This window comes from Paenibacillus tarimensis, assembly GCF_021532315.1.
Lineage (GTDB): Bacteria > Bacillota > Bacilli > Paenibacillales > Paenibacillaceae > Paenibacillus_I > Paenibacillus_I tarimensis.
The window spans coordinates 57,672-115,342 of sequence record NZ_JAKGAO010000024.1; the positions used below are offsets into that span (position 1 = coordinate 57,672).

Sequence of the window (57,671 nt, forward strand, 5' to 3'; positions counted from 1 at the left end):
ATTTTGGCTACAAGAGGCACACCGGGATGTGGCTGCGCAGCAGATCCGTCTGCACTACTATGGGCCGACACACATTAACCAAAGCGGGGATTGTTAACTATTGCGAAGCCTGCTGCAACATAAAACAAGCACCAGGTTATAAGTAACCGGATGCTTGTTGCAGGTAACGCCAGCTCATCCTGCTAAGGTAAAATACCCCGGATGCCGCAGCGGCCGCTACCACACCGACGGAGTGAAAAAGACAGGCCTTTTTTTACAAAATATATATATATATTCCTGCATAACCTGCTCATAATAAGCGCAGCCTTGAGCCGGCTGAACCGGGTCAAGGCTGCTTACTCCCTATAGAATGGGATATCATATTCGTAAGCCTTAGGGCTCGATTCCCCAGACAAGCGTACCGTTATGGTAGAGCGTCACTTTATCCCAGTTCGTATAAGAAGTCTTCGCGGGATCGAACGAATAGTCGTTGCTCTCGTCAAAATTGCTCCAGTCATTCTTCGCCATGCGAAGCTGAATGTCGCCCGTCTGTCCGCCCGCTGCAAGCGTCCCGGCACCCGGTGTAAAGCTGAGCTCGACATAATCATCCGCGAATGTCCGGTTGATATTGCTGCCGCCCACCTGAGCCCAGTCAATCCAGGCATTCATCGATGCGCTGCTGTCCTTGGAGAAATAATACCGGATCTTCAGGTCGCTTAAGTTAACCGGCTTCGTTCCCGTATTCCTGATGTTAAAATGAGGCTTGATCTGGTTGTTCCCCGCATCGGTATCCCCGGCACGGTATTGAAGCACCAGGCCTGTCTCAGGAGGCGCCGTTGTACCGGTTGGTTTGGCGCTGACCGAAGCAGAGTTCGGGCTTACTCCTTTGCTGTTAACCGCACTGACCACATAATGATATGTCGTGCCGGCTGACACATCGGTATCCGTATACGTTGTGCCCGCGACTTGCGAAGCCAGCGTCACGTAGCTGCTGCTGCCTGCCGCAGCGCGCTTCACGATATAGCTGGTGGCACCAACTGAAGCATTCCAGCTAAGCGTTACAGACTGCTCGCCCGCTATTGCCTTCAACCCTGTGGGCGCATCGGGGGCCGTTTCCGGCGGATTATTGTTATCGCCTGAAGCCTTCAGCACGATGTGATACGCCGTAAGGGGCGGAACCATGTACGTGAAGCGGTTGCCGGCAATGTTTGTTACCGGAGCGGCCTCTGTCACGTTCGGGCTTGCGGCATCAAAGCCGAAGACCCGGCCCGAGCTGTACGTTTTATCACCTGTAATGGCAATATCCGCTTGAAGCGGTGCTTCCATGTTCTTGTTTAAGACAATAAGGTGGAGCTCATTATTGGTCTCATCCGCAACGGAGGCATGGACAGAGCTGTTGTCCAGATCGGACGTCACCGCGCGTACATTCGTACTGCCATAGGCAGATCCGCTGCCGTCATAGTTGCGGTAGAGCTTGTAAGCGGCGCTGACATAGCTGGTGTCCTCCCCAATTTGCCAGAAGTTGGCCATATAGACGCCATACTTGCCCATAATGCCAAGCACATCCGCCTGGGCCAGACCGCCGGATATGTCACCTTCCCCGCCGTAATTGTATTCCGTCATCGCAAGCTTCGTCCCCGGATAATGCTGATCGATGGACTGCTTCAGCTGCGGCAGCAGGGGCAGGTAGTCGCCGAAGTATTGTCCAATCCAGCTGTCCTCCTGGTAGGTCGGATCCCACAGCGTTCTTGGCGCCTGGAGTCTCGCCTTCTTCGTCTCGGTGTTGCCCACACCCTCGAAGGTGATCCGCTGGCCGCCGCCTCGCGCTTCGGGATACCAGTGAACATCCAGAACGTCCAGCAGGCGCTGGCCGTCAGCCTCGGAAGCCTGCTTCATCTGATTCAGATAATAATCAATGTACCACTTATGATTGCCTCTCACTGCTTCCCAGTCGGAAGCCTCCTGAAGGTTAAGATAGGCGCCAAAGCCGTAGAATACACCGCCGAAAACTTCCGCAGCCGGATCAACCGCCTTAACCGCCCTCGATAGAGAAGCAGAACGGTCTACAAGCTCACGCGCTCCCACCGGATTCGGATGAATTCTGGCGTGCGTATGAGACCACAAGCCGGGCTCATTATCCAGTGAATATCCTTGGACTCCTGTGGACTCTGCCGCGCTGCCGTATTTGTCGACCATGAAATGTACAAACTCGTCCATATAGACTTGACCGTCTGTAAGATCAGGCTGCGTTGAGAAAGGCGCACCCTTACTGAACTGGACCTCCGACCAGCGGACGGAAGGTGCCGTCTCGGATTCAGCCACTTCTCCGTTCTTGTCAAGGGCAACGTAACCCGCCATCTGCAGTGTCAGCAGCGAGTAAGCATCCTGCTGCAGGGATTGGTCGTGGAACTTTGTATGCACAAGCCCCGGCGTATCGCATTCTGTTGTACCGGGTGCATCCGGGATGCCCATCACCGAGCACATGTAGGAATCACTGCTGTGGTACCAATCGCTGCCCGCGTTCGAGGCATTGTTTTCCCAGTTGTATCCAGTCATCCGGTTGCCGCCCAGTCTTCTTGCTGTGAAGCCTTCTGTCCCGGTCATGTCCATTCCCGCATTCGTGCCATAGATATAGGGGCTAATCTCACTCCGGTCCTTGCCCGTATCCACCTGGATGGATACCGGTATGGCGGCAGCGGCGCCGGCCGATGAGAGCGGAATCAGCGAGCTTCCCAATACGGCTGCGGCAGTCAATACCGATACAGCCCATCTTTTCTTCCGGGTCTTCGTCGTCATATCATTCATTCCTCCTTTGTTGGCTGTGCATAGATTTGTACCTCTGTAATACCGAAAACAGCTTCGGTTTTCACCCCTCTCATAGAAAGCGTTTACATATCGTACCTATATTATAAAAGCAACAACTTCCAATGTACATCCTATACCACACAAAATTTACCAACAATATGCGACTCTACTCACCTTTTCTCCCACTGATAGCTTGAGTATTTTGTAGCCGTATGACGGTATCTGTATAATCGGGCAGCGCCAAAAATCCGCTTGGCGGGAACACAGCCGAAGCGGATTGCGATGAGTCTTCATGGTTGGGTCTACTGCAGGTCATTCGGTAGAAAACGAAGCTTACTGAGCTTGAACGCTCCTGAACTGTATTGCACCGCTGCTTCCACTTCCCCAAAATACTGAGGCTCGGCAACGCCGTCGATGATCAAGCCAACAGCAGCGCTAAGCGAAAGCTCTTCACCCTCCGCGCGAAAATATACAATCGCTCCAAATCCGATCTGTTCCTGGATATTCTTTTCTCCAAAAGTGTCCGCGAATGTCTTCAGACTGACTTCGTAAGGCTCGCCATCAACCGTTATTCGGCCGAATAGCTCATCATCCCTGTCGAATGTCTCAAATTGGAGCACATTCCGAAGCTGTGCCAGGTAATCTTCCTCTTGAAAGAGGTGGTCGATAAAGGGCTTGTCCGCCTCCCCTGGCACATCCGCAAATTCCACGATATGCAGTTCATCGATCGCCAGTCCCGTCCCTGAGGCGACATGCAAGACCGCCGCCAGCTCTTCAGCACCATCCCTGTCATAGTCATGCATTTGAAGAACAGGCATGACCATTCTTGGGTTGCTGTACATCCAGTCCAGCTCCTGCTCCTTATCCCTGATCTGCAGGAGGGCCGTATTCTCGGCTGCCGGGTACAAATATACGTCCTTCTCCGGCAGCGACACAATTGGGCTGTTTCCCTCTGCCTCCCCCGCCTGCCTGCTAGAAGCATGGGATGAATTTATCGTATCGCCCGTATTCCCGGCGTTATGGTTCTCGTCCGGCCCGGCTGGTGCTGGTTGATTCGTCTCTGTCTCCTGAACTGTTGTAGTCATTCTGACGGTCCCGCCATAATCACCACAGGCTGTCAGCGTGACCGACGAAGCCAGTATCAGAACCGCCAAGCGGCCTTTTTTGCAATTAAACATAGGGATCCTCTCCTTGCCTCTATAGTCATACGCAAGTCTGATTGCGGGCGGCATCGCTCTTCATCTGTTGCGTTATGTATTGCGGATCACTAGATTCTTCAGGGCCACTTGCCTGTTTTGATAGTCCATGTTGCCGCAGCCCAGCAGAACTTCCACATAATAGGTCGGCGAAGAAACAAAACGGATCATCTGATTGTCCAGCCGGACGATGAAACTTCCCTCCTGTTCTTCGCAGTCCCTAAATAACGCATGGAGTAAATTACGATCTGACTGTGTCAGCTGGCCGTAGATAACAACCTCCGAAATGCCATGAATGTTATTCTCCTTGCTGTTCGGAACCATATATTGTTCCATGAATGACTTTGCTTTCTCATCATTCATCTGCTGCAGAAAAAATTGAAACGGCACACCTTTCAATCCGGGCAAAAAAGCATTACGCCAAGGCATCGTTCTCGTCAGGAGATTAAAAAACCAGCGAAACCTGAGCGGCTCCGGGTTTGTAATATCAACTCCTCTGTCTTTAAGCTCCCTGTAAACGGCTTCGATATCGTCGACCTCAAGAGCAAAACCGATCAGTCCTCTATGGCCTTGCACATATTGTTCGGTCCAGTTCTCTACCCAACCGCCCCCATCCCGCCTTTTGATCCGTACAAACTCAAAATACTCCTTGCCGATCCACACGTTGGATACTTTAAAGCCTCTCGTCCCCTTGCCCCACTTGGGGTTGTACGGAAGTCCCATTGCATGAAACCTCTCCGTCTCACTCTTGCTCTCTTGTATTTCACGGTCGACATTTACAACCAAATGATCGATTTTCACCCCATCACCTCATTCTGTATCCAAATTATCCAGCACAACACTCAGCCACTGCCGTGCAATCAGCTCGTGGCCGGCCGCAGTCGGGTGAACGCCGTCCCACAGCCAATAGCCCGCAGGCGCCTGGCGGCATGCCTCGTCGAACAGTTCCTGGAGCGGCACAAACAAACAGCTATACCTGCCGGCAAGACCCCTGACCTCCTCCTGGTACTGTTTCATCCGGCTTTCCCACTTCGGCCAGTTCTCTTCAAGCGTTCCTGCCTTCAATATGAAAGGTTCACACAATACAATCCGTGTTTCCGGAAGGACCTCTCTCGTCTCTTCGAGAAGATGGCTGTAGGCTCTTCTGAAACGATCCGTCGCTCCCCGCGAGTCTCCATGTGCCCACGCCCAGGCATCATTGACGCCAACTAGAATACTTAAGATATCCGGACTCACGCTGATTGCATCTTCGTTCCATCTGGCATACAAATCTGATACGCGGTCTCCGCTGATCCCGCGGTTCACGACCTGCGGGCTTTCCCCGCCAAGCTCAAAGCCGAGCCTTCCTGCGATCATGAAGACATATCCGTGTCCCAGAATATGATTGGGGTCGTCTGTTCTGCCCCGCGCCCCGTCCGTGATCGAATCACCTATGAATAAAATCGTCTTTGAATCCGGCATGCTTCTCCCCCATTGCATTGGTATTAATTCTATCCACTTCTCTCGATATGCTGTGTGCGATCAGCATATCCAACTCCACTCAACTTCGACACCCCCCTGACATATCCTGCTATCCCAAGCGGCTAAGGCAGGCACCTGTTATACGGACAGACAACACTGGCGCAGAACGGCTAGCGGCCAGCAGCCGCCAGCTGGTCTGTACTAAAAGAAACGGCCGCCCCAGACTTATCCTCTGGACCGGCCAATATGGCAGATTTGATATACTTGCTGTATTCTTCTCTTACCCTCTAACCAGCTTTGCCCGCAGCTTGTTCGAAACAAATTCGATGATCAGAATCAGCACGACCAAGCCAATTAGGATCGAGCCAACTTCGTCCCATTTGTAGCTCCGCATGGCGAAGATTAGCGGCGCACCGATACCGCCGGCACCGACGAGACCCAGAATGGATGCCTCGCGCATGTTCATATCGAAGCGGTAGATGACAACCGACATAAAGCTGGACAAGAGCTGCGGAACGATGCCGAACCGGATTTTCTCAAAGGTCGTGCAGCCAACCGATGTCATTGATTCCAGCACACGCGTATCCAATTCCTCAATGGCATCCACATACAGCTTGGCCAGCATTCCGATGGAAGTCAGTCCCACTGTCAATACGCCAGCGAACGCCCCAAGACCCGTGACCCGGATAAATAACAGGCCGTATACAAGCGCCGGGATGGTCCGGATGATAATAAGCAGCAGCCTCGTCACCCAGGCAACCGGCCCTGGTACGATGTTAGAAGCTGCCAGGAAGGCGAGCGGAACAGCCAGAATAGCGCCAACGATTGTTCCGAGAAACGCGATTGCTATTGTCTCCACCAGCAGATACAGCACACTCTGCTTCGACAGGTTGAACAGCAGATCCGTATTCGGATGTGTCAGCCCGTACAGAATGTTCTTGGCGATGGCGAGTCCGCCCTGCTGAATATCACTGAAGTTGACCGCTGTTAACGACCACGCGAATAAGGCCGCGATGATTGCTGCTATAACCGTTACGTATAATCGGCTCTGAGGCGCTGCTTGCAGTTGTTTTTCAATATGATTCATAGACCTGAAGTCTCCCTTAGATAAGCTTTTTGCGGAAATGCTCGCTGACCCTCTCGATCAGATAGACCGTCACGATTAGCACTAGAATGATCATGCCGACAGCCGGGTAATCACGCCAGCCGAGTCCTTCGTTGATTACCAGGCCAATGCCGCCGGCTCCGACAAATCCCAGAATCGCGGCATATCGTACATTTCCTTCAAAGCAATAAAGGGACGTAGATATATAGCCTGGAAGAATCTGCGGGAAAATGGCGAAACGAAACGCCTGGATTCTCGTCATGCCAACCGATTCCATTGCTTCAAAGGCGCCAATATCCACATTCTCGATCTGCTCATACAGCAGCTTGCCCACGTAGGAAATGGTGAACAGCATAATCGCAACCGTACCCGCCATTGGCCCAAGGCCGAATACGTAGGTCGCAACCAGCGCAGTAACCAGCGTCGGCAGTGTCCGCAGCAGACTCAGCAGCGTCTTGCTCACAACAACCACCAGCTTCGATTGTATGATATTGGACGAAGCCGCTACTGCAGCAGGCAGTGCCAGCAGCGCCCCAATCATAGAACCGAGCAGCGACATCTTGATGGTGTCCAGCAGAGGCCCCCATATTCTAGGCAAGTACGCCCAGTTGGGCGGGATCATCTGCCCGATAATGGTGAAGAATTCATCCATTCTCGTAACCAGCGTATGAAAGCTGAACCCTGTGAATCTCACCGACAGAGCCGTGCAAACCGCCAATACCAGGATGATAAGCGGCATGCGGGAGCGCTTCTGGAGCACCACTTTCCCGTTTGGGAGGGTGATTGCCTTGGGCGTAAAGATCTTGTCATACATAGGCTGCCTGCTCCTCCATCGCCGCTTGCTCCGCTTCCCACTTGCCGCCGTAGATATCTTGAAGAATACCCTGTGTCACCTTGGAGGATGGTCCGTCGAACACAACCTCACCCTTGCGGATGCCGATGATCCGGTCCGCATATTCTAGTGCAATCTCCACATGGTGGATATTCATAATGACAGAGATATTCATTTCCTTGTTGATCTTTTTGAAGTCGTCCATAACAATGCGCGAGGTTACGGGGTCCAGGGAAGCGATCGGCTCGTCCGCAAGAATGATATCCGGACTTTGCGCGAGCGTACGAGCCAGCGCTACCCGCTGCTGCTGCCCGCCGGAGAGCTGATCAACCCGTACGAATGCCTTATCCAGAATTCCTACCTTATCAAGGGCCTCAAGCGCCTTGATCTTCTGCTGCTTCGTGAAGACACCGGCCAGCTTGCGCCACATCGGCAGCTCCGGGACGAAGGAAACGAGCACATTATTGATCACGCTCGTGCGTGTCACCAGGTTGAAGGACTGGAAGATCATCCCGATTCTGCGGCGGAATTTGCGGATATCGCGGCCCTTAAGCTTGGAAACGTCGACCTTATCGACGATAATGGTCCCCTTCGTTATCCCGTGTATCCGGTTAATGCATCTGATGAGCGTCGATTTGCCGGCACCCGATAAGCCGATTACGGCGACGAATTCGCCTTGTTCAATGGTTAAGTTGATATCCTGCAGAGCGGTCGTACCGTTAGCATATTTCTTATCTACACCGATGAATTCAATCATGAGAAGCTTCAATCCTTTAGCGATAGATTTGGAGTCGTAAAAAATGAGGCCATCATGAAATCATGATGTCCTCATTTGGGATTCATGCAAGTTGTGCTTTAAAATTACTGCATGCTGCGGAGCAGCTTCTGTGCTTCACGCTCTCCGTCATAATCGGAAGGCTGAGCGACCTTGTATCCTTCATGCGTGTAGATGGCGATAACTCCCTTGCCTTCTTCCGTCTCCGCAATCGCTATGAAAGCTTCCTGGAGCGCCTTCTTCAGATCATCCGTCATAATCGGCGAGTTCTTGCTTACACTGATCGTATCGTTATAGATTGGATCCGTAACACCGATTACGTTCGTCTGGTCCCAAATTGAACCTGTGCCGCCGTACTCGCTTGTCCACTTCTCTTCATTGTCACGGCGCGCATCCGCATATACGGCAATGACATCAAATTGACCGTTTGCAAGCCGCCCGAACGAGCTGCCATAGGAATCGGATGGCGTAACCTTGGCGAGATCGCTCAGCTTCTTGTTATACTTCTCCTGCAGCCACAGTGTCGGGTAGATGTATCCGGCAGACGAGGAAGTGGACATGACGCCCCAGCTCGCGCTGTTCAGATCTTCCCAAGTCAGCTCTTCACCATTGTTTACTTTAGCTGCAAGCTCTTGCCCCTTCTCAGAAGGACCAGCCAGGATCAGGGAACGGTAGTATGATGCCTGCTGATCGTCAAGGCCCTTAGTCGGCTTGTTGTCGTTCCACTCTTTCGGGTTATCCGAATCGATGGAGAGCGCCTTGCGCGTCGCCGTCAAAATCACTTCCGCACCGTCGTCATATAACGTGTACGTTCCGCCCGGAATGAGGCCGATGTCAGTCGTGCCTGCACTAAGCGCCTCTCCAACTGCTTCATAATTTGTACCTACGTCAATCTGTACTTCGCCTACTGTATAGCCCTGCGTTGCCAGCTGATTCTTCAGCAGCTCCTTCAGCGGTTCGGTTGTCGTAATAATCTCGTCCGGGTCTTTGGAAGGAACGAAGCTGACCTTCAGTGTATCGATTGTCTTGCTGGCATCTTCCTCAGGCGTATTGGCCGGTGTGTTCGTTTCAGCCGGAGTTTGCGAATTGTTAGCAGGCGCTGGCGTATTGTTACCGTTGTTGCCACCGCAGCCTGCCAGCATTCCGAATGTAAGCACAGAAGCTAAGAGCAGCATAAATTTGTTTTTCACTTGGAGACCTCCACCTAATTTTGTTAAAAGCTGATGACCATTGAATACTCTAGAAGTATAAGCCTGTTTTATTATCCATTCATTATTGGGATGTAAAGGTCGTGTTAAATCTTGCTGTGTTCTGTCGATAGATAGCCGGCATGTGATAGGATAAGTAAAAGTTTAGTAACCTTGCAGGGAGAGAGAATGATGACAATCCAAACCTATGAAGTGGTTGTGCTCGAGACGAGCGACCTTCACGGCTTTGTACGGCCGCGAAGCTACGCTACCCGGGATGAGGTCGGGCATGGACTGGCGCGCATCGCCAGCATGGTGAGAGAGATTCGCAGGGCGCAGCCAAATACGCTGCTCATTGATAATGGGGACTGTCTACAGGGGACTCCGCTGACCTATTATCATGCCAAGGTGAACAGCGAACCGGCGAATCCCGTTATTGCCTGCATGAATGAGCTTCGTTATGATGCAGCCGTACTCGGCAACCATGAGTTTAACTATGGTCTGCCTTATCTGCAGAGCGCCGTGGAGGCGTCCGCCTTCCCGTGGCTGTCAGCCAACACAATTGATACCGTAACCGGCGAACCGCTGTTCGGGAAGCCATACATCGTGAGGGAGCTCGGCAATGGTCTGCGGATTGGCATACTGGGCCTTACCACCTCGTATATTCCTAACTGGGAACAGCCGCAGCATATTGCAGGAATCCGGTTCGATGATCCGGTGGAAGCCGCACGCAGATGGGTGGGTATATTACGGAATGAAGAGCGCTGCGATGTCGTTATCGTGTCCTACCATGGCGGCTTCGAGCGTGATCCTGTGACAGGCGCAGCGACTGAGCCCTTGACCGGTGAGAATGTCGGCTATGCAATCTGTGAGCAGGTGGACGGCATCGACGTGCTGCTGACAGGCCATCAGCACCGCGCTATTGCAGATTGCAGCATCAACGGCGTCTGTGTTGTGCAGCCTGCCAATGAAGGCCGGTTTCTGGGCAAGGTAACACTGCGGCTTGAGGAGAGCGGGAGTGGCTGGACGGTGACGGATAAGCGGTCTGAGCTGATTGCTGCAGCAGACTATCGCCCGGATGAAGCGGTTGAGCAGCTCGTCAGCGGGGTTGAAGCGATGACGCAGACCTGGCTGGACCTGCCGATCGGGCATGTGGAGGGCGACATGACGATAGCATCGCATGCCGATGTCCGCCTGCGGGAGCATCCGCTGATTGAATTCATTAACCGGGTGCAGATGGAGGTTTCCGGAGCGGATATTTCCAATACGGCTCTATTTGATAATCTGTCCCCAGGCTTCGGGGAGCGCATTACGATGCGGGACATCGTAACGAATTATATCTATCCGAACACCCTGAAGGTGATTCGTATCTCAGGACAGGACATCCGGCAGGCCCTGGAGAAGTCGGCGGAGTACTTCGCGCTTAACAGTCAGGGTGAGATCGTCGTCAGCCCTGCTTATCTGGCGCCCAAGCCGCAGCATTACAACTATGATATGTGGGAAGGCATTGAGTACATATTAGACATCGCAAGGCCGGTCGGTCAGCGTGTGACCAAGCTGGAGCGCAATGGCCAGCCGATTGCCGATGGTGAGATATTCGACGTCGTCATGAACAACTACCGTGCAGGCGGCGGCGGGAATTTCACTATGTTCCAGAACAAGCCGGTCGTAAAGGACATTCCGATCGATATGGTAGAGCTGCTCGCTGACTACATTCTGGCCCGCGGGCGCATTACGGCATCCGTGAATGAAAACTGGCGTGTGGCAGGCGGGGTGAAGTAATCGGCTTGCTGAGAGGCACCTGTTTCATAGCAAAAACCCGACCTTGTCCGGTCGGGTTTTTCATGTGGTATGGGCTGGCTTCTACTGATTCGCGCTATGGCTTCCTCGATTGCATTACCTGTTCGCCACAATATAATCGATTTCACTTTTCAGCAGCAGGTAGCGATGAACGCTTCTTGTGATGCGCACCTTGGTTAGCCCATGCTTGTCAACATAGAGCTTCATATTGTCTTTGGAGAGACCGAGCGCTTCGCCTGCCTCCGTAACGGTCAGCACGATTTCATTGCTTGTCGCGTTGAAGGTCTGCTTTACTTTCTGGTTCCAATCTTTAAAGCTCGGCATTATAGGCAACCTCCTGGTTCCTGTTCAAGCGGAACACTACTAGTATACCATGAATACATGATTTAACGTATTATAGATATTCAACCAAGGCCCTTCCATGCCAAGCAAGGAACTCCCTCACCCTGGCGTCTGCCGCCTATTTTCACGAATTATAGGATGAGCTCTCAGATAGGCGTAGAACAAACCTGTAATCGTTTGAATGACCAGAAATACAGGGATATTGTATTCATACCTGTAGCCCCCTTGGTATTGCGTCATCTTCATCCATTCGGAGACCCATTGCACCCCTGTACCTACGACAGTCCAGCCCAATATGTAATAAATGAGCGTCTTCTTGCGGATGTTCAGCAATTCATAAAAGTAAATAAAGAAGTATCCAAACGGAGCAAACATGAAATAAGTCAAAAAATCAGTCAGTTCATACCGATCCGAATCGTTAACCTTATAGAAATCCATCATCCCGCCGCCAATCGTAAAATCGACCAGCATCGCACTTGAAATTCCCCATACCAAGCTAAGAATAAGCAAATGCGCAGGGATTCTTCTAGGCAGCAATATAACAGCCGCATATGAACTAATCAGCATAATAAGGACATACCACTCATTCCGGTCAAAATACTCCCAAAGGATCATCGTACATTCACCCCGCGATAGACAGCTTTTCTATATAGCTTTAATAAGCCGTAGCTCACCACCTGCAAAAATATGATAACCACAGCATCATAGAACAGATTCCACTTCTTATAGATGAATGATTCGTAGAAAATCATTAGTCCATTCAGTGATAAAATGACTGCAATCACCATACATGCCGATAAAAAAGCACCCGCTGCATTCCTTGACTTGAATACGGCGTTCATCATTATGACATATAAGATTGGGTAGGCAATCGTTCGATATAGTAAAAATCCCGTATAGGACAATCCGTTGCGCGTTATTTCCACGAGCTTAAACTCTTCTGCAACGAACCAGGAAATGTTCATTCCAATTGCAAGGATGATCAAGTAAACGAACACATTCTCGGCCACCGACAAGCTTTTGTTCATTGAATAGAGAATAAATACGGATAACCATGCCGCAACGAACATCACTACAAAGCTCATCTGGCCTTGACCCCCTCCACATAAACCCAACTTATGTAGACAGTATAGCCAGTTCCCTCCATTCACATACAGTCTCTAGATGCGCCACTCCGGCAAAAACCCGACCATGAGCGGTCGGGTTTCTTGTACACTAGCAAGAATATGTTAAATTTCACGGCAGGACCACCGCTTCAGTTCGCGCCCCTCGGACTGGCAAGAGAGGGTTTCCTGTATTCCGGAATCCGAAGCCAGTTGGCCAGGACGATGGCGATGACGCAGCATAGCGCTGCTACCACAAATGCCTGCGTGAACGAAACGTTCTTAACGATGATTGGTCCTACGAAGGCGGACAGCCCGTACGCTTGATAGACGAGGCCATAATTAGCTCCCAGACTGCCTGTGCCGTAATAGTCAGCGGTCAAGGAAGGGTAGACAGCCAGGAATCCCCCGAAGCAGAAGCCGATCAGGGATACAGATACCATGAACAGACTGACTGTCATAGGAACCATGCTCATAAACAGGAGGACGGCAGCTGTCAGCCCGTACATCCACAGAAGTGTTCTCTTGCGTCCCACACTATCGGACAGCTTCCCAAGCAAAATCCGGCCCAAAGCGTTAAACAAGGCGATGAACATCACGGCATTGGCGGCTTCCGCTGCAGTTAAACCTACCATCTCTACGCCAATGTCCACCGCAAAGCTGATGACCATTAACCCCGCTATGGTACCGAAGAAGAACATCGCCCACATGATATAGAACGTTCGTGTGGCAAGCATTTCTGTTGGCTTGTAAGAAGGTCTTTCCCCTTGTCCCGACGTGGACGCATCAAGCTTCCGTGCCTGTCCGGCAGGATTCAGCAGCAGCTGGGCTCCTCCAATGACAAGGATCATATACAGCAGCCCCAGATAAACGAAGCTGGCAGACACTCCGACAGATTCGATCATGGCTCCAATTACAGGCTTGTAAATTAGTCCCCCCGCTCCGAAACCCGCTACCGCGAGCCCGCCAATCAGGCCTGGTTTGTCCGGAAACCATTTGATACATGCCGAGAGAGGACAGACATATGCCGTACCGATGCCGATCCCGCCAATTACACCGTAATAGAGGTACAACTCCAATAAAGTATCCGCTTGACTAGATAACATCAGTCCGGCTCCAAGCAAGAGGCCCCCGATAGTGGCCACCTTTCTCGGCCCGATACGGTCCTGAAGCCTTCCGGCCGCTATTGTTGCCAAGGCAAAGGTCGCGATTGTAATGGAGAAGGTGACGACCACATCCTCCCGCTCCCAGCCAAATTTATCCATTAATGGCTTGTTAAACAAACTCCATGCATAGACCGCTCCCAAATTCATCTGGATCATTAACGCTCCCAGCACAACCCACCATCTCTTCATCTTCTGTACCTGCCTCCTTAGATGTCAAAAAGAGAGACCCGTTCAGATGCTTACGCATCCTCACAGGCCTCCCTTGTACTCACGCTGCCGTGCTTACTTAAGCTACCGTCGTATGATTGTGTATAATTATCTAATCCTTATTAAGGACTGTGAATAAGAACCGTCTAACGTTGTTAGCGGATATCCTCCAATCCCGATCTGTAAGGATCCTGATGGAAACCATCCCGTGTAACAGTCCTGCGCGAACATCCGCAGCTTACCCACAAAGCCTAGGTAATTATACCTGCCCTCATATCCATAGTCAATCCCCAATAAATGCATCCTGCACGGCAAGCGGCACCTGTACAGCCTTAATCCCTACTTCACTCTGAACGTATTATGCGCGTACTTGCGAACGGATATGGTTGCAACTGCAAAATATACGACCGCAATCAATAAGACAGCACTGGTCAAGGCAGCAGGCGGAACCGGAAAGAAGACAACGAACCCGCAGGCAGCCGACACAGGCATGGACACAATGAAATATAGCGGATTTTTCATATCCAAGTCCGTGGAATAGGGCTGAAAGATATAGTAGAGAAACAGATGATGGATGGTAAATATGACTGCCAGCGAGGCGATGCTAGTCCATAACAGCACGACATGAAGCAGCTGAATGCTCCCGCCTGCCGTGAAGGTTACCAGCGTCAGTGCTCCCCCTAATCCAGCTGCAATCAGCATATTCTGGCCGGTCATCTTGCGCAGCCGGATTAAGAAATGCTCGTAAGCCGCGCTCCGGTAGAAGCTGTAACGGGTTAAGCTGATATCGCAGTGGTAGAACATCGCCCTGCACATGGTCTCACCCATGCTCAATAAGCTCATCACGATGGGCAAAATGGGGAAAACCATTGCCAGCTCCAGCTGCAGGTAACCCGGCTGCATACGGCCCATGACCAGCATCGCGATCGAGCCGATGATTCCTGCAGCAGCAGTAATCGCGAGCCGCTTGTAGACGGGACGGCGGATTAAGCTGCGATGCCTTGCGAAGAAGATCGCATTGAGATAAGCATAGCCCTCTTTCCCAACAAACAGCTCCCGCCCCATGGTCTCTTCTGCATAATCGCTCTCCGTGGCTTGAACGCTTGTCTTGTTAGCATCTGCAATCATACCTCTGACGTTCAAGTACGGATCGTCCCGCTTCGATGCGGCATTCACAGCCTCTCGGTAATGAGGATACCTCGCAAGCTGAACGGCCGCCGTGGCCCCCAAAACAGCGGATACCAACACCACTAACCCGTGCATGATAGCCGGTCCGACCGTCGGCACTCCTTCCAGCAAGAGCGGCAGATACGCAGCGGTATAGCCTGCAATAATGACGAGCCATACAATAGCCGCCCGCTTGACTAATACAACCCCGGTCTTCTCATACAGCTTGAGATGAAGATATTCACACAGTATTCTCCACCCCGTGACAGACACCGCAAGCATGACCGCTTGCAGTACCGTCCCCTGCAGGAGCAGCACGAATACCAGCAGGGCTGGTATGTAGCTGGCAAGAAACACGACATACCGATAGGATAAAGCGGCTTGCATATAGAGCTTAGGCGACATTCGCATCAGCTTCACCGCTACATATTTTTCCCGCTTCGGTTCCAGCACATTGGCGCTGCTCACCCCTGCAACCAGCAAGCTGATGAGCACGAACACGTGAATGAACAGCTCAAGCGGCTCATGTGCGTTCGACCGTTCGCTTGCAGCCGTTATCGGCAAATAGACAAGCAGGTACAGGTACAGAAGCTTGGATATGACGCTCCACAGCAGCAACACAGCAATTACAAGGACATTGACCGAGCGCTTCAGATCCAACCTTGCATACACGGAATTCTTGATCACCTTGCCGATCAAGGGCAGCCGCTGTACATAGTAGAAGAACAGATTGATCGCCGAGGACGTCCGTATCGCCAGCAGCGTGCTAAGAACCTTCAGCATGGCTCTCATCCTTCAGCAGCTCGATAATGCTCTGCTCGAATTCTGGACTGCGCAGCAGCTCAGGCGACACGGACGCTAACTGACCGCGGTTCAAGATCACGAGTTCATCGCAAAGATCGGATGCAAGCTGCAGAATATGGGTGGAGAAAATGAGGATATGGTTATGCTTCATCTCGCGGAGCAGCTTCTTCATCTCCAGCGCCACAATAACGTCGAAGGAAGTAAGCGGCTCATCCAGCAGAATGACCGGCGGCTTCGTGATCAAGAACAGCAGCATCTGCAGCTTGTTCTTCATTCCGTGAGAATACCCTTTAATGAGCCGGTGCCGCTCCTCCTCCGCCATACTCATCATGTCGAAATATTGGTCTATCGTTAGATCGGCCTGAAGATTCTCGTGGCGGTTACTATCCATAAAGAATTTAACAAACTCATAGCCCGTCAGAAACTCCGGCAGGATCGGCAGCGAGTAGACGTAGCCAACATCCTGCTCACGCAGCTCACGCTCCGCGCCGTCAATCTCCAATAAAGCCCGGCCGCCATCCATCTTTAGCTCACCGCTTAGGCAGTTGAATAAAGTGGTCTTGCCTGCCCCGTTCCGTCCCAGCAACCCGTATATTTTACCCTTCTGAAACCGCTGCTCCACGCCTTGAAGCACCTGCTTCTCGTTGAACTGCTTCGTAATCTTGTCCAGCACCAGCTGCAATGAAATCACTCCTTCCATCCCTGTAATACGGTAAGCTTGTCAGTAGAGTTTCCACCTATTCCATTTGCAGACAAACTGCATCTTGCAGGTACGGAAGAAGTACACAAAAGCCCTACCCTCAGTCTTTCGAGTGAGGCACTTAAAATATTGAACTAAGTACTCTCTCTTTAGCAATCCGAACATTCTAGAAGATTCAAGTCTTTCCCATGGCAAAAATCCACAACCGAATGAGGTCGTGGATTTACATGGTGGAGACGAGGGGAGTTGAACCCCTGTCCGAAGATAGCGGTACATAGGCTACTACGGGTGTAGTCACAGTTTTGATGTCACCTGGGTCGACGCCCCATAACCGGCTTCGATCTAGGTCAGCCTGATTGTCTTCTTCCAGTTAATCACAGTCGGAGACCAATTGGCGTATCCCACTAAGATTGGGCTCCTATCCCGCCACTAAAGTTGAACACTACTCATTCTTTCATTAAGTAAACCATTATCCTGAGCTAGCTTGATAATTTCAGATATTGGAATTACCTCGTTTGGTACTACTCCGTTCTCGGTTGCTCCTTTTGCAGCAATAGCAATCACTTCAGCATTTTCATTAACAACTGGTCCACCACTGTTTCCTGCATAAATAGTTGGTGAAATTTCATGGCGAATATATTCACCTTTTGTTCCCTTATGAATTCTTTTACCTTGAACAAAGCCATTCTCAACCCTAATCTCTTGTCCTTGACGATAATTTGGATATCCAATTAAATCAATAGACTGACCCTTCGTAATACTTGTATTGTACTCTAATCCAATAGCCGAACAATCAATATCATCGGGTGTCAGAATTGCAATGTCTCTTTCGGGGTCATAACATGTAATGGTACAAGCAAGTTCAGAATCATGTTTAAATACCCGGATACGATAACTACTAGGAAGTTTAGCACCATTATCTAAGGCATCAATTATTGTACCAAGTACATGTGTGTTAGTAACCACACCTATTCCTTTAAGAAGAACGCCTGTTCCCTGCCCGTAATAAAGATCTACCATGTCATCCATTTTAGGATCAAAGACACATTTGATATCATCCTGGTCTATAACATAAGTATAATCTTCATAGGCTTTTCTTTTATTATTTTGCTTTTCAGCAGAATTAATAATCATTTTCTTTGGAGATATTCGGTTAAATCGGCTTGCTAATTTCAAGTAAATAGGGTCTCGTTTTCCCTTTACGTGACCTACATGGGTAATCATTCCCCGAAGTACTAAGAACATATCCGGGTAGTTCCCTTTTACCCTTTGTCGGAATGGATATTTCCGTTCAAATATGCTTCTTGCAAAATCAAGGTCATTAATGTTCTTTTCTATACAATTAAGAATGGAACGAATTCTACGAATATATGTCCTGCTTACGTTCAATTTCTCATTCACTGTAATCCCTGTTACAGATTGATTACCTTCACGATCTTGCAGTCTAATTTTACGTTCGTTTACATTGAAGCCATTACTCTTAATAATCTGTATTAAGTTATCGCTTAATATTACCTGCTTATCATCATTCAGTAACGCAATAGCTTTAGGGAATGTTTTCTTATTTGTTGAAAATGTAATATCGTCTGCATATCTTGTATATTTAACCCCCTTACTTTCAAGGGAAAGCCTCAGGAGTTCCTTATCTAAACTCTTGGCAAGTATATTAGAAATTATTGGGGAAGTTGCCGCTCCTTGAGGCAAAATACCATCCGGATGAACGCAAATATTCGCAAGTGTTGTTGAGACCGTATCATTGAACTTAAAGTAAGAAATAAACATCTTTCTCACCCTTGCAAAAGATATACTCTCAAAAAAGTTCTCTAAGTCTATATTCAATACATAATTCTTTTTAAGATGTTCAGAAGCATTCGTTACGATACTTCGTTTTTCTATAAAACCGTATGCTCGGGTATGAGGTGTAAAGTTCAGAGAAAGAATATAGGCGAGTTTTTTTTGAAGTAGAGTCAAATTTTTTGAGGGACTATATATTGTGCGATAACCACCATTTTTTTTAGCCAAGGGAAAAGACTTATAGTTAATTTGCTTATCTCTAATAAGAATCTTCCAAAGAAATTCTACTGGAATTTCCAACAACAATGCGACATCTTCAAAATCAGTTAAGGTTTTGAATTTACTTTTTATTTTATCATCTGAACTTTGTAATAAAGGACGGACAAGAGTACTGATAAAGATCACCTCAGATACACAAGTAGGCAAACAAGTGCAGTTCTACCTTTCTAAATTACTCCGGTGATACCAAGTGAGACAATTCGATAAACAGCGCGAGTAGTACATAGCGATACGTAGTTACCTTAGGTTGTTGGATAGCGATTATCACCATCCAAAAGTCAACTGCATCTTGCTTGCCTAATGGTATTATACTATAGCTCCTTTCTACTTGTCTTTGCTATCTTTAGAACAAAGCTTAAGACGATTATTAACCTTTAAAACTTACCATAATCTACTTATTCTCTCCTCAGTAACATAGACACATTATATTTCTCCCCATATGTATCACATATATGCAGGAAGAAGCCTTTACTCAGCTAATTCTTCTTACTTAGTCAAAGTAACCCCGAAGGGATTGAGGCCCTTTGACTAACTAAATCTCATTATCGTAGTATTTATGTTGTCAATTTACAGCCATTCCATGTCGAAAGAAGGAGATTTTTTCTAAATGTTGAATTAATCTATAGGAACTTTGGTTCCTATATTCTTATGTTTAAAGTCCTGAATGGTTGAGGTGTTAATATGGCTGCAATTGATATTCGCATAGATAAATGGAAAAAGCGTTTGCTTGATCTAGGAAAGAAAAACAGACTTATCAACTATCGAGAGACCAAACGTTCCAACATAAAAATAACAAGTCCTGATCTTGCCGAATTGTTCAGGTTGCTAGTCGTGAATGAGACAGACTTAGAATTCCCTTTCCCTTATGAAGAACTCGAAGATGAGGAAGATGAAGCTGCTGAGCGTTATACTTCACTTGGTGATATCCAAACTAATCAAACAATTAATGAACAACAGAAGACGTTAAGAAATCTTAGAAATAAAGCAAAGACAGCACTTGAAGAACAGGGCGTCAATATCCTGTATCTTACTTTTGGTTTTCTCAAATGGAAAGAGAGTCTGAACTCTGACCAAATCATCACATCCCCTATCGTACTTGTTCCTGTTACACTTACATTAGAGTCCATTACATCCCCTTTCGTCCTGCGTTTACATGAAGACGAGGTCGTTATCAACCCAACATTAAAATATAAGATGGAGCACGAATTTGGGATAACTCTACCTGAATTTGATGCACATGAAGACAGCATAACAGATTATCTCTCAACCCTTAGCAAAACAGTTAGTAAGAACAAATGGGATATTGCTCTCGAAACATGCTTAAGCCTACTCTCATTTTTGAAAATAAATATGTATGAAGACCTAGATAAGAATCAAGAAAAAATCAAGGCACATCCTGTTCTTCGTGGGCTGTCCGGAGACAGAACTCAAATCAAAACATTGCCCGCTGAATTCAATCATTATGATCATGATAAAAAGATACGAGCAATAGACACGTTTCAAGTTGTCGATGCTGATTCCAGCCAGCAGGATGCCATTCTTTATTCAAAGAAGGGTGTCAGTTTTGTTCTGCAAGGCCCCCCAGGCACTGGGAAAAGCCAAACCATAACAAACATAATCGCTGAGAGTCTTGCTGAAGGTAAGCGGGTCCTCTTTGTGTCTGAGAAAATGGCAGCACTTGAGGTAGTACATAAACGCCTGTCGCAGGCCGGCCTCTCCGACTTTTGCTTGACCCTACACAGCCATAAAGCCAACAAGAAGGAGGTACTGAATGATCTTGGACGCACACTGACATTAAATAGATTTAAGATTCATGAAGAGGCAATCACACAACTTGAATTACTTGAGCGACAAAGGGGAAAATTGAACCATTATGTTACGGAGCTCCATACGATCATCCAGCCACTTAATCAATCTCTATATATGGTTAATGGGAAATTGGCGAAGCTGTATGAGACCCCTGACGTTATATTCACCATTAACAACGTTGCTGGTACAACACCGGAACAAATGAATCGATACAAATACCTCCTGAACGAGTTATCCAAGACCATCGGAAAAATGACCGCTGATTACGCTCTAAACCCATGGAGAAACTGCAATGTCCCCCATGTTTCCCACGAACTAAGACATGACATTGAAACAAACCTAAGGAAGCTAGCCCCTGCCTTCGTAACATTGCTAGAGACTATCAACAAAACGAACACAACACTTGGCTTGAATAGGGGATCGAACTTATCCGAGATAGATGATCTCATTGAGATCCTCAATGTATCTGAAAAATCACCGGGCATTCCGATTCATTGGGTAACAACGGATGACATTTCCTCGCTTATGCAGCAAGCAGAGAAATATCTCGAGATGAAACAGGAGTATGAGGAATATCAGGCTCAACTGCGTAAGGTGTACCATTGCGAATACTTCACAATGAAAGCAGAAGCTAGAAAGTCACAACTCCAAACAAAAACCTTAGCCATTAAACCGGTTCTAAACTCCGGTAATTTTCCTACTGAAAATGATGTCATGAAGTTTGCAAGATCAATCATAAATGAACTATCCACGGTTACTACAAAATTAGAAACCGCTTCTGCCGCGGCGGATAGCATTGCTAAAACACTCAAAATTCCATACAAATCCTCTATTTCCGGCTTAGAGAGCCTACACGTGCTTATTAGTCATATACTTCTTAATCCAAGGCCAACCGAATCTTGGTTTGAGCCGGGCAAATACACTGCAATTAAGAAGATTGCCTTAGAAGCTAAGAATACCTACGACCAAATCAATGCAATTTCAGTTTCTATTAGCAGCATCTTTGATATAGAAATCTTTGAGTTGGATTTCTCTTCTATGCTTAAACGGTTCAAAGTGGAATACACCTCTTGGTTAAAACATCTTAAGAAGAGTTACAGATCAGATAAAAAACAAGTCCTTGGCCTTGTGAAGGGTAGTAATCAAAAGATCGACGATCAAACAATTATCACCGTTTTAAATCAGTTAAAAGATCTCTCCGATAAGCATACCTGGCTAAAAGAGAATGATCACCTCTTGACTGAATTGCTTGGAAGCCATTACGCGGGGAAGTTAACAGACTGGGATCTACTGGAACAATCACTTGAACAATTTACAAGTATCATCAACTCGTTCTCGGGTGAACCAATATCATCAAGTGTTAAGGACTTCCTTATTAGCAGTGGTTCTACCTATCAAAGCCTTAAAACGTACCATGAGAAACTTGGAATTATAAACGATAACGAACTACCGCTTATTCTTCAAAGAGTATTCTCAACACATGCGGATTATAAGGTCATGGATTCGACAGTACTCCTTGAAATGATTACTAGTGTAACAAATTCACTACAGGATCTAGATGAGCTATTTACAGAGGTGACCAGATTCAGCAACAAAGAACTATCTTATGATGAAGTAATGGACGATATCTCCAAGCTCGAGATCATTCAGATCACTGACCTTACGATTAATTCGGAGAGTGAACGTCTTAAAGAGACTTATCAAAACTTCTTCAATGGTAGTATCCAGACAGACTGGAATTCAATTTTAGGTTCATTATCTTGGACAGGTGATTTCAAAAAAATACACGAAAAATACGCTTTACCGATGGATTATATTAATCGCATTTGTTCCGACACATCATTCATCTCTGATGTCTCCGCATACAATAAGAACCTAAAGGACAGCTTGTCCCAAATACAAAAGGAATGGCGATGGTATGCAGACCTCTTCGACAACAAAGAAGAGTTGCACCGGATAGACTTAACAGAGTTGTCCTTAAAGATCCGCAATTGTCTAAATAACATTTCCTCTTTGGAAGAATGGATTGATTTCCGTAGTTGTAGGGATGAATGTAATAAAGAAGGCTTAACGGAATATGTCCAGAAGATAGAAGAGCTTAAGATCGACAAGAATCAGATTGTGGGAACTTTCTTAAAAAGATTTTATCGACTTTGGGTAGACTCCGTGATCCTTAAGTTCCCTACGGTGAACTCATTCCGCAGTCGGAGTCAAGATGAGATCATTCGTGAATTTAATCGCCTTGATCTGACTCAGCTTTCTCTAGCCCGAACAAGAATTAAAGAACGGTTAGTCTCGAGATTACCAGATCTGAATACAGCAACAATGGCCGTAGATGAGGTAGGGATATTAAGGCGTGAATTAGGTAAGCAGCGTAAAATACTACCTCTTCGCAAACTTTTCAGGGCGATACCTAACCTTTTGCTAACCTTGAAACCTTGTCTTATGATGTCTCCTCTTTCAGTAAGCTTATTTCTGGATGCGGATAATTACAATTTTGATATTGTTATTTTTGATGAAGCTTCACAGGTTTGTACAGAAGACGCAATCGGAGCCATTATGAGGGGTAGCCAAGTTATCATAGCTGGCGACAACAAGCAGTTACCTCCAACTAGCTTCTTCGCCGCGAGTACATCAGATGGCGACTTTGATGTAAACGATTCTGATGACGAAAATTTAGATGATACAGACGCCTTTGAGTCCATCCTTGACGAATCTTTAACGGTTCTTGCAGAGCGTACACTAAGATGGCATTACCGAAGCCGCCATGAACATCTAATCGCTTTTTCAAACGCCAAGATCTACAATCATGATCTAATCACATTTCCTTCTCACATCGATAAGGTTCCTAATCACGGCGTCGAATACATTTATGTCGAGAACGGAGTTTATGACCGGGGTGGCAAGAAGTGTAACTCTAGAGAGGCTGCACGTGTAGCAGAAATGGTTTACGACCATTTCCGCAATTATCCCGATAGATCCTTAGGAGTTGTCACTTTCAGTGAAGCCCAGCAACAAGCCGTTGACGCTGCCATTCGTCAATTGCGTTTACAAAACCAAGAGTACGAGAAATTCTTCCATGAAGACAAGGAAGAGGCATTCTTTATTAAAAACCTGGAGAATGTGCAAGGTGATGAACGTGATACCATTATCTTCAGCATCGGCTATGCAAAAGATCCAAATGGCGTAATGTATATGAACTTCGGGCCTTTGAGCAGATCGGGCGGTTTTCGCCGGTTAAATGTTGCCATAACCCGTGCCAAGTATAACGTCAAATTAGTCGGGTCGATTCGACCAACCGACATAAAGCTGGAGAGCACAAACGCTGAAGGTGTCAAGATGCTACGCTCCTACATTGAGTTCGCTATGAATGGTCCTGAGGCAATCCTAAACGAACTGACATACACCGATACAGTAAACGTGGATTCTCCATTTGAAGAGTCTGTCTATGACTTCTTAGTCAAGAACGGATTCTCTATAGCTACTCAAGTAGGTTGCTCCGGATATCGAATTGATCTTGCCGTTAAACACCCCACGTTAAGCGGTAGGTTCGTTCTAGGCATAGAATGTGATGGAGCTACTTATCATTCAGCTCGGACAGCCAGAGAGCGGGATAGGTTGCGTCAAACTGTTTTGGAGGATATAGGCTGGAGGATCTATCGCATATGGTCTACCGACTGGATTAAGGACCCCTTAACAGAGGGGCGGAAGCTACTTGATGCTATTCAAAAAGCTTTAAATGAATATTCTGAAGAAAGCAGCACAAATTCTGGAGCAATGAATAAACTCCAAGACGATCTCTTACAAGAATCTATTAGCATTGAGGTAATTGAGAATCCCGTATCGAATGACGACCAATCTTACGATAACCCGTATTCATTCGATTATTACGAAGAGGCCAATGTGTATGAGGTGAAACGCCCTTCGGATGACAATACGTATCTGAAGAACGTGATTAAGCATGTTGTTCAGAAAGAATATCCCATTCACTCTGAATTGCTGTTCAAAAGAGTAGCCGGTTTGTTTGGCAATCAGAAGGTAACAGTAAAAGTCCGGGACTCAGTCAACTATGTAATCGATAGTTACCTAACGGATAAATTGGAACGGAGAGATGACTTCCTATGGATCAAAGGGGCCGATAACATTAAAGCGAGGGTCCCTCTCTCTACTGACGTTGGGGTTAGAACAATAGCCCATATCTCAAAGGAAGAAATCGCTGAGGCGATGCTCCAGATAGTGAGCAAAAGTATTGGGATCACTACCAATGATCTTTACTTGCTTACTGCACGTGCTTTTGGGTTCAGCAGGACTGGCGGCAACATCAATCATGCTATGCAACAAGCATGTAATTATTTAATTGAATCTGGTATTGTAAGGAATTCTGGCGGTAAGGTAATACCATTGTAGGGTTGCGAGAGGCATTCATTGCCTCTCTTTTTCATTCCTAGCTTCTATGTATTCATGGCAATCAAAACCCTCTGCCTGTTCGTATCTCCGGGCTTACACAACAGTCGGCACACCCTTCAAGGCACACTCACTTGCGAAAATAAGCCACATGGGCTTTTAAGGGCGTGGTGATGTTCAATTATTACCTTAATAATCATCCCGTAAAGTTCATCTCACTTCAGAATGCTCTTTCAGACTGCGCGTGATCGTTTCCAAGGTATGCAGCCCCTTCGCAATGTCAACAACAAACTCCACGGCATATTTGCGTTCCAAACGAAGATGGTATCCGTTCAACATTAAGAACGACTTTGTGACAAGATAAGCTGTCCGTTTGTTACCGTTATGAAAGCAGCGGTTTTTCACCAGTAATTCCAGTAAAGCAGCTGCCTTATCAAATAGGGTAGGGTAAGCGTCCTCTCCAAGAATACTAGTCAAAATGCGAAACGAAGCCGAGTGGCTGTAGGTTAAAGTCAACTATTTAGAAGCTTTGTCGAACAACAGAGCAGAAGAAGGACATCCCTCTTATATGGAGAAAATGACACGATTAACCGCATCCGCATTAACTTCCAATTCATAACACTCACTAGTTGAAAGTTGGTGTTCAAGTGCTTAATAAAAAAATGCGATATCAGTTCATTACTGTCGAAGACTCCTTACCCTTATTTGTAGAAAGTGTAGGCTATAATCCACAAGAAATGGATTTTTTAAGAACGAAGGGTTATCCCTATTATCACTGGTTACTTACCATTTACGGTGAAGGTAAATTTTATTTTGACGGCCAGGAATATTCGCTATCGAAGGGGCGTGGAATCCTGTTGAAGCCCCATACACCCCACTCCTATTATACAGAAGGAAAACACTGGTCAACTGTATATATTACCTTCGGCGGAGCATCTGCTGTTTCAATCTTAGAGTCATTAAAGCTGAACTCATCAACGATGTATACCGATCTAGAAGACCTCCCTTTCCTATCCATCATCCTGGACATGTTCCAAAAAGTCGAAACCGATTCTGAATTTTCAAAGCTGGAGTTGTCGAGCTTCTTATTCGATTATCTGATCAAACTCCGTACGTATGGCAAGACGAATAATCAACTGTCGCTCTCCCACTATTACGGGAAGGTTCGGGGGATCGTGGAATGGCTTGAAACCGTCTATGCGGAAGATATTACGCTAAGTGATATAGCCAGCACCTTTCATATGAGTCCACAGTATTTAAACCGGCTTTTCAGAGATACGCTCGCTGTGAGCCCCTACTCTTTCCTCATTCAATTAAGGATCAGCAAGGCCAAGGAAATCATGGTTCAAAATCCCGATATTCCGCTTAAAACCGTTGCTATTCTTGTAGGGTTTAATGATCTAAGTTATTTCGTTGCCACGTTTAAGAGGCGGGAAGGCATTACACCCAGGAAGTATCGTGAAATGTATGTGTGATAAATCCGGTCCTGTGCTTGCCAATGGACTCCGCTGCTCAGCTAGAGCTGGGGCGCCATGGTCATTCATAAGTTTCATATCCTTATAGTTATTGTTTAGCATCCTTATACATAAGACAACTGTAATCGTTTACAATGCATTTATGTACTTCTTATCAGTCAGAAGCTCTTCACTTATCATTCGAGCTGTTATAGGAGGTCGTATACGTGAGAAAACAGTCTTTTCTTAGAAAATCCGTTAGTCTAGCCAGTGTCATCTCGCTGCTCACCATTCCGCTCCTCAGCACGCAAGCCTCCGCATATTACGGTCATGCAGCCATTGAACCCGCCGTGACAAACCTAACAACGAAAGATTGGGTTTCAGCTCAATCAAATTCCGGTGACCCCAAGCTTGCGACCGATCAAGATTTGAACACCTATTGGGAAGCCTCGTTGAAAGCCGGCCAGAACTCCATTGAGATTGATCTAGGCGGAACCTACCGTGGCATGCGTAAAGTTGGAGTTGTCTTTCCTTCCCTGCATGGAGAATACCGGTACAAATTAGAAGCCTCCGGCGATGGAGTAAGCTGGTTTACCCTATCTGATCATTCTGCAAAGGGAATTACGGGCGGAGAGGATGTATTGATCACGCAATCTGCAGGAATCAGGTACCTGAAAGCAACCCTGCTTGGTGTATCAAACGGGGCTATTCCGGGAATTGCAGAACTCCGAATCAATAACTATATTCTTAAAGAAAATCTTACAGTTGGTGCTGATATCTCATGGGACACCAGTTTTCCAAATCGAATATACACCACAGAGAACCGCACAGATTCTCCATCTTCAGACGGACGTATGATCGGAACCATGCAGGAAACCGGCATGTCTCTTGTACGTTTCAGGATCTGGAACCAGCCAAGAGATGAGAATACAGGAGCTCCTGTTGGCAACGTGAATGGAAGTATGAATCCGGAAGATACCCTGAACAAGTCCCTGTATGCAAACGGTATTGGGATGAAGGTGGGTCTCGACTTCCACTATTCGGATAGCTGGGCTGACCCGGGTAAGCAGGTGAAGCCTCAAGGCTGGAAGGGCCTGAGCTACGAGGAGCTTGTGGAAGCTGTATATAACTTTACATACGACGTGACGGCCGCCCATATTGAAGCTGGTGTAACGCCTAAATATGTACAGGTAGGGAATGAAATTATCAACGGCATGATGTGGGGGAATGAGAAAATAGCAACAGGACTGGAGCCTAACTATGCAAAAAATGACCCCTCTTATTTTGCCGAGCAGGGAGGAGAATTATTGTGGGAGTACTGGGATTCAGCTGATCCGGAGGAGCAGGCTGCCTATGATGCTGCCTGGGACCGTTTTACAGGATTAGTTGATGCAGGACTGCGCGCTGCAAAGGCAGCCTCACCTGCTTCCAAGACCAAAATCCATGTTATTGTCAGCACAAACCGGCTGGCCAAGACCATAGAGTTTTGGAATCAGCTGACTCATAGACTTCAAGAAGATTACAATAATAACTTTGATATTATGTCCATCTCCTATTACCCGGAATGGCATGGGAAAATGTCTGACCTGACCACATACTTACACGCATTTGCGACAGAGTTCCCTGATTATGAACTCGCGATTTCTGAAACCTCTCATCCCGCAGCAGGCGGAGAATCCGCCACGGGTTATCCGAATTCGGTTCAAGGTCAAGCCGACTTTATGACAGACGTTATGCGTGCTTGCAACGACACCATCAACAATGCTTGTTCCACCATGCTGGTGTGGGAGCCGGCGATTTGGCAATCCATGTTTACAAGAATCGGAAATACGGATTACTGGCAGGCTAATGATTCCACGCGAGTATTTCGTGAAGCATACAGCAAACAAATTCTTGAGAGCAATCTCTATCTGACTACGAAGCTTTACCAGACACCAAGCTTGCCAAAGATAGTGAGATTATTGGATGTCGAGACCAATGAGGTGGTAAATACCGCCGTAACGTGGGATCCCGTTGCAGCAGAGTCTTATTCAGCCTTAGGCTCCTTTGCAGTAACGGGTACGACTGCGAGTGGAAAGGTTACGGCACAGATTGCCGTTATCATGGATACTCGTGTACTCGAGAACCTGATGGACAATTTTATAAAATCGAAAGAGCTTTCGGGTCCCCTGGTTCCACAGTTAACCAACTCGCTCAAACAAGTCCAGCATCATTTGAAGAAGGGGGCGCTGAATAGCGCAATGAAGTTTGTGGATCAATATCTAACTCATCTAAATCGGGCATCCAATGACAAGAATATTTCTCCGAATGCAAGAGAAACTCTAGCTGAGCATGCCCGGTTGCTGCTAGAGGAATTACACAAGGCAGATAGTCTCAAGAAGTAATTTTCGGGGTTATCCATGCGAAACGTATGAAAATCCAGGGAGTCTCGAATCCTATATATTGAAACCCGACCTCACACGGTCGGGGTTCTTATGTACAAAAATAAGCTACATAAAGCAAAACGAATAAGCACTGACCTAATTCCCTTTAGGAGACAGTGCTTTTCTCATCTTCGATTTTATAGAAAATCCGTATGCTATCATGACCAGACGAAGCAGCTTGAGTATATTCGGAACAGCACCCGCTTTTTCTTTAAGATAGGAGATCGCTGAACGGTTTCCCCGTTTCGAGTTGCATTCGCTGCAGGAAGCAAGCAGGTTTTGCGGAAGATCCGAGCCCCCCTTGCTTGAGGGAATGATATGATCGACTGTTGCTGCAGGCAGCCCGCACCACAAGCAGGTGTGATTATCCCTCTTCAATGCAATCTTGCGATAACCGGGGAAAGCGAATGGATTATATAGTAGTTGTATCGTCTCTGCATCAATCCAGACGGCACGGGCTCGGTTCACTTCCCGCCATGCCCGGTCAAGGACGCACGGTGTTAGTTCTCGGCCGTCCATATTGAGGACTTTTATCATGATGTTTCCCCTTCATATAATAATGTTATAACCACAGATAACATGGAGGCGAACCCTGGTTGTGCAAAACCATAATTCGGCGGAGTGTGATGCTTCGTTTTTGGCTTCAGGCTCCAGCACGACTTCGTTTTTAAGGTGTGCATTATTTTCCATGGTATACATTTTCGCCTGAATCAATAAAGACGTCGCAAGAGACGAAGCCGCGGAACGACAGCTATTCAAAGCTCCTAGACAGAAGGCCAGTGAAAATTCAGACCTAAGGCCAGCAAATTGGAACCTGATAAAAAGTATAATTATGTTAAAAAGTGAATTATCCTATAAAAAGAGCAGGAGAGCCTTGGATGAAAAAAAAGTTTTGGCGAATCGCTGGTGTAATACTTGGCATTCTCATATTGACGGGTGCTCTAAGCATCTACTTTATATGGCAGAGTCATTACGGGAAGGCCCCTGCTATGGATCCGGCCAAACGTGAACTTTGGAAATCGCAAGCTTATAATTATATTCTCGAAACGGATTATGAACATCTTACGCTATTCAATTATACAACAGACAGCGTATTGCCATTCGCATATGGTCATATAGAGCGAGACGGCACGGTGTGGATCGATAAGATCCGCGGGAACGCGCTCTTTAATATGTTAATGTGGAAACCAATGCCGATCGGCCGGTTTCAGAACGGAACCTTGAGCGATGAGATCGGTTATAGGAAACAGTTCGATCGTATCGACTATATGCCTCAAGTCGGCATCAGCCGTTTTTCAGAAGATCCCATTCAAAACTTTGAGACGTTCTGGCAAATATTCGATGAAAATTATGCTTTGTTTGGGGTTCATTCAGCTGACTGGAAAAAGCTTTACGATAATTATCGTCCGAAAATAAAGAGTGATACTTCCGCCGGGGAATTGAAACGGATCTTTAAAGAGATCATCCAAAAGCTCGATGATGGCCATACGCAAGTCATTGCCGGTATGCAGGGGATTGCTTCTCAGGCAAAGGAGGACCCGAGAACTGCGTTTTATACGAATAACGGTAAGAAGATGAAAGAAATTATTCAAAAAACTTATTTTCCCGATGGATTGAACAGCCAGCTTGATGGGGTTATCCAATATGGGCAAATCCAAGAAGGCATCGGTTATATTGCGGTAGATTCGTTTAACCATTTTGATATGATGCAAGTGAATCCGGCGATTGATCAAGTCGTGCATCGTTTAAGCGACGTTGATCAAATCATCGTCGACTTGCGATTCAACGGAGGCGGTTCGGATGCATTTGGATTGGAATTGGTAAGCAGATTCGCAGCCAGCCAAACATTGGCATACACGAAAACCGCCAGAAACCATAAGGGTTATGACAGCTTTCTTCCCCCGACGCCGATTTATATCGAACCAAACGAGAACCGTATCAACGCCGCCGAGATCATCGTATTAACCAGCCGCTTAAGCACGAGCGCCGCTGAAACGACCCGCATGGCGTTTGGTGAACTGAACAACGTCACTGTGATCGGCGAGACCACTAATGGCGTATTCAGCGATATGATGTTCAATATCCTGCCGAATCAATGGATCGTCACGCTCAGCGGTGAAAAATATACGGATGCACGCGGAAAACTATACGAAGGTATCGGTATGCCGCCGGACGAAGAAGTCATCTACACCGAAGAAGACCTGGACACGGAAAGAGATCCGGTAATGGCAAAAGCACTGGAACTGTTAAAATAGCGATGCTAGTGGAGCGGGATAGACTACGATTTGCATCAAATGGTTTTCCAATGTAATCTAGCGTCACGGTACTGGCCATAGGCTGGGGTAAGCTTTAGATCATTACAAAGAGATAACTTAAAGTTACATGTGCTGGAAAAGCAAAAACCACATCCTCATGCGGATGTGGTTTTACATGGTGGAGGCGAGGGGATTTGAACCCCTGTCCGAAGATAACGGCACATAGGCTTCTACGGGTGTAGTCACAGTTTTGATGTCACCTAGGCCGACGCCCCGTAACCGGCTTCGATCTAGGTCAGCCTGATTGTCTTCTTCCGATTGACCCCAGGCGGAGACCAATTGGCGTATCCCACTAAGGTTGGGCCTCTATCCTAGCACATGGGCGATGCCAGGTAGAAGCTTAGCATACAGTTTCTTAGGCTGCTGCTAAAGTTGTACGTTGGTTGCCATTTAATAGGCTTTAGCGTTGATGAAGCGGACGCGTCCCCACTACCCGCAACCCATGCTCGAACTATCCCCGTCGAATCCAAGAACGCCCCCGTAAATCGCATAAACGAACGGCTATGGTCCGTTTAGCTGAGGCTTGACGGTTAGCCAAGCTGGTATTGCTGAAACTGCAGCTCCACGCTGCATTCTTACAAGTCTTCATGACTGCTTGCAATCGCCTTACACAAATCAGTATAGCACATCTCCAAACAAGATGCTCAGTAGCTTGCTGGGAGCCATCCCGGTTGCCGCCAGTATTGGCAAGCCACCACTAGCTGGCCGAATCCGCAGCTTCTCTTAACGCGCGACCTTCTGCTTCTCACGCAGCGCGCGCTGGATATCACGCTGGGCATCCCGCTTCGCGGCCGTGTCGCGCTTATCATACTGCTTCTTGCCTTTACCAAGGCCGATCAGCAGCTTGGCATAGCCGTTGCGCGTGTAGATCTTGAGCGGCACCAGCGCGTAGCCTTCCTGCTTCGCCTGGCCGAGCAGCTTGTTGATCTGCGACCGGTGCAGCAGCAGCTTCCGTGCTCGCGTCGGGTCTGTCGGATTGTGCCGGTTGCCCTGCTCGAAGGGACTAATGTGCATGTTATGGATGAACATCTCGCCATTACGGATCGTCGCGAACGAGTCATTGATGTTAGCCTTGCCCATGCGCACCGACTTGATCTCCGTACCGGTCAGGACCATACCAGCCTCATACGTTTCCTCGATAAAATAATCATGCGATGCCTTCTTGTTCTGCGCAAGCGGCTTCTGCTCCTGGTTCTTCTTCGCCATAACTGCCCCTCCTCTGCCCGGACCGACATCATCCTGTTCCCCCGCGCATCCGCTATTAGCTGGACTGCTACGGTAACATCAGTAGCTTACCCGCATTCCGCTGCCAACTAAACATAGACTGCGGCTTTGCAGGTGTCAGACAATAATTGTAACAACTTTAGAGGGGGAAATCAAGGCAGCTGCCAAGCGTGACAGGGTAGTCTCCCACAATACCAAACAAAAAAGCGCAGCAGAGTGAAAACAGCATCCGCACTATGGCAGACCCGCTGCTCCCGCTCCCCTGCGCTCTATTCAGGCCTGCTTCCGCTACCTGCGCTCTTTGTAAGCTTACTTCCGCTTCTTCCTTACGAAAGCGGCTGTCGCATTACCGCCGCCGGATTTCCCTTTACGCTTGCGAGGCTTCTTGCCGGCACCGCCTTCCGGGCCGCTGCCGCCAGCAGCTGCACCGCCCTGCTCACCGACGAAGATCCCGCTGTCGGATGCCTTCTTGCGCCGGGAGCCAGTCTCGCTATTGCCGCCTGGCCGGCCTGCGCCGCCGCCAGCTGAGCCTCCAATCGGCAGTCCCCACATATCCTTGCGGCTGCTGCCTGTACCACGCTTCTGGTCACCGCCTGCTGCTCCTGCTGCTGGCGTCTCGCTGCCCCCGCGTCCACCGCGGCCGCCCCGTGATCCGCGTGCCGGCACAGCTTCTCCGCCACGGCCGCCTCTGCCGCCGGCTGGAGCTCCCGCTCCGCGGCCCGGGCCGCGACCGCCGCCACGGCCAACACCGCCGCGTGCACCGCCAGGCGCGCCGTTCCTGAAGCCGCCGCCACCGCGTGGCTTCATATCCACCATGCCGAAATCAATCGTATGCTCGGCCATGTTAACCCGCTCTACACGAATACGGACTTCATCGCCGATCCGGAAGATCTTCGAGGTGCGCTCACCAATCAGCGCCATATGAAGCTCGTGGAAGTGGTAATAATCGTCCGTCAGATCGCTCAGACGGATCAAGCCTTCCACCGTATTTTCAAGCTCCACGAACATGCCGAAGCTGGTCACGCTGCTGATGATGCCGTCGAATTCCTCGCCGACCTTATCCAGCATGAATTCGCATTTCTTCATCTGCTCGACATCACGTTCGGCCTCGACAGCCACACGCTCCCGCTCGGAGGAATGCTGCGCAATCTCCGGCATCCGCTGTGAAAGTGCGTCCTGGCGCTGCTCACTGAGCATGCCGCCACCCTCAAGCACTTCCCGGATCACGCGGTGAATGACCAAATCCGGATACCGCCGGATCGGAGATGTGAAGTGCGAATAGAACTCCGCGGCTAGGCCGAAGTGGCCCAGGCTCTCCGCATCGTACTTCGCCTGCTTCATGGAACGCAGCATCATGGTAGAGATAACCGTCTCTTCCTTCTGCCCTTTAATCTGCTCCAGCAGGTCCTGCAGTGCGCGCGGGTGGACGCTGTTGCCTTTACCCTTCACGACATAGCCGAAATTCGCCGCAAACTGCACGAAGGTCATCAGCTTCTCGTCATTCGGATTCTCATGGATCCGGTAGAGGAACGGCACACGCAGCCAGTGGAAATGCTCCGCTACCGTCTCATTGGCCGCCAGCATGAACTCCTCGATGATCTGCTCGGCCACAGAACGCTCGCGCTTCACGATGTCGACCGGCTTGCTGTTCTCGTCTACAATGATCTTCGATTCCTGAAAATCAAAGTCAATCGCGCCGCGCTTCATCCGCTTCGAGCGCAGGCCCATGGCAAGCTTCTCCATCAGCTTGAACATATCGACCAAGTCGGCGTAGCGCTCCTTCAACTCCGCATCATCATCCACTAGTATCTGCCGGACCGCCTTGTACGTCATCCGTTCCTTGGAGCGTATTACGCTCGTAAATACTTCATGCCGCACCCGCTTGAGGGTGCCCGGCTCGAACTCCATCTCACAGGACAAGGTCAGCCTGTCCACCTGCGGATGCAGTGAGCAGATGCCATTCGACAGCCGGTGGGGCAGCATCGGGATAACCCGGTCAACCAGGTACACGCTGGTGCCCCGGCGGTACGCTTCCTCGTCCAGCTGAGATTTTTCCCGCACGTAATAGCCAACATCGGCGATATGGACGCCGAGCAGGTAATTACCGTTTTCCAAAATTTCAACGTTAACGGCGTCATCCAGGTCCTTCGCATCTTCGCCGTCAATTGTCACAATCGCTCTGCCGCGGAGGTCCCGCCGGCCTTGCTGGACAATCTCCTCTTCCGAGATGGAATCCGGCGCCGCTTCCGCTTCCGCCATCACTTCATCCGGGAAGCCCTCGGGAAGCTGATGCTTGCGGATAATGGACAGGATGTCCACACCCGGATCATTCTTATGGCCGAGGATCTCCACGATCTCGCCTGTCGCCGCTGAGCGCCCCTCCGGATACGTGACGATGTCTGCCACGACCTTCTGCCCGGTAACCGCTCCGTTAAAGTTCTCGCGCGGGATGAAGATATCCCGGTTAATCCGCTTGTCATCCGGCACGACAAAACCAAATGCCTCATGATGCTCGAACGTGCCTACTACCTGCTTGATGGCACGATTGACGACGCGGACCACTTCGCCTTCCATCCGGCCGCCGCCCTCACTCTTGGACGTTATGCGCACCAGCACGACATCCCCGTTCATCGCGCTCTTGAGGTCATTCGCATGCAGGTAAACATCCGGATGCTCCTTCTCGTCCGGAATCAGGAAGGCGAAGCCCTTGGCATGTCCCTGCACACGCCCGCGCAGCAGGTTCATCCGCTCCGGCACACCATACCGCTCATTGCGGGTGCGTATGATTTTGCCTGCTTCCTCCAGCTCGTTCAGCTGCTTCAGGAAAGCCTTAAACTCTGCAGCATCTTCGATGCCGAAGTGCTGCTCCAGCTCCTGGTACGTCATTGGCTTATAAGCCATCTCCCGCATAAAATCGAGCAATTCCTGCTCCGTCACCACTGTCAGTTCACCCCAAGTCACGCCTGCGGCGCACATATGCTGCGCTCACCAAGGTCTGTGATAGATTTCCATATACCATTAAGTATACACGAAAAGCAGAAATTGAATCCGTCTCAGCGGAAAAAACAAAAAAAGCAGGCATCAGCCTGCTTTCTCATGTACACATATTCTGTTCTAGTTTTTCACCAGGTATGCCACGACAAGCGACAGAATGAAGAAGCCTGCGGCCAGCCCGACAGTCAGACGCTGCAGGAACAAATCCAAGCCGCGCGCCTTTTGCTTGCCGAACAGATGCTCAGCTCCGCCAGTAATCGCACCGGACAAGCCTGCGCTCTTACCCTTCTGCAGAAGAACAGCCGCGATCAGACCCAGCGAGAAGACAATCAACAAAATTTTCATTGCGGTATCCATAGTTCCACCTCCCGGTGAGGAGTCTAATTAATCGAAGTCCCGTTCATCGGAAAGCTTGCTATGTACGAGCGCCGAAACGGCATGTACAGAAAAAAGCAGTCCAAGAAACACAGCATCATTATTTTATCACATCACGAGTGTGAATACAACAAATTGACAACAACTTCCTGTGCAAATTTTCGAATGCGAAGAAACGGTGTACGGATGTACACCGCTCCCTATGAACCGCTTGCTTAATTAAGCCAAGCCCCGCTCCTTGAAGAATTCCAGACAGATTGCCGCGCTCTCGAGCGATGAACTCGCGAACTCCTCCTGCTCCACAATTATATACTGAATTCCCGCCTCGTCTGCCACCTTAAGCACGCTCTCGAAATCTACCGTACCTCTGCCGATCTCCGTATCCCGGCGTCCATTGCCAAAATCCTTGAAATGAGCCAGCGGCACGCGCCCGGCATACTTATTGATGTAATCAACCGGCTTGTACCCTGCGACATGAATCCAACCGAGGTCAAACTCCGCAATCATACGCTCGGCGGGGATGCGCTCCAGCAGATGGTCCATGATCGTCTTGCCGCCAACCTGCTTGAACTCGAAATCATGATTATGATAGCCGTACTTCAGCCCCGCTGATGTAACCAGCTCACAGGCCCGCTCCACAACCCCGATGAATTTCGCAAGATCCTCTTCATTCGGCTGCTCGGGCATTGGATACCATGGAGTTACCACATACTGCAGCCCGATTTCCTGTGCAAATTCAATTTGACGCTGCAGATCCGGCTCGAGCTTCTCGGGCTCATCAATATTAAGCGGTACATGCGCCGATGGCGCCGTCAGCCCGTTATCAGCGAGCGCTCTCTTGACCTCTGTTGACGAATGTCCAAAAAATCCCGCAAACTCAACGGCTTTATATCCAATTTCCGCTACCTTGCCGAGCGTACCCAAAAGGTCCTTCTCCGTCTGATCCCGAAGGGTATACAGCTGCAAACCGACTTGAGCTTTCGCCATAACAGACACCACCTATTCATCAAATTCTTATAAAGCGCTGCCATAATCCGGATCAGTTCTTATTATACCGTTTCAAGCGGCTGTTACTATTCCGGTTTTTGGGGCTTTTCTTTGTGATTTTGCTCCAGGTGGACGAACTGCTGATAGAAAAAACACCCTGAACGCAGCTTAGCAGCCGCGCCCAGGGCATTCCTCAACCTCTCAAGCCGTCACTTGTTATTGTACCGTCTTATTATAGACAGAAATCTTATCTGTAATAGCCTTCGCCGCATCGTCAAGTGCCTTCTGCGGGTCCTTCTGGCCAGTCAGTGCCTGTTCGATAGCATCCTCAACAATTTGGCGTGCTTCCGGGAATACGCCCATCACGGCGCCCTGTGTTGCCTTGCTTGCTGCGGTTGCATGCAGCTGGTCAACAGCTGTCTGGAACTGCGGGTACTTCTCCATGTTTTCCTTCACGACAGCTTCATCATAGGCTTTCTTCGTAATCGGGAAATAGCCCGTGTTGATGTGCCACTGTGCCTGCGTTTCCGGCTTCGCCATGTATTTGATGAACTCCCACGCCGCCTTCTGCTCTTCATCGGACTTGTTATTCAGCACCCACAGGCTTGCACCGCCGACGATCACGCCGCCTTCTGGCGCATCAGCCGGCTTAGGCAGGAATGCCGTACCTACTTCAAAAGCTCCTCCTACACCGTCCACGATGCCGCGCAGCGAAGCGGTGGAATCAAGCGTCATTGCGATTTGACCGGCTGCGAATGCTTTTTTCGTCTCATCCGTCTTACGTCCAAGGTTCATAGCCAGCTTGTTGTCCACGAGATCCTTCCACCATGTGAGTGTCTTCACGCCAGCTTCAGTGTTCAGCACCGACTCGGTAGCCGGCTCTGTGCGTCCGTTGCCGTTGTTGACATATTCAGCGCCTTGATTGGCGAAGAACTGTTCCATGAACCAGCCATAGATGGCGAACGACGCGCCTGTTTTCCCATTCTTCGACAGCGCTTCAGCAGCCGTCTTCACTTCTTCAAATGTTTTAGGCGGATTTTCCGGATCAAGTCCCGCTTCCTTGAACATTGTCTTGTTGTAGTACAGAATCGGGTTGGATGTATTGAACGGCATGGAATTCAGCTTGCCGTCGAACGTATAGTAGTTAATAATATTCTCTTCCAGCTGGGAGAGATCATAGCCCTCTGCGTCGATGAAGTTCTGGACCGGCGTGATCGCCTTAGAGTCGATCATGAAGCGGGAGCCGATTTCATAGACCTGAATCATCGTCGGGCCGCTGTCCGAGCCGAGCGAAGCTTTCATTTTGTTAAGACTCTCGTCATAGGTACCCTGATAGATTTCCTCGACTACTACATCAGACTGGGAAGCGTTGAAATCAGCAACCAGCTTAGTGACCACTTTGCCCAGCTCTCCGCCCATCGAGTGCCACCAAACCACTTTAACCGGATCTTTCGAATCTGCTGGTTCCGCGCCGCCTTCAGAAGGCTGTGCAGACGCCCCTACCGCATTCCCTGATGTGTTCGTGTTCGTACCCGCATTGTTATTGCCGCTGCATGCGGCCAAGAATACGAGCATAACCGCCGTAACAAGCGGCAGCAGCTTTCTAAGCATTCCAGCTTTCATTCTTCTCTCTCCCTCTTCTTACCTGATTTTTGTTTATGGACACGCCCTTAAGGGGCGGGAGCCAACAGCTTCGCTTGCTTGTCTTTACCCAGACCCTTTCAGGAGTCCGTAAAAGACCGTCTTCCGCATCCATCACGTTTCCGCCGCTTAACCTACCCTTTAACTGCTCCTGCCGTGATGCCCCTGGCCAGCTGACGGAGACCGAAGACAAGCAGCAGCAGCGAAGGCAGCAGGACAAGCGCAACACCGCACAGCACAATATTCCAGGCTGTATACTCTTCGAATTGCAGCATGCTGATGCCGATCTGCACGGTCCTCATCTCAACACTGTTCGTAATCAGGAGCGGCCAGAGATACATATTCCAGTTAGTTAGGAAGACATAAACACCAAGTGATGCCAGTCCTGGACGGGCCAGCGGAAGCACAATCGTTATAAAATGCCGGATATGGCCGCAGCCGTCGATCTTAGCCGCTTCGAACAGCTCCTTCGGCAGCTGCAGGAAGAATTGGCGCAGCAGGAACACGCCGAAGGCAGAAGCCAGGAAGGGTACGGTGAGCCCTTGGTAGGAATCCATCCACCCCCATGACTTGATCGTCAGGTAATTCGGGATGATCGTCACTTCCCATGGAATCATCATGGTCGACAGAAAGATGGCGAACCAGGCATTTTTACCTGGAAACCGGATATAAGAGAAAGCATACGCCGCCATAGCAGCCGTGATAACTTGTCCAATCATGATGATTCCCGACATAACAAAGCTGTTTATGACAAAACGGTCCAGCGGGATCAGCTCCAGCACCGACTGAAGTCCGCCCAGATAGAGGCTCGATGGGAACAGCTTCGGCGGGTACTGATTCATCTCCGGCGCAGTCATAAAGACAGACATGAACGTGAAGATCAGCGGGTACATCATCAGGGCGGCCAGCACGGCTAGAATGCCGTAGATGACGGCTTTGTTCAGTGATTTTCTCAGTCTCATTGATAATGCACCTTCTTCTCCAGCACGGCGAATTGAATGAATGTCAGAATCATAATAATGGCGAACAGCGTCAGAGCCAGCGCGCTGCCTGTGCCGAACTGATAGTTAATGAAGGCTTCCTTGTAGATCGAATATACGAATACCTCCGTGGAGCCCGCCGGTCCGCCCTTGGTCATCAAGTGAATCTGACCGAACGACTGGAACGCATGAATGATGCTGACTACGGACAGGAAGAACACGGTCGGCGTCAGCAGCGGGAATACAATCTGTACGAATGTACGGATTGGGCCTGCACCGTCAATCTTTGCGCTCTCCACGATATCCTCAGGCACTCCCTGTATGCCGCTCAGCAGCACAATGTAGTTGAAGCCGGACTGCATCCAGACGGTCATGAGCGATATGGAGATCAGTGCCCAGCTGGGATCCGTAAGCCACTGAATAGGACCCGCACCCAGCTTCGAGAGCAAATAATTGAACATTCCCATTGAAGGGTGGAAGAGCATGACCCAGATTACCGATGCTGTACTGACCGACAAGGCGAGCGGAACGGAGAAGATGAATTGGAAGATCTTCATCCCCTTCAGCTTGGCGTGGGTAAGACCTGCCATAATCAAACCAAGTACAATTCCAGCTGGTACCGTATAAAGGGCGAACAGCAGCGTTACCTTCAAGCTGTTCCACATCAGACCAGAGCCAGCAAGATTGATGTAATTATCCAATCCCACAAATGCCGCTACCTCTCCCCGAGGGTCTGTGAGATGAAAGCTTAGATAAACCGACTTCACAAGCGGATAGAATAAAAAGATTGCAAACAAGACCAAGCAGGGAGCCAGGAACAGGTAACCAAGGGCCCCTTCCTTCCAGCGCCTCGCACGGAGCTTGTCCTTGTGGGCTGTCTGTGTCTCCTGTCCAACCGCCGGGGCTGCCGGCAGCTTCAATTCAGGATGCTGTGCGTCCATTATGCCACTCCTTCGTCTCGTGGTACTTCTGTAACTTTAACGATCCTTTGTTTAGGGCATGTCAATAGAGCTTTAAGAGAGTATGAAATTAAGGAAAATAGTTACAGTGTTTCCATGTTTATTTACATGAGCATTACAACGGGACGATTGAGGCGGTGTAGATTGAATAATAGAACCTTACTTATCGTCGAGCATCTTCCAAGAAGCACAAAAAACCGGCGCCGTTAGTTAACTAACAGCGCCGGTTCTTGGTATATGGGGAGCCGGCCGTGCCGGCCGACTCTTAGCTTGCCTGGTCTTGCACCGTGAAGCCCTGTTGAACTTACTTGAAGTTCTTCAGGTTGTAGAATGCTGCCTTGCCAGCATATTGAGCTGTTCCAGCCAGCTGATCCTCGATGCGGAGCAGCTGGTTGTACTTCGCTACGCGGTCCGTACGGGAAGGAGCACCAGTCTTGATCTGACCAGCGTTAGTTGCAACTGCGATGTCAGCGATTGTGCTGTCTTCCGACTCACCGGAACGGTGGGAGATAACAGCTGTGTAGCCTGCACGCTTCGCCATTTCGATAGCATCGAAGGTTTCCGTAAGCGTACCGATTTGGTTAACTTTAACGAGGATCGAGTTGCCGATGCCCTTCTCGATACCTTGGGACAGACGCTCAGTGTTCGTTACGAACAGGTCGTCACCAACGAGCTGTACTTTGCCGCCGAGCTTCTCAGTGAGCAGCTTCCAACCTTCCCAATCGTCTTCGGAGCAGCCGTCTTCGATTGTGATGATTGGGTACTTATCAACCCAGGAGGCCAGCAGGTCAACGAACTCTGCGGATGTGAAGGACTTGCCTTCGCCTTCCAGATGGTACTTGCCGTCTTTGAAGAACTCAGTGGAAGCAACGTCCATACCCAGGAACACGTCAACACCCGGCTTGTAGCCAGCGCGCTCGATCGCGGAGATGATGGTTGTGATAGCTTCTTCGTTGGAACCAAGGTTAGGAGCAAAGCCGCCTTCGTCGCCAACAGCTGTGTTCAGGCCTTTGTCCTTCAGTACGGACTTCAGGTTGTGGAAAATTTCCGCGCCGATGCGGAGTGCTTCCGAGAAAGTAGGAGCGCCTACAGGCAGAACCATGAACTCTTGAACGTCGATGTTGTTGTCGGCATGCTCGCCGCCGTTTACGATGTTCATCATTGGCACTGGGAGCGCCTTGGCGTTGAATCCGCCCAGGTAAGTGTACAGAGGCACATCCAGAGCGTCTGCTGCTGCGCGTGCTACTGCCATGGAAACAGCCAGGATGGCGTTGGCACCCAGCTTCGCTTTGTTCGGCGTACCGTCCAGCTCGATCATCTTGCGGTCGATTGCCACTTGATCCAGTGCATCCAGACCGATGATTTCAGGTGCGATCAGCGTATTTACGTTCTCAACTGCTTTCAGAACGCCTTTACCCAGGTAACGGCCTTTGTCGCCATCACGAAGCTCAACAGCTTCGTATGCGCCAGTAGATGCGCCGGAAGGAACGATTGCACGGCCTTTGCCGCCGGACTCAAGAGCTACTTCTACTTCAACAGTTGGATTGCCGCGGGAATCCAGGACTTCGCGTGCGTAAACGTCAACGATAATAGACATGGTTTAGAAACACTCCTTTGTTATAGTTGAATAGTTGGTAAACGGGTATTGCAATTGCTAGTGATGCGCCTAATTTATTTCTTGATCAGCAGGGAAGTTCCGGTCATTTCCGCCGGCTTCTGCAGCTGCATCAAATCAAGGATGGTAGGGGCGATATCCGCCAAAATGCCGCCTTCACGCAGGGATACGTTCTTATCCGTAACAATGAACGGCACTGGATTCGTCGTATGGGCAGTATGCGGCCGGCCCAATTCATCGAATACAAGATCAGCGTTGCCGTGATCCGCCGTGATAATACATACGCCTCCCTTGGACAGCACCGCTTCGACTACTTTACCGACACACTCATCCGTTGCTTCCACCGCTTTGATTGTCGGTTCAAGAAGACCCGAATGCCCAACCATGTCCGGATTAGCAAAGTTCAGGATAATCGCATCGTGATTTTCGGCCTCAATTTCCTTAACGGCTGCTTCAGCTACTTCGTAAGCGCTCATTTCAGGCTGCAGATCATAAGTAGCAACCTTCGGCGAATTGATCAGAATCCGGGTCTCGCCCGGAAGCTCGACATCACGGCCGCCGCTGAAGAAGAACGTAACATGCGGGTACTTCTCCGTCTCGGCAATCCGCAGCTGCTTCTTGTTGTTCTGAACCAGCACTTCACCTAGTGTATTATCAAGGTTCTTCGGCTTATAAGCAACGAAGCCGCCTACCGATTCGCTGAACAAGGTCAAGCATACGAAATACAGGTTCTCGGGATGATTGTCGCCCCGCTCGAATCCGCGAAAATCGCTGTTCGTGAACACTTGAGACAGCTGAATCGCACGGTCCGGCCGGAAGTTAAAGAAAATAACCGCGTCTTCCGACTCTACTAGCCCGACAGGCTTGCCGTCGTCTCCGACGATTACAGTCGGCATGACAAACTCATCGAATACCGATTTCTCGTAGGATTCCTCTACTGCCTTCACCGGGTCTGTGTATTCAGGGCCTTCGCCGTACACCATAGCTCGGTAGGATTTCTCCACCCGTTCCCAGCGCTTGTCACGGTCCATTGCGTAATAACGACCTTGAACCGTTGCAATCTTGCCAATGCCCACTTCTTTAATCTTCGCTTGAAGCGCCTGCAGATAAGTCTTCGCACTATCTGGTGCCACATCGCGGCCATCAAGAAAAGCGTGGATATAGACCTCTGTCAGTCCTTCCTTCTTGGCAAGCTCCAGAATAGCGAACAGATGAGAAATGTGGCTATGTACGCCACCGTCAGACAGGAGTCCGTACAGATGAAGCTTCTTGTTAAACGCTTTGACATGCTTGATGGCACCAAGCATTGTATCATTCTCAAAGAACTCGCCATCGCGGATTGACTTGCTGATCCGGGTCAGGTCCTGGTACACAATACGTCCTGCACCAATGTTGAGATGGCCTACTTCAGAGTTGCCCATCTGACCTTCCGGCAGACCGACCGCCTCTCCGCAAGCGGTAAGTGTCGTGTTCGGGTATGTTTGCAGGTAACGGTCATAATTCGGCTTATTCGCTTGGGCAACGGCATTGCCATGCTCTTCGCCGCGCAGCCCAAAGCCGTCCATAATAATTAAGGCTACAGGTCTAGGTACTGCCATCTTACTTGGCCCCCTCGACCAGCGCGATATAAGAAGCCGGCTCCAAGCTGGCGCCGCCAACAAGCGCGCCGTCAATATTCGACTCAGCCATATATTCAGCAATGTTGTTCGGCTTCACGCTGCCGCCGTATTGAATGCGAACCGCTGCTGCCGCCTCTTCGCCGAATTGCCCTTTCACTACATCACGGATATAAGCGATAACGTCCTCAGCATCCGTTGCCGTAGAAGACTTGCCCGTACCGATTGCCCAGATTGGCTCGTAGGCAATAACGGTTTGTGCAGCCTGCTCGGCAGTCAATCCTTTCAGCGCCGCTTCGGTCTGTACTTTACAAACTTCCTTCGTGTGGCCGGCTTCACGCTCTTCCAGCTTCTCGCCAACACATACGATCGGTGTAAGACCACACTTGAATGCTGCCTGCGTCTTCTTGTTTACGATTTCGTCTGTTTCCGCAAAGTAGGCACGGCGTTCAGAGTGGCCCAGGATTACATACTTAACACCCAGCTCCTTCAGCATAGCACCGCTGATCTCGCCCGTGAAGGCTCCGCTCTCTTCGTAGTGCATGTTCTGGGCGCCGATCGCTATCGATGTGCCTTTCGCCGCCTCAACCAAAGCCGGAAGATTCGTAAACGGTGCGCAGATAACGCTCTCCACGCCATCAACCTCTGCCTTGCCCTTCACTTCTGCGAAGAACGAAGTCGCTTCGGCTACCGTCTTAAACATTTTCCAGTTGCCAGCAATAATCGGTTTTCTCATGTCCGGGTATTCTCCTTCGCTTCGCTCCCCCGCCAGGTTCCGATAACATCATGACCGCTCTACGCAGCAGACCGCCCGGATGCCCGCTGCTGCCAGCGGGAGCCGGACGTCTCCCTGATCACTGTCTATGAAACCGGAACTTTAACTGCGGGGTTACGGATTTTTACTTTTCGTTCAATGCTTCGACGCCTGGCAGCTTTTTCCCTTCCATGAATTCCAAAGAGGCACCGCCGCCTGTGGAAATATGGTCCATTTTGTCTGCCAGATGGAACTTTTCAACCGCCGCAGCGGAATCGCCGCCGCCAATTACCGTATAACCGGCTGTTTCCGCACAAGCTTGCGCTACAGCACGTGTACCATGGGAGAATGGCTCGATTTCGAATACACCCATTGGTCCATTCCATACAACCAGCTTGGAATTCTTGATGGTCTCTGCGTAGATTTCACGAGTCTTAGGACCGATGTCAATGCCTTCCCATTCCGCCGGGATGCTGTCAATGCTTACAACCTGAGTGTTGGCACTGGCACTGAAATCGTCTGCCACTACGATGTCTACAGGCAGCAGCAAATTCTTGCCCATCTCTTTCGCTTTATCAATGAAGCCAAGGGCAAGGTCGAGCTTCTCATTATCCACGAGAGATTTTCCGATCTCATGGCCTTGACCTTTCAGGAATGTATAGGTCAGACCGCCGCCGATAATCACGTTGTCTGCAATTTCAAGCATTTTGTTGATTACGTCGATCTTATCTTTAACTTTTGAACCGCCCACAATTGCTGTGAAAGGACGATCCGGATTGTTCAGCGCTTTGCCAAGAACAGACAGCTCCCTCTCCATCAGCAGACCGGATACAGCCGGCAGATGACGAGCGATGCCCTCTGTGGATGCATGAGCGCGGTGAGCCGCACCAAAGGCATCGTTCACATAGAGATCTGCAAGCTCAGCAAACGATTTGGCAAGCTCAGGATCATTCTTCTCTTCACCTGCGTAGAAACGGACATTCTCGAGCAGCAGCACGTCACCGTCTTTCAGTTCGGCAACCTCGGCTTTAACCGCATCGCCAACTGCTTCATCAGCTTTAGCAACCGGCTTGCCAAGCAGCTCGGACAAACGCGCAGCCGCAGGCGTTAGGCGCAATTCTTCTACAACCTGGCCTTTTGGACGGCCCATGTGGCTCGCCAAAATAACTCTCGCGCCTTTCTCGATCAGGTACTTGATCGTTGGCAGCGTTTCACGGATCCGTGTATCGTCCGTAATCGCTCCATTTTCAAGCGGCACATTAAAATCCACGCGTACGAATACGCGTTTGCCGGCTACTTCTACGTCTCTGACACTTTTCTTGTTCATCGTAGGTTCCTCCTCGATTTTGCCTGTTGCCTAGCTATGCAGCATCTGCAAGTAATATAGGGATCCCCGGACAACCTTAGGGATGCCCGGAGGGATAAGTTGAACCTTGGCTAACGAAGGAAGAGGAGCACGTTCAAGCCGCCTCTCCCCTTACAGCCCCGTTAACCCAATATGTTATTACAGTCCTTTTGCAGCAACAAAAGCAGCGAGGTCAACTACACGGTTGGAGTAGCCCCACTCGTTGTCATACCAGGACACAACTTTAACCATGTTTCCGCCAACAACCATGGTGGACAGACCATCAATTGTGGAAGAAGCAGGGTCACCATTGTAGTCGCTCGATACAAGCGGCTCGTCGGAGAAGTTCAGGATGCCTTTCAGAGGGCCGTTAGCCGCTTCACTAAGGACATTGTTCACTTCTTCAACTGTAACCTCACGGCTCAATTCAACAACAAGGTCCGTTACGGATACGTTAGGTGTAGGAACACGCATTGCCATACCGTTCAGCTTGCCCTTCAGTTCAGGCAGTACAAGCGCAACGGCTTTAGCAGCACCCGTAGTGGAAGGAATGATGTTCTCAGCTGCAGCACGAGCGCGGCGGAGATCCTTGTGTGGCAGATCAAGTACGGACTGGTCATTCGTGTAGGAGTGAACAGTCGTCATCATGCCTTTCACAATACCGAACTTGTCATTCAGTACCTTGGCGAAAGGAGCCAGACAGTTCGTCGTACAGGAAGCGTTGGAGATTACGGTATGCGCGCTTGCATCATACTTATCTTCGTTAACGCCCATAACGATCGTAATGTCTTCGTTAGTAGCAGGTGCGGAGATGATAACTTTCTTCGCTCCGCCTTTCAGGTGAAGCTCAGCTTTTTCTTTTGCTGTGAAGATACCCGTCGATTCAACGACGATTTCTACACCATGCTCGCCCCACGGAAGGTTACCAGGGTCGCGCTCAGCGAAAACTTTAATTTCAGTACCGTTAACGATCAGTGCGCCTTCTTTAGCTTCAACAGTCGCATCCAGTACACCATGCGTCGTGTCATACTTGAGCAGGTGAGCCAGTGTCTTCGTGTCTGTCAGGTCATTGACAGCTACGACTTGCACGTCCGGATTGTTCAGCGCTGCGCGGAATACGTTGCGGCCGATACGACCAAAACCGTTAATACCTACTTTAACCATGCTGATCTGCCTCCTAAGTTTGGATCTGATTTTATATATCACAAGACGGATGACAATACACTTCTTATCGGGTTGCCTGTCCGTCAGGATAACCGTTATTCATGTCTCTCAGCGATTTGATCGCGGTTTATAATATATTCCAGCTGGCGTGCGGCGCCCTCGTCTGTTACCAAGACATCCGCCTGACCAAACAGCAGTACGGCTGCAATCGCCTCTCCCTTACTGCTTCCGCCGGCAACTGCGATGACCTTGTCCGCCGAGCTGAGATCGTCAATTCGCAGACCAACTGTGGACATCCGGTGAATGACCGATCCGCTGCGGTCAAAATAATAACCCAGCGCTTCAGCAAGCGCGCCTTCAGAACGAATTTCATCGATCGTCTTCTGGTCCACCTTACGGCGGCGCGCCATCACGATAGCGTCCCCAATGCCGTGAATGACAATGCGTGCTCTGCGGATCACTCCGACTACTTCTCTAACGTTAGGCTCCTGCATCAGAGAATTGTAAGCTTCCTCGCTAAGATGGTCAGGGACGTGAAGCAGTCGGTACCCGGCTCCTACCTGCTTCGCCAATGCCGAAGCAATTGTATTCGCCTGATAATCCAGACTCTCGCCAAGACCTCCGCGCGCAGGCACAAACTGTACACCCCTCAGCTGCGGCGCTGCCGACATCTGGCCTGCCATCGCAGCCAGGGTCGAGCCCCCCGTTACCGCTACAACATCATCAGGCTTCAAGAACCTCTGCAAGGTATGGGCACCGGCACGTCCAAGCTCTCGCTTAGCCTGAGGTGATGTGTCCGAATCGCCCGGAACGATGATTACCTGCTCTAATCCGTAGTAGGCCTTAATTCGGCCCTCCAGCTCGGATAATCCGAACAAGTCTTTCACCAAGGGGTCCAGCGCTTCAACAAGCTGCCTGCCCGCCTCCGTAATCCGCATGCCGGAAGCATTGCTCTCCAGCAGACCCTGTGCTTTCAGGAAATCTGTTTCTGCCCGTAATACCCGCTCTGTCATGGACAATGATGTAGCAAGCGCTCTGCGTCCCACAACGTCGGAAGATAGAATCCGGCTCAGGATAGCATACCGCTTCTTCATTACATAGAGCAGATCGGGCACTAGCTGCTGCTGCAGCTCAATGAATGGGCGCATCTTCCTGTTCACTCCAAGCGGATTTATTCCCTGCTAACTGGACGTTTTTTGTCCCGGGTACTATTTTTGAGTCCCACCGCAATTGTACCCAACTTCTATAAAATGCGCAAGCGAGTTAGCCTTTATGTAACCGCTTGCCTTAATTATTTTTGGTAAATAATTATTTTGGTGCTCTTAGCTTGCATTTTAATCGTCTATCGCATATAATAAATCTCGCTGTTACTATACGCGCCCGTGGTCCAATGGATATGACGTAGGCCTCCGGAGCCTGAGATCTAGGTTCGATTCCTAGCGGGCGCGCCACTATATTTTTTTCTTCATATTTGAATGTAAGAAAACTGTCCTAATCGGCCCTGGCCGTTTTTTTTATATACCATGTTTGACTATCTTTGACTTTTGATTCGGAATCCGCTATTATGGGGATAACTCAGATAGCTGAACTAACATTTCAAATCTTGACTGGAGGGAACACTTGTGGATATGAACTTTGTACCAATGGTAATTGAGCAGAACAATCGCGGAGAACGAGCCTATGATATTTACTCCAGGCTTCTCAAGGACCGTATTATCTTTCTCGGTACCGGAGTAAACGACGTAGTCGCCAACTCTATTATTGCGCAGTTGCTGTTCCTTGCTGCCGATGATCCGGAACGGGATATCAGCCTTTACATTAATAGTCCAGGCGGTTCCATTACGGCGGGGATGGCAATTTATGATACCATGCAGTTCATCAAGCCGGATGTATCCACAATTTGTGTAGGTATGGCCGCCTCCATGGGAGCCTTCCTGCTAGCGGCCGGTGCTAAGGGCAAGCGCCTTGCACTGCCTAATAGTGAAGTCATGATTCATCAGCCGCTTGGCGGAGCCGAAGGCCAAGCCAGCGACATCGAAATCCGTGCCAGACGCATCCTGAAGATGCGTGACAAGCTGAACGGCATTCTGGCAGAGCGTACAGGCCAGCCGCTCAGCCGCATTGAGAAGGATACGGACCGCGATTACTTTATGAGTGCAGAAGAAGCAATGACATACGGCCTCGTAGATAAAGTAATCGAAAAAATTTAACTCCAGCCTCCAGCATCAGTGCTCATATGAAAAAAAGCCCCCTGCTTGGGGGCTTTTTTATTTAATCGCTGATGAGCCTCGTCTTTTATCACACTTTTTACATAATGTCAACAAATTTTCGCAAGATGAAATGCCAACCACAACGCTATCATGACATGTTATGATTAACACAAGTCAACCTGCCATATTAATACAGCAATAGGTAGGTTTTTGAAAACGAATTTTTGGAGTGCTGCTTATGCGTTTTTCAAACCCTTTTCTGACCATGCGAAGTTATATTAAAGAATACGAGCCCCTTGGAAAAGCTGGTTCGGCCAGTCGCACGGTTGCATTTAATCAGGGCCACAGGCCGGTCGATTCAACGAGCATGCAGTCACAGGATAAGTCCCTGCTGCTGCTGCCTCTCAATGATGATCATCTGCTGGAAGTTTATCATGAAGCAAAAGCGATGAATCTGTCAGTTGAATTTATTGAACTGATTGAAGACGCTTTAAGGATGCGTAATATTGAGCTGGATCTGCCGCAAGCCCATTCCTAATTGATAACGCTGCCTGGTCATATCGGGCAGCTGTTTTTGTTTTTATATTGCCTTTAACCTAAACAAAAAGCACCCGCTTAACGGGTGCTTTTTGTTTAGGATTATTGGTTCTCCAGTTCTTCCTTGCTGACAAGGTTGACTAAAGCGGTTACAGCCTGTTCAGCATCCGAACCTTCTGCACTTATGAATACTTCAGTGCCCGTGCTGATTGCAAGACTCATGATACCCATAATCGATTTCGCATTTACTTTCTTGTCATCCTTCTCCACGAAAACCTCGGAAGAAAATTTATTAGCTTCCTGCACGAATAATGCCGCTGGCCTTGCGTGCAGGCCTGTTTTCAATCGAACGACAACCGGTTGTTTTGTCATGTCCATACCCCCTATACAAATTCGCTGATTCTTTCTTATGCGTAAACAGACAAAATCCAACAGATTATTGGAAAAGCTGTTCTCCGGTTCCAGACCTGCAGTAATACAAGCGAAGTAATAAGCAAGACCTATTCCTCTATGTATCTACCTGCCTACAGCCCTTGGCAATGATTATGCCGCGGTGCCGCTCACTGGTCTTTTTGCATTATTATATCATTAAATAAACGCCCCGACTAGGCATCGTCTATCCGTTCCTTATTTTTTCGGCCATTTCATCGATTTTACGCAATCTGTGATTCACACCGGATTTGCTGACGGAACCTTTGAGCAGATCGCCAACTTCCTTCAGATTCATGTCCGGATGAGCCAGGCGAATTTCAGCTACCTCCCGCAGCTTCTCCGGCAAGTTTTCGAGACCGATCTCCTTTTGCAGCAGCTTGATATTGTCGATCTGCCGGACTGCTGCACCAATCGTCTTGTTTAAGTTCGCTGTCTCACAATTCACGATGCGGTTAACGGAATTACGCATGTCCCGCATGATACGGACATCTTCAAATTTGAACAGCGCCTGGTGGGCCCCTATGATGTTGAGCAGCTCAATAATCTTCTCGCCCTCTTTAATATAGAAGATAAAGCCTTTCTTCCGCTCAATACAACGGGCATTCAGCTCAAACGTATTAGCGAGCTCGACCAGCGCCTGACAATGCTCTTCATACATACAGGCTATTTCCAGATGATAAGAGGAACCTTCGGGGTTATTAACGGAACCTCCTGCTAGAAAGGCACCGCGCAAATAAGAACGTCTGCAGCAGGACTTCCTGATCATAGCTTGATCTATACCCTGATTAAAGACAAACCCCTCTGAAACAATATTCAGCTCCGAAAGGATTTCCTGTACCTTAGCCGGAATACGGACAATATAAACGTTGTTTTTCTTCAGCCGCATTTTTTTGCGGACAAGCAGCTCTGTATGCACCTCGAACTGTTTCTTGACAAGCGTATAGATTCTCCTTGCAATTGCTGCATTTTCCGTTGAGATATCAAGGATGACCTTTCGGCTGGACAGCTGAACCGAACCGTTCATGCGGATCAGAGCCGATAATTCCGCCATCTCGCAGCAGGGCTCTGATTCCACCATCGTCAGTTCTTTTTTGGTTTGCGCCGCAAAGGACACTGCTCTTCACCTCTTCCTGGCCATCCAGTTTTCCACCAGCTGATAAATATGACGGCTTAACCGGGCGGCATCATGCCGCAGGTAAGTCCGGAACATCAACAGCCGGTCCGCAACGATTTTGAGATTTCGCCCGGCAAGCTTATCGGAATCCACTGCGACAGCTTCTGCACCTTCTTCCGCATACTTGGCTAGCACGGGGGCGGGAATCTCACCATTATTAACAATTACGTAATCAAACAGCGAGCTGCCTACATGCTCTTCAATTGCATCCAAATGATCGGAGACCGTGTAGCCGTCTGTCTCGCCAGGCTGAGTCATTACATTACAGACGAACATCTTGAGTGCCCCGGATTCAATAATGGCATCAGCAAGTGCTGGGACCAACAGGTTGGGCATAATACTCGTGTATAAGCTTCCCGGCCCAATCAGAATAGCATCCGCTTCGCGTATCGCTTCCACTGCTTCCGGAAGCGGTTCAACCAGCGGAGGCTCAATGAACACGCGTTTGATCCGGTTCCTCGCTTTGGGGATCATCGATTCACCCGTCACGATGGTTCCGTCCATCATCTCTGCCTTCAGTACCGTAGCATGTGCAGCAGCCGGAAGCACCCTTCCGCGCACGGCAAGCACTCGGCTCAACTCCCGCACTCCCGTTACAAAATCACCGGATATATCGGTAATGGCAGCCAGAATCAGGTTGCCGAGGCTATGTCCGGCAAGTCCGTTCCCATTCGAGAAGCGATAGCTAAGCAGCTGGCTCATCAATGGCTCCACATCACTCAGCGCCAGCAGCACATTCCGGATATCTCCGGGCGGCGGCATCTGCAGCTCATTACGCAGCCTGCCTGAGCTTCCCCCGTCATCGGCAACGGTTACGATTGCCGTAATGTCGAGCGGCTTCTCCTTAAGCCCCCTCAGCATAACAGACAGTCCTGTACCGCCTCCAATGACCACAATCTTCGGCAAGCTTATATTCCCCAATTCCTGCTGCTTCATCCACTCACCTCATTAATGTCGGTCGCGCTCCGAGTCCCGGTGACTCACACGGACGACTTCCGTGTCACTATTGCCAAGCATCCGTCCCAAATATTCCGCAATAGCTACCGACCTGTGCTTGCCACCTGTACAGCCAATCCCGACTACCAGCTGGCTCTTGCCTTCCTTCTCATACATAGGAAGAAGATAATGCAGCATATCTAGCAGCTTTGATAAAAACGTTTGTGTCTCCGGCCACTTCATCACGTAATCATAGACTTCGGGATTTTGTCCGGTATTCGGCCGGAGATGATCAACGTAGTGGGGATTAGGAAGAAAACGGCAGTCAAAAATTAGATCAGCATCAATCGGAATACCATACTTATAGCCGAAAGACGTGACGTTAACTGAAAAGGAGCGATGTCCTGTATTGGTGAAGCTGGAGACAATTCTTTCCTTCAGCTTGGCGGGTTTGAGGCTGCTTGTATCGATAACCTGTGTAGCCATCCCCTTCAGCTCTTCCAGCAGGCGGCGTTCGAGCTTGATACCCTCAAGCGGCAAGCCTTCCGGTGCGAGCGGATGACGGCGTCGGCTTTCCTTATAACGCTGTACCAGCACATTATCGGTTGCATCGAGGAATAGAATTTCAAAGCTGATGGTATAATGCTCTCTTAAGTAATGAAGCGATTCGGCAAGTGCGGTAAAGAACTCACGACCGCGCAGATCGATAACGAGGGCCACCTTGCCAATTTTGCCATTGGATGATTCAATCAGCTCGGCGAATTTGGGGATTAACACAGGCGGCAGATTATCCACACAGAAGAATCCCAAATCCTCCAGACTTTGCACAGCTATTGTTTTCCCCGCACCGGACATACCGGTGATGATGACAAGCTTCGCTACGGCAGTTCCTTTCTCCATCGCTTGTTCCTCCTCCACTCCTGGTCCCTCTCCGGCATTTCATCAGCATAAGAGCCCTATAAGCAAGCCCAGAGCAGCCGATTGATCTGCTGCCCTGCGCAATCTCTTATCTATTACCAGCCGTTGTGACCTATAATCTGTCTACGAACGCAGAACCAGTCCTGCTGCTCCCACAACTCCTGCACTGTTACCGAGCTCAGCTGGAACGATCTCTACACCCTTTGTTGCCGCTTCCGGCGTATATTTAAGGAATACTTCCCGTATTTGTTCGAATAAGAATTCTCCGGCCTTGGAGACGCCTCCGCCGATAATAAACCTCTCCGGATTAATGACAACAGCTACTACAGCCATCGACTTACCCAGATAGTAAGCTGCGCGATTGACGATCCGCGCTGCTACCTCGTCACCCGCTTTGGCCGCATCTACTACATCCTTCGCAGTAATATCCAGCACATGAGACAGGGAAGTCTGATCGCCGCGTGCGACTGCATCCTTAGCCATGCGGATAATCCCGGTTGCAGATGATACCGTCTCCAGACATCCCATCTTACCACATCCGCATTGGATAGCTTCCAGATCCGGAACGATCGAGATATGGCCAAGCTCGCCCGCAGCTGCATTCAAGCCCTCTACAATACGGCCGTTAATGATAATCCCGCCGCCCACACCTGTACCTAGCGTGTAACATACACAGTCGGGCACGCCTCGTCCGGCACCGGCCCATGCTTCACCCAGAGCTGCGACATTTGCATCATTGTTGACATAGACGTTTTTACCCAGATGCTCCTGCAGGTAGGCCTTGAGCGGTGCATTACGCAGATTGAGATTAGGCGAGGATACGATTACTCCGTTCGGAATATCCAGGAACCCTGCGATACCAACTCCCACGCCTTCAACGTCCGCCCATGAACGACCCGTTTGCTCAACTGCCAGCCGAGCATAAGCGGCGATATTGGCTAGAATCCGTTCGCTTCCTTTATCATTTTCGGTAGGTCCCTCATACGTATGGAGCAGAGCGCCGTCCCGGTTGCACACGCCCACTTTAATTGCCGTACCACCGACGTCCACGCCAACGTAGATTTGTTCTGACATGAATTGGCCACCTCGATCACAAAGTTAACTGCTTCTGTACCAACTATAAGCGAACACTATCATAAGGTCAAGAACGACAAAGCCAAGCCGGACAAGCATTTAACCAAGTTCTTCCCCTGCTGTAAACGCAATATCCGTCCAGTCGACTGCCTCTTCTTTGGGCTATGCAGCCGGCGGCTGATTCAAGGCACATGCCTCTGCAGCCCGGGCCTTCTGCCGCTGCATCATACAAAAAAGCACTGCCCCGGGTCCGGGACAATGCCGCTAGGAATCCATTCATTTACTCGCCGGTTAGACTACCGGGTAAGCTTTCTGGCCAGAGTATTAGGACAGCGACTGGCTCCAGTCATGCACCATATGGCCTTCCAGATACTTCTCACAATCCAGAGCGGCCATACAGCCGCTGCCCGCGGCCGTAATCGCCTGCCGGTAACGCTGATCCTGCACATCGCCGCATGCGAAAACGCCCGGAATATTCGTTTCCGTCGTCCCTGGCTTCACAAGAATATAGCCATGCTCATCCGTTTCCACCTGGCCGCCCAAGAATTTCGTATTTGGCGTGTGACCTATTGCCACAAATACGCCGTCTGTCTCCACTACTTCTTCTTCGCCCGTGGCATTGTTGCGAACCTTAAGACCGGTTACACCCATTCCGCTTGCCATAACCTCAACCGGTGTGCTGTTAAGCTTCCAGCTGATTTTCTCATTTTCCTTCGCGCGATCCTGCATAATCTTGGAGGCTCGCAGCTCATCCCGGCGATGTACAAGACGCACTTCAGAGGCAAACCTTGTCAAGAAGTTCGCTTCTTCCATAGCCGAGTCACCACCACCGACAACGACGATCTTCTTGCCTCGGAAGAAGAAGCCGTCACAGGTGGCACATGTGCTTACGCCGCGGCCAACGTTCTCCTTCTCGCCCGGAATGCCAAGATATCTTGCAGAAGCACCGGTTGAAATAATAATCGTTTCTGCTTGAAGATCCTCTTGGCCTTCTACCTTCAAGGTGAATGGGCGCTTGGACAGGTCCACGCTGTTCACCCAGCCGGTCTTAAACTCGGCTCCGAAGCGTTCTGCCTGCTTGCGCATATTCGCCATCAGTTCCGGTCCCATAATTCCGTCAGGAAAGCCGGGAAAGTTCTCAACATCCGTCGTGGTTGTCAGCTGGCCGCCTGGCTCAGGCCCTTCAATTACTAACGGATTCATATTAGCACGAGCCAGATAGATGGCTGCCGTAAGGCCCGATGGCCCGGTACCGATAATAATGGATTTATAGATGGTCATGGATGGTTGCCCTCCTTTGTACTTATTGTTGAAAAGAAAAGAGTCTTACTCCTGCTCAATCCCATCCAAGGCAGGGAAGACGGTTTGCATTTTCTCACGGATACCACATACCTCGTCTATCCACTTCGCGTACTTGCTTGCCGTGGCAACTGAAACGCCATACCTGGTCGCCACTTCCTGGTAGGTAACGGCTCTGCGGTGCATCTTAGCCGTCAGATACTCCAGGGCTGCTGCCCAGCCTTCCGTCTTGCGGATCGGCGGCGCTTCCGGGTACAGCCTGCTTAGGAATTCTACCCAAAGCGTAAGCAGATCATGCTGGCCGATCATATCATAACGACTCTGCATACGCGTCAGCGCAGTCTCGACTACAGCCTGCCACCGTTCGTGCCAGACCGGCAGACGGGAGGGCATACGGTTCTGCTCAACCGTTGTTTCCTTTCCCTCTAGCACAGCTTGAAGCGGCTCCGTAACCCCGATCCCCCGGAGAACAAACATCGCAATACGCTTCAGATAATCATCTTCATCTGCTTCCATCAGGAAATCCTTGAGCGTATCTTTGACCTCGTTGTCCGCAATCATGCCTAACGCTTGAATAACCTGAAGCTTAGTGCTCCGGTCGCCGTGACGAAGCGCCCAGAAGAAGGACGAACGCACAAGCGGGTCTTTCTTCACCTGGTCTGGCAGATCGTCGGTATCCTTATCCCACTGCTTGAACTGTTCCTCAAAGGGAAGATGATACTGGTAGCTAACCGAGGAGGGCAGCACACCATCTTGAAGATGCTTGAGGTAATATTCCGGTATGCCCGATTCCCTATCAAGCTTTAGTGCCTGCTTCCAGAGACGTTCGGCTTCATCACGCTTACCCGAGTTGCATGCCGACACAGCCGCGTAATGGAGCAGACAAGGATCCTGCTGGTTGTCAGCATCCCTCAGCAGACGCTGCAGATGAACATAAGCATGCTCATGCTCGCCCAGAATACCCATAGTGGTCGCGAGCTTGAAGACATGCTCCTGATGAAACGGCACGGTCTTCCGCAGACTCTGAACCAAGACATCAAGCCGCTCCGTATCCTGCCTATGCTGATAAAAGATCGCCAGGTTGCAGAGTGCGTGCAAGTTGCCGGGCTCCTGGTCCAAGACGCCCTCAATCGTGGTCATGGCTTCGTCAAACAGCCCCATGTAGTAATATGCGAGCGCCAGATTGTTGCGTGCCGCCGTAAATTCGGGCTGTTTCTCCGTAATAGCCCGCAAGATGCGGACCGCCTCGGCAAATTTGCCTTCCTCCAGCAGCATTCTGGCCTGGTCATGCTCGTAGAGCCCTTCGCGGGACTTGATGTTAGCCCGCCTTGGCGGCCTTTCCAGCTCGAAATGAAGCAGATCCATCATTTCCTCTGCTTCATCAAGGAATTGGCCTTCTGCATCCTCCTCCAGATACTGGACGAGTGCATCTTCGGCTGCTTCATAATTCTCCATATTGGCAAAATTGTTTGCCATATAAAAGTGGCATTCGGTCATGGTAGGATCGAGCTCATCCACAACCCACTTTAAAATTTTGTTCGACTCCTCATAGTTGCCGAGCTCCGATAGAATACCGGCCATATTGCAGTGGTTTACCGGATTATCCGGTTCATATTCCACGGCACGCCGAAAATATTTCAGTGCCCTGTCATAATGATACCGGTCCAGCGAACGGACCGCGCGTTCGAAGAAAAACGTGGCGTCCAGCTGAATCGGTATGACATTCGTTCTGCCGCTGCTTACGGCCATCTGTTTCTTCCCTTTCATCCGCAAGGCACCTCCCGTACGACGAATTTGCTACGATTATAACACAGTGCAGGTACACCATACACAAACAAAGTATGTGGGCGAATGTGCCGGCATGCCCGAAAGCATGCCGGCATATGCCGCCTGGTCAAATCCCTCACTGTCCCCAGCACCAAGGGGCTACCTCCCACCGCCTGCATGCACCCTGCTCCGCCGGTTGTAATCAGTAGAGTCTCCCTGTGTTGCCGAGTATGCCGCAAACCGCGTTAACGAAAGTACTGCCCGAAGGCAGCCCTTTAGATCCCTGCGTTCTTGAACAGGGTGCTAATGGAGCCGCCTTGGATGATAATCCGGGTTGCCTCAGCCAGCATAGGCGCTACCGAGATCACCTTGAACCGATCGGAGGTCAGTTCCGGCAGGAAGATGGAGTCGGTCACGACAACTTCCTTGATATTCGGGTGATCCAGCCGCTGCACAGCCGGGCCTGAGAAGAGCGGGTGCGTGGCGCATACGTAGATATCTTCCGCGCCGCGTTCCTTCAGACTCTCTACTACGTTCACGATCGTGGTTCCCGTATCAATTAA

General features: G+C 49.5%; 45 protein-coding genes, 1 tRNA gene and 1 other RNA gene (1 of these 47 only partly in view). 8 read left to right on the forward strand and 39 right to left on the reverse strand.

From position 1 onward, the window contains the following. Positions 1–372: 372 nt before the first annotated feature. From L1N82_RS18630 to L1N82_RS18665, 8 genes are all read right to left on the reverse strand, one after another. On the reverse strand, positions 373–2,775 hold the full coding sequence (locus L1N82_RS18630) for a glycoside hydrolase family 44 protein (RefSeq protein WP_235288973.1): 2,403 nt from the start codon (positions 2,773–2,775) through the stop codon (positions 373–375). Between the two features lie 311 nt (positions 2,776–3,086). After that, the gene (locus tag L1N82_RS18635; RefSeq protein WP_235288974.1) at positions 3,087–3,962 is read right to left on the reverse strand and encodes a hypothetical protein; all 876 of its coding nucleotides are present in this window, start codon (positions 3,960–3,962) and stop codon (positions 3,087–3,089) included. A 72-nt stretch (positions 3,963–4,034) separates the two neighbouring features. Next, complete coding sequence (locus tag L1N82_RS18640; RefSeq protein ID WP_235288975.1) at positions 4,035–4,781, reverse strand: VOC family protein; 747 nt, start codon at positions 4,779–4,781, stop codon at positions 4,035–4,037. 9 nt (positions 4,782–4,790) lie between these two features. Next, positions 4,791–5,441, reverse strand: a complete 651-nt coding sequence (locus tag L1N82_RS18645; RefSeq protein WP_235288976.1) for an SGNH/GDSL hydrolase family protein — start codon at positions 5,439–5,441, stop codon at positions 4,791–4,793. A gap of 280 nt (positions 5,442–5,721) precedes the next feature. Further along, positions 5,722–6,528 (reverse strand): phosphonate ABC transporter, permease protein PhnE, encoded by an 807-nt coding sequence (gene phnE / locus L1N82_RS18650; RefSeq protein WP_235288977.1) that lies wholly within the window; start codon positions 6,526–6,528, stop codon positions 5,722–5,724. Between the two features lie 16 nt (positions 6,529–6,544). Beyond that, positions 6,545–7,360, reverse strand: a complete 816-nt coding sequence (gene phnE, locus L1N82_RS18655; RefSeq protein WP_235288978.1) for a phosphonate ABC transporter, permease protein PhnE — start codon at positions 7,358–7,360, stop codon at positions 6,545–6,547. Beyond that, the gene (gene phnC / locus L1N82_RS18660; protein WP_235288979.1) at positions 7,353–8,135 is read right to left on the reverse strand and encodes a phosphonate ABC transporter ATP-binding protein; all 783 of its coding nucleotides are present in this window, start codon (positions 8,133–8,135) and stop codon (positions 7,353–7,355) included. The genes phnE (L1N82_RS18655) and phnC overlap by 8 nt, the downstream gene beginning before the upstream one ends. Before the next feature lie 104 nt (positions 8,136–8,239). Further along, positions 8,240–9,343 carry a phosphate/phosphite/phosphonate ABC transporter substrate-binding protein gene (locus L1N82_RS18665; protein ID WP_235288980.1) on the reverse strand — a complete coding sequence of 368 codons (1,104 nt, stop codon included), beginning with the start codon at positions 9,341–9,343 and terminating at the stop codon, positions 8,240–8,242. Between the two features lie 186 nt (positions 9,344–9,529). On the opposite strand from L1N82_RS18665, the gene L1N82_RS18670 reads away from it, so the two are divergent. After that, positions 9,530–11,122 (forward strand): bifunctional metallophosphatase/5'-nucleotidase, encoded by a 1,593-nt coding sequence (locus L1N82_RS18670; RefSeq protein ID WP_235288981.1) that lies wholly within the window; start codon positions 9,530–9,532, stop codon positions 11,120–11,122. A 114-nt stretch (positions 11,123–11,236) separates the two neighbouring features. Here the strand turns inward: L1N82_RS18670 and L1N82_RS18675 are convergent, their stop codons facing one another. From L1N82_RS18675 to L1N82_RS18705, 7 genes are all read right to left on the reverse strand, one after another. Then, positions 11,237–11,464, reverse strand: coding sequence for a DNA-binding protein (locus L1N82_RS18675; RefSeq protein WP_235288982.1), 228 nt, complete (start codon positions 11,462–11,464; stop codon positions 11,237–11,239). Between the two features lie 117 nt (positions 11,465–11,581). Beyond that, positions 11,582–12,097: a hypothetical protein gene (locus L1N82_RS18680; RefSeq protein WP_235288983.1), complete on the reverse strand. Its 516-nt coding sequence runs from the start codon at positions 12,095–12,097 to the stop codon at positions 11,582–11,584. Beyond that, positions 12,094–12,567 carry a hypothetical protein gene (locus L1N82_RS18685; protein ID WP_235288984.1) on the reverse strand — a complete coding sequence of 158 codons (474 nt, stop codon included), beginning with the start codon at positions 12,565–12,567 and terminating at the stop codon, positions 12,094–12,096. The genes L1N82_RS18680 and L1N82_RS18685 overlap by 4 nt, the downstream gene beginning before the upstream one ends. Positions 12,568–12,737: 170 nt before the next feature. Next, positions 12,738–13,940 carry an L-lactate MFS transporter gene (locus L1N82_RS18690; RefSeq protein WP_235288985.1) on the reverse strand — a complete coding sequence of 401 codons (1,203 nt, stop codon included), beginning with the start codon at positions 13,938–13,940 and terminating at the stop codon, positions 12,738–12,740. Between the two features lie 357 nt (positions 13,941–14,297). Further along, complete coding sequence (locus L1N82_RS18695) at positions 14,298–15,908, reverse strand: hypothetical protein (protein WP_235288986.1); 1,611 nt, start codon at positions 15,906–15,908, stop codon at positions 14,298–14,300. Then, positions 15,892–16,620, reverse strand: coding sequence for an ABC transporter ATP-binding protein (locus tag L1N82_RS18700; protein ID WP_235288987.1), 729 nt, complete (start codon positions 16,618–16,620; stop codon positions 15,892–15,894). The genes L1N82_RS18695 and L1N82_RS18700 overlap by 17 nt, the downstream gene beginning before the upstream one ends. A gap of 438 nt (positions 16,621–17,058) precedes the next feature. After that, entirely contained in the window at positions 17,059–18,828 is a 1,770-nt protein-coding gene (locus L1N82_RS18705; RefSeq protein ID WP_235288988.1) for a reverse transcriptase domain-containing protein, read from the reverse strand. 555 nt (positions 18,829–19,383) lie between these two features. Here L1N82_RS18705 and L1N82_RS18710 point away from each other — a divergent pair. Continuing rightward, positions 19,384–24,918 (forward strand): DUF4011 domain-containing protein, encoded by a 5,535-nt coding sequence (locus L1N82_RS18710; protein WP_235288989.1) that lies wholly within the window; start codon positions 19,384–19,386, stop codon positions 24,916–24,918. A gap of 207 nt (positions 24,919–25,125) precedes the next feature. On the opposite strand, the gene L1N82_RS18715 is transcribed toward L1N82_RS18710, so the two are convergent. Beyond that, the gene (locus tag L1N82_RS18715) at positions 25,126–25,431 is read right to left on the reverse strand and encodes a type II toxin-antitoxin system death-on-curing family toxin (protein ID WP_328284499.1); all 306 of its coding nucleotides are present in this window, start codon (positions 25,429–25,431) and stop codon (positions 25,126–25,128) included. Positions 25,432–25,544: 113 nt separating this feature from the next. Between L1N82_RS18715 and L1N82_RS18720 the strand changes: the two genes are divergently transcribed. Continuing rightward, on the forward strand, positions 25,545–26,390 hold the full coding sequence (locus L1N82_RS18720; protein WP_235288991.1) for an AraC family transcriptional regulator: 846 nt from the start codon (positions 25,545–25,547) through the stop codon (positions 26,388–26,390). A 206-nt stretch (positions 26,391–26,596) separates the two neighbouring features. Then, the gene (locus L1N82_RS18725) at positions 26,597–28,753 is read left to right on the forward strand and encodes a glycosyl hydrolase 53 family protein (protein ID WP_235288992.1); all 2,157 of its coding nucleotides are present in this window, start codon (positions 26,597–26,599) and stop codon (positions 28,751–28,753) included. A 135-nt stretch (positions 28,754–28,888) separates the two neighbouring features. On the opposite strand, the gene L1N82_RS18730 is transcribed toward L1N82_RS18725, so the two are convergent. After that, positions 28,889–29,311 carry an HNH endonuclease gene (locus tag L1N82_RS18730; protein WP_235288993.1) on the reverse strand — a complete coding sequence of 141 codons (423 nt, stop codon included), beginning with the start codon at positions 29,309–29,311 and terminating at the stop codon, positions 28,889–28,891. 359 nt (positions 29,312–29,670) lie between these two features. On the opposite strand from L1N82_RS18730, the gene L1N82_RS18735 reads away from it, so the two are divergent. Next, positions 29,671–31,047, forward strand: coding sequence for a S41 family peptidase (locus L1N82_RS18735; protein ID WP_235288994.1), 1,377 nt, complete (start codon positions 29,671–29,673; stop codon positions 31,045–31,047). Positions 31,048–31,223: 176 nt separating this feature from the next. Here L1N82_RS18735 and ssrA read toward each other — a convergent pair. The 14 genes from ssrA to L1N82_RS18805 form a co-directional block, all read right to left on the reverse strand. Further along, positions 31,224–31,587: a transfer-messenger RNA gene (gene ssrA / locus L1N82_RS18740) on the reverse strand. Positions 31,588–31,830: 243 nt separating this feature from the next. Further along, positions 31,831–32,313 (reverse strand): SsrA-binding protein SmpB, encoded by a 483-nt coding sequence (gene smpB, locus L1N82_RS18745; protein ID WP_235288995.1) that lies wholly within the window; start codon positions 32,311–32,313, stop codon positions 31,831–31,833. A gap of 327 nt (positions 32,314–32,640) precedes the next feature. After that, complete coding sequence (gene rnr / locus L1N82_RS18750) at positions 32,641–35,271, reverse strand: ribonuclease R (protein WP_235289034.1); 2,631 nt, start codon at positions 35,269–35,271, stop codon at positions 32,641–32,643. Positions 35,272–35,445: 174 nt separating this feature from the next. Then, positions 35,446–35,682, reverse strand: a complete 237-nt coding sequence (gene secG / locus L1N82_RS18755; protein WP_235288996.1) for a preprotein translocase subunit SecG — start codon at positions 35,680–35,682, stop codon at positions 35,446–35,448. 237 nt (positions 35,683–35,919) lie between these two features. Beyond that, a complete protein-coding gene (locus tag L1N82_RS18760; protein WP_235288997.1) occupies positions 35,920–36,687 on the reverse strand; it encodes a sugar phosphate isomerase/epimerase family protein in 768 nt (255 codons plus the stop codon). Positions 36,688–36,903: 216 nt separating this feature from the next. After that, complete coding sequence (locus L1N82_RS18765; RefSeq protein ID WP_235288998.1) at positions 36,904–38,310, reverse strand: ABC transporter substrate-binding protein; 1,407 nt, start codon at positions 38,308–38,310, stop codon at positions 36,904–36,906. Between the two features lie 152 nt (positions 38,311–38,462). Next, positions 38,463–39,290, reverse strand: a complete 828-nt coding sequence (locus L1N82_RS18770; RefSeq protein WP_235288999.1) for a carbohydrate ABC transporter permease — start codon at positions 39,288–39,290, stop codon at positions 38,463–38,465. Then, positions 39,287–40,249: a carbohydrate ABC transporter permease gene (locus tag L1N82_RS18775; RefSeq protein WP_235289000.1), complete on the reverse strand. Its 963-nt coding sequence runs from the start codon at positions 40,247–40,249 to the stop codon at positions 39,287–39,289. The genes L1N82_RS18770 and L1N82_RS18775 overlap by 4 nt, the downstream gene beginning before the upstream one ends. 322 nt (positions 40,250–40,571) lie before the next feature. Beyond that, positions 40,572–41,864: a phosphopyruvate hydratase gene (gene eno, locus L1N82_RS18780; RefSeq protein WP_235289001.1), complete on the reverse strand. Its 1,293-nt coding sequence runs from the start codon at positions 41,862–41,864 to the stop codon at positions 40,572–40,574. Between the two features lie 74 nt (positions 41,865–41,938). Further along, positions 41,939–43,480: a 2,3-bisphosphoglycerate-independent phosphoglycerate mutase gene (gene gpmI / locus L1N82_RS18785; RefSeq protein WP_235289002.1), complete on the reverse strand. Its 1,542-nt coding sequence runs from the start codon at positions 43,478–43,480 to the stop codon at positions 41,939–41,941. A gap of 1 nt (position 43,481) precedes the next feature. Then, entirely contained in the window at positions 43,482–44,234 is a 753-nt protein-coding gene (tpiA, locus tag L1N82_RS18790) for a triose-phosphate isomerase (RefSeq protein WP_235289003.1), read from the reverse strand. Positions 44,235–44,397: 163 nt separating this feature from the next. Continuing rightward, the gene (locus L1N82_RS18795; RefSeq protein ID WP_235289004.1) at positions 44,398–45,579 is read right to left on the reverse strand and encodes a phosphoglycerate kinase; all 1,182 of its coding nucleotides are present in this window, start codon (positions 45,577–45,579) and stop codon (positions 44,398–44,400) included. A gap of 177 nt (positions 45,580–45,756) precedes the next feature. Then, positions 45,757–46,761 (reverse strand): type I glyceraldehyde-3-phosphate dehydrogenase, encoded by a 1,005-nt coding sequence (gene gap, locus L1N82_RS18800; protein ID WP_235289005.1) that lies wholly within the window; start codon positions 46,759–46,761, stop codon positions 45,757–45,759. A 95-nt stretch (positions 46,762–46,856) separates the two neighbouring features. Further along, complete coding sequence (locus L1N82_RS18805; protein ID WP_235289006.1) at positions 46,857–47,909, reverse strand: sugar-binding transcriptional regulator; 1,053 nt, start codon at positions 47,907–47,909, stop codon at positions 46,857–46,859. 228 nt (positions 47,910–48,137) lie between these two features. Here L1N82_RS18805 and L1N82_RS18810 point away from each other — a divergent pair. From L1N82_RS18810 to sda, 3 genes are all read left to right on the forward strand, one after another. Then, a tRNA-Arg gene (locus tag L1N82_RS18810) sits at positions 48,138–48,212 on the forward strand. Between the two features lie 177 nt (positions 48,213–48,389). Continuing rightward, the gene (gene clpP, locus L1N82_RS18815) at positions 48,390–48,971 is read left to right on the forward strand and encodes an ATP-dependent Clp endopeptidase proteolytic subunit ClpP (RefSeq protein WP_111147336.1); all 582 of its coding nucleotides are present in this window, start codon (positions 48,390–48,392) and stop codon (positions 48,969–48,971) included. Positions 48,972–49,209: 238 nt separating this feature from the next. Further along, positions 49,210–49,509, forward strand: a complete 300-nt coding sequence (gene sda, locus L1N82_RS18820; protein WP_235289035.1) for a sporulation histidine kinase inhibitor Sda — start codon at positions 49,210–49,212, stop codon at positions 49,507–49,509. A gap of 101 nt (positions 49,510–49,610) precedes the next feature. On the opposite strand, the gene L1N82_RS18825 is transcribed toward sda, so the two are convergent. The 8 genes from L1N82_RS18825 to L1N82_RS18860 form a co-directional block, all read right to left on the reverse strand. After that, positions 49,611–49,880 (reverse strand): HPr family phosphocarrier protein, encoded by a 270-nt coding sequence (locus L1N82_RS18825; protein WP_235289007.1) that lies wholly within the window; start codon positions 49,878–49,880, stop codon positions 49,611–49,613. Between the two features lie 244 nt (positions 49,881–50,124). Next, positions 50,125–51,054, reverse strand: a complete 930-nt coding sequence (gene whiA / locus L1N82_RS18830; protein WP_235289008.1) for a DNA-binding protein WhiA — start codon at positions 51,052–51,054, stop codon at positions 50,125–50,127. Between the two features lie 6 nt (positions 51,055–51,060). After that, positions 51,061–52,050 carry a gluconeogenesis factor YvcK family protein gene (locus tag L1N82_RS18835; RefSeq protein WP_235289009.1) on the reverse strand — a complete coding sequence of 330 codons (990 nt, stop codon included), beginning with the start codon at positions 52,048–52,050 and terminating at the stop codon, positions 51,061–51,063. 12 nt (positions 52,051–52,062) lie between these two features. Further along, positions 52,063–52,950 carry an RNase adapter RapZ gene (gene rapZ / locus L1N82_RS18840; RefSeq protein ID WP_235289010.1) on the reverse strand — a complete coding sequence of 296 codons (888 nt, stop codon included), beginning with the start codon at positions 52,948–52,950 and terminating at the stop codon, positions 52,063–52,065. Between the two features lie 141 nt (positions 52,951–53,091). Further along, positions 53,092–54,042 (reverse strand): ROK family glucokinase, encoded by a 951-nt coding sequence (locus tag L1N82_RS18845; protein WP_235289011.1) that lies wholly within the window; start codon positions 54,040–54,042, stop codon positions 53,092–53,094. A 324-nt stretch (positions 54,043–54,366) separates the two neighbouring features. Next, a complete protein-coding gene (gene trxB, locus L1N82_RS18850) occupies positions 54,367–55,317 on the reverse strand; it encodes a thioredoxin-disulfide reductase (RefSeq protein ID WP_235289036.1) in 951 nt (316 codons plus the stop codon). A 51-nt stretch (positions 55,318–55,368) separates the two neighbouring features. Next, positions 55,369–57,108, reverse strand: coding sequence for a tetratricopeptide repeat protein (locus L1N82_RS18855; protein WP_235289012.1), 1,740 nt, complete (start codon positions 57,106–57,108; stop codon positions 55,369–55,371). 275 nt (positions 57,109–57,383) lie between these two features. Further along, positions 57,384–57,671 carry the 3' portion of a ribose-phosphate diphosphokinase gene (locus L1N82_RS18860; RefSeq protein WP_235289013.1) on the reverse strand. Its footprint extends 663 nt past the window's final position, so only the last 288 of its 951 coding nucleotides appear in the window; its start codon lies beyond the right edge, outside the window — the gene reads right to left on this strand; its stop codon occupies positions 57,384–57,386.

Bases quoted from the DNA above. Each gene is read 5' to 3' on its own strand.
- gap (WP_235289005.1), bottom strand. From the start codon at position 46,761: ATGGTTAAAGTAGGTATTAACGGTTTTGGTCGTATCGGCCGCAACGTA.
- L1N82_RS18630 (WP_235288973.1), bottom strand. From the start codon at position 2,775: ATGACGACGAAGACCCGGAAGAAAAGATGGGCTGTATCGGTATTGACT.
- phnE (WP_235288977.1), bottom strand. From the start codon at position 6,528: ATGAATCATATTGAAAAACAACTGCAAGCAGCGCCTCAGAGCCGATTA.
- eno (WP_235289001.1), bottom strand. From the start codon at position 41,864: ATGTCTATTATCGTTGACGTTTACGCACGCGAAGTCCTGGATTCCCGC.
- phnE (WP_235288978.1), bottom strand. From the start codon at position 7,360: ATGTATGACAAGATCTTTACGCCCAAGGCAATCACCCTCCCAAACGGG.
- L1N82_RS18775 (WP_235289000.1), bottom strand. From the start codon at position 40,249: ATGGACGCACAGCATCCTGAATTGAAGCTGCCGGCAGCCCCGGCGGTT.
- clpP (WP_111147336.1), top strand. From the start codon at position 48,390: ATGAACTTTGTACCAATGGTAATTGAGCAGAACAATCGCGGAGAACGA.
- L1N82_RS18825 (WP_235289007.1), bottom strand. From the start codon at position 49,880: ATGACAAAACAACCGGTTGTCGTTCGATTGAAAACAGGCCTGCACGCA.
- sda (WP_235289035.1), top strand. From the start codon at position 49,210: ATGCGTTTTTCAAACCCTTTTCTGACCATGCGAAGTTATATTAAAGAA.
- L1N82_RS18770 (WP_235288999.1), bottom strand. From the start codon at position 39,290: ATGAGACTGAGAAAATCACTGAACAAAGCCGTCATCTACGGCATTCTA.
- L1N82_RS18680 (WP_235288983.1), bottom strand. From the start codon at position 12,097: ATGATCCTTTGGGAGTATTTTGACCGGAATGAGTGGTATGTCCTTATT.
- L1N82_RS18730 (WP_235288993.1), bottom strand. From the start codon at position 29,311: ATGGACGGCCGAGAACTAACACCGTGCGTCCTTGACCGGGCATGGCGG.
- secG (WP_235288996.1), bottom strand. From the start codon at position 35,682: ATGGATACCGCAATGAAAATTTTGTTGATTGTCTTCTCGCTGGGTCTG.
- gpmI (WP_235289002.1), bottom strand. From the start codon at position 43,480: ATGGCAGTACCTAGACCTGTAGCCTTAATTATTATGGACGGCTTTGGG.
- L1N82_RS18855 (WP_235289012.1), bottom strand. From the start codon at position 57,108: ATGAAAGGGAAGAAACAGATGGCCGTAAGCAGCGGCAGAACGAATGTC.
- L1N82_RS18845 (WP_235289011.1), bottom strand. From the start codon at position 54,042: ATGTCAGAACAAATCTACGTTGGCGTGGACGTCGGTGGTACGGCAATT.
- L1N82_RS18645 (WP_235288976.1), bottom strand. From the start codon at position 5,441: ATGCCGGATTCAAAGACGATTTTATTCATAGGTGATTCGATCACGGAC.
- smpB (WP_235288995.1), bottom strand. From the start codon at position 32,313: ATGGCGAAGAAGAACCAGGAGCAGAAGCCGCTTGCGCAGAACAAGAAG.
- L1N82_RS18690 (WP_235288985.1), bottom strand. From the start codon at position 13,940: ATGAAGAGATGGTGGGTTGTGCTGGGAGCGTTAATGATCCAGATGAAT.
- phnC (WP_235288979.1), bottom strand. From the start codon at position 8,135: ATGATTGAATTCATCGGTGTAGATAAGAAATATGCTAACGGTACGACC.
- L1N82_RS18685 (WP_235288984.1), bottom strand. From the start codon at position 12,567: ATGAGCTTTGTAGTGATGTTCGTTGCGGCATGGTTATCCGTATTTATT.
- rapZ (WP_235289010.1), bottom strand. From the start codon at position 52,950: ATGGAGAAAGGAACTGCCGTAGCGAAGCTTGTCATCATCACCGGTATG.
- L1N82_RS18675 (WP_235288982.1), bottom strand. From the start codon at position 11,464: ATGCCGAGCTTTAAAGATTGGAACCAGAAAGTAAAGCAGACCTTCAAC.
- L1N82_RS18760 (WP_235288997.1), bottom strand. From the start codon at position 36,687: ATGGCGAAAGCTCAAGTCGGTTTGCAGCTGTATACCCTTCGGGATCAG.
- tpiA (WP_235289003.1), bottom strand. From the start codon at position 44,234: ATGAGAAAACCGATTATTGCTGGCAACTGGAAAATGTTTAAGACGGTA.
- L1N82_RS18735 (WP_235288994.1), top strand. From the start codon at position 29,671: ATGAAAAAAAAGTTTTGGCGAATCGCTGGTGTAATACTTGGCATTCTC.
- L1N82_RS18710 (WP_235288989.1), top strand. From the start codon at position 19,384: ATGGCTGCAATTGATATTCGCATAGATAAATGGAAAAAGCGTTTGCTT.
- L1N82_RS18695 (WP_235288986.1), bottom strand. From the start codon at position 15,908: ATGCTGAAGGTTCTTAGCACGCTGCTGGCGATACGGACGTCCTCGGCG.
- L1N82_RS18835 (WP_235289009.1), bottom strand. From the start codon at position 52,050: ATGAAGCAGCAGGAATTGGGGAATATAAGCTTGCCGAAGATTGTGGTC.
- L1N82_RS18635 (WP_235288974.1), bottom strand. From the start codon at position 3,962: ATGTTTAATTGCAAAAAAGGCCGCTTGGCGGTTCTGATACTGGCTTCG.
- L1N82_RS18805 (WP_235289006.1), bottom strand. From the start codon at position 47,909: ATGCGCCCATTCATTGAGCTGCAGCAGCAGCTAGTGCCCGATCTGCTC.
- L1N82_RS18670 (WP_235288981.1), top strand. From the start codon at position 9,530: ATGATGACAATCCAAACCTATGAAGTGGTTGTGCTCGAGACGAGCGAC.
- L1N82_RS18765 (WP_235288998.1), bottom strand. From the start codon at position 38,310: ATGAAAGCTGGAATGCTTAGAAAGCTGCTGCCGCTTGTTACGGCGGTT.
- L1N82_RS18795 (WP_235289004.1), bottom strand. From the start codon at position 45,579: ATGAACAAGAAAAGTGTCAGAGACGTAGAAGTAGCCGGCAAACGCGTA.